Genomic DNA, 42,310 nt, shown 5'->3' with positions numbered 1-42,310 from the left:
GAGGAACAGCAGCGACGGGTCGCCGAGGATCTGCATCGGGCCCGCGATCGCGACACCGCGCGCCCCCGCCTCCCAGCCGATCCCCGTGAGAATCGTCGTGACGCACGTGATCAGGAAGAGGAATATCGAAAGGCGCCAGCCGCTGCGGCGCCGGGGGACGTCCATGGCGGCGGATGACGGGGCCGGGATCTGTGAAGCCGGCGGCTCGGCGCTCGGGTTCATATCGCTCAAGGCCGCTCCCGGCGGATCAGGCGAGGTTGCGCAGGTTCTTGCCGGGCTTGAACCGAATCGTGCGGCCGGGGGGGATCTTGACCTCACGACCCGTGCGCGGGTTGCGGCCGATTCCCTTCTTGCGCGGCTTCACCTGGAAGACGCCGAAGCCGCGCAGCTCGATCCGTTCGCCGCGCCGCATCGATTCCTTCATGGCGTTGAGAACCGCCTCGACGGCATCGTCCGCCTTCACGCGCGTGATGTCGGCTATCTTTGAGACCTGGTTGATGATATCCGCCTTGATCATCCCGCCGACCTCCCTGGAACTCCGTGCAGGCGCTGCCGCTCTGAGGCCCGGAGATTCTAGGGGATGAGATTCGCGGAAGTCAACAAGTCCTTTCTCGACCGTGAATTGCACAGTCGGCCCTCTTTATGGGTGAGACCGCGTGTGGTACGGTCGTCCCCGACATGCCCCTCCCTCGCATCGCCATCGTCGGCCTCGCCAACGTCGGGAAGTCCACGCTCTTCAACAGGCTGTACGGCCGGCGCCACTCCCTGGTCGCCGATCATCCCGGCCTCACGCGCGACCTGATCGAGGTGCGCGCGCTCCTCGGCGGCACCGACGTGATCCTCGTGGACACCGGCGGCATCATGCCCGACGGGTCGACTCCTCTCGCCGGCGCCGTGCGAGCCCAGGTCCTCTCGGCGATCGGCGACTGCGCGCTCCTTCTCTTCGTCGTCGACTCGAAGCGCGGGTGGAACCCGCACGACGAGGAGCTCTCGCGCGTCTTCAGGGAATCGGGAAGGCCCATCCTGCTCGTCGTCAACAAGGTCGACTCGCACGAGGGGGGGACGGCGGTGGCGGAGTTCTCCCGGCTCGGGTACGACTCCCCGGTCGCGATCTCCGCCGAGCACGGCCTCGGCATGGCCGAGCTTCACGCGGCCGCCGCGGAGCGCATGACCCCCTCGGAGAAAGCCCCGGCTGAGCCCCCCGAAATCCGCATCGCCATCGCCGGGCGTCCGAACGTCGGGAAGTCCTCCCTCCTGAACGCCCTCCTCAAGAAGGAGCGCGCGATCGTGAGCGACATCCCGGGGACGACGCACGACCCCGTGGACGCTCTCCTCGAGCATCGCGGCCACGCCTACCGGCTCATCGACACGGCGGGGCTCAGGCAGCGCGGCAAGGTCGAGCACGGATCGGAGGCGCTGTCGGTGGCGGCGGCGCGGCGCGCGGTCGGCCGATCGGACGTCACGCTCGTGCTCGTCGACGCGACCACCGGCATCGTCGCGCAGGATCTCCACGTGCTGGGGATGGTGGCCGGCGGCGAGCGCGGTCGCGTGCGCCCTCTCGTCGTCCTCCTCAACAAGATCGATCTTCTCAAGGGGAAGGCCGAGGTCGATCAGCGCGCCGAGCAGGTGAGGGAGCGGCTCAAGTTCGCGCCCTTCGCCCCGATCATCCCGATCTCGGCGCTCAGGAGGCTGCACCTCGATCGCATCCTCCAGGCGGCCGCCGAGGTCCACGAGGAGGGGAGCCGCTTCGTCGCGACCACGGCCCTCAACAACTGGCTCCACGAGGCGACCGAGGCGCACCGGCCGCCGGTGACGAAGGGGAAGCCGCTCACGTTCGTCTTCGTCACGCAGACGGCCGCCCGCCCGCCGCAGTTCGCCATCCTCACCAACCGCCCGGTCCCGCCTCACTTCTCGTACGCGCGCTACCTGGAGAACTCCCTGCGGAAGAAGTTCGCCTTCCGGGTGACGCCGATCGTCGTGACCTTCCGGGGGCGGGAGAGGACGGGCCGGCCGGTTCGTTGACTCCCCGTGGGCGAGGGATATAGATTACGCGGCCGGAGACGACATGGTCCTATTCAACTACTCGACCAAGGAACTGACCGCCAAGATCGTCTACTACGGCCCCGGGCTCTGCGGCAAGACCACGAACCTGCAATACATTTTCGAGAATCTTCCCAGTGGAATCCACAAGGGGAAGATGCTCTCGCTCGCCACGAAGACGGATCGCACCCTCTTCTTCGATTTCCTCCCGATCGACCTCGGGACGATCCGCGGGATGCGCACCCGGCTCCAGCTCTACACCGTCCCGGGACAGGTCTTCTACAACACCACGCGCAAGCTCGTTCTGAAAGGAGCCGACGGCGTCGTCTTCGTCGCGGACTCCCAGAAGAAGATGGTCGACGCCGACATCGAATCGTTCGCGAACCTGGAGGAGAATCTCGCCGAGCACGGCATGAAGCTCGCCGAGATGCCCCACATCATCCAGTTCAACAAGCGGGATCTCCCCGGCGTCGGCACCGCCGAGGAGCTGAACGCGGCGCTCAACAAGTACAACGCGCCGATCTACGAGGCGGTCGCGACGAGCGGCATCGGCGTGCACGACACTCTCAAGGCCGTCACCCGCCTCGTGCTCAACTCGCTGAAGGAGCGGTACGGGGACTCGAAGCGGGGCGAGCGCGAGCCGCTCACCGCCGCGGCGGTCGGCCCGGCGCCGGTGAAGGCCGAGGTCGCGTCCCCGCCGAAGGCCGAGGTGGCCGTCGCCTCGGCGAAGGCGGGGCCCCGCGCGGCCGCGCCGCGCCCTCCCGTGCCGATCGTCGTCGAGGAGGCCGCGGCCATCGAGATCGAGGAGGTCGACGCGCAGGAGCCCGTCCTCACCGCCGAGGCCTCCGCGGACGATGAGCCTCTGCTCTCGATCGAGCCGGACGAGGAATCACCGCTTCTGGCCGTCGAGGAGGAGCCCGCCGCCGACGATTCACCTCTCGCGCTGGACGAGCCGGACGCCGTCGAGCCCGCTCCCCCGGCGTCGATGGACGCCGATCTCGAGATCGAGTCGCCGCTCGCCGAGCCGGCGCCGATGACCATGCTGGAAGAAGAGGAGGCCTCGCCGATCGAGATCTCCCAGCCCGAGTCGTTCGAGGTCGAGACGGCGTCGGTCGATCCTCCCGCCGGCTCCTCCTCGGCATCCCGCGCGATCGTCGCCGCGTCGATCACGACGAGCGCGGAGACGCGCGCGATCCCGTCGGCGCCCGCCGCCGGTCAGGACGCGATGTCCCGCGAGACCACCGTGCCGATCTCGATCACCGTTCAGGGTCAAACGCTGCAAATCATGCTCACTATCTCGGTCCGCGTCGACAGGGGCTGAGGGGCCGGAGGCCGTCCGACTTGAACCTCGAGTGCCCCGGCTGCAGGGCGCGTCTCAAGCTCGACCCCGCCAGGCTTCCGCCCGGAGCGACGACGGCGGTCTGCCCGAAGTGCAAGACCCGTGTCCTCCTCCCCGGCGCGGCCGCGGCCTCGGCGGACATCTCCGTGAGCTGCGCTTCGTGCTCGGCGCGATTGCGGGTGAACGTCGCCCGGCTCAAGCCGGCGCCGAGCCAGAGCAAATGCCCGAAGTGCGGAGCGCCCGTGACCCTTCCTGCCGCGTCGGCCGCCACCCCCGCTGCGGAGACCGCACCGCCCGTCTCCGCGGCGACTCGAAGGCTCGATCCCCGCGAGCTCGGCGTGATGCTCGGCACCGTCTCGGCGGCGGCTCCCGGCGGGATGACGGGCCAGGCCTCGCCCCCGATCGCCGTCGAGGACGTGCTCGCGCAGAGCGACGTCGATCTCGGCAAGCTGATCGATCAGAAGGTGGACGGGCTCGGCAGGGATGCGTCGGGGAGGCAGCGCGCGGTCTCGTCGCCGGCGCTCGCGACCCCCATCGACAAGGTGGAGTCGATCCCGCTCGCGCCGCGCGCCGTCACGACCGGTGCGCCCGCCCGCGAGACCGCGGGCACCGCATCGCAGGCGGGCTCCCGTGATCTCTTCGAGCCGCCCCGCCGCGCGTCCGAGTCGGGGGGGCGAAGCGTCCCTGACGCCCCGCGGAAAGGGTCCGAATCGGGCGCCCGCCCGGCGCCGCGATCCGACGCCGCGCCGGCCGCGCACCCCCCGTCCGCCGGATCGCGCACGATGCCGCTGCTCGCCGCCGGCGTTGTCGGAGGGGCCGTCGTCTCCGCCCTCCTCTCGGTCGCCGGCGGCCTCGTCCCCGCGATGATCGTCCCGCGCGCCCCCGAGCCCCTCATCGCGATCGTCGGCGAAAAGGTCGCGCTCGTCCTGGTGATGGTCGTGCTCGCCGCCCTGGCGAGCGTTCTGAGCGGCATGGCGCGGCCGCCGGCCGGGACCGACGGGAGCGAGAGCGCCGCCCCGTCGGGGATCTCGGCCTTCCGCAGCGGCGTCGCCGCCGGGCTCATGGGGCTCCTCGCGGGGATCGCGATCTCCCTGACGCGCGGCGGATTCGACCTCCTCGTCACCCTGACCTGGACCCTCGGCATGGCTCTCTGCGGTCTCGCCTCCGCCCCGATCGCCTCGCTCCTCATGCGCCGCCCGACGAGCTGACCGCCCCGCGCCCCCCCGGCGTTCGCACCTTTTCGTCCCCCGTCTTAGAATGTCCACGGCGTGCTTCGGGCGCCCGGCCTTGGTGGCCTGGCGCACCGTGCACGGGGAGTCCCCCTTGAATCGTCGGGCCCGATCGCTTTCCGCACTCGCGCTCTTCCCGATCCTGTCGGCGGCGGCCCCGTCGCCGTCCTTCACCCGGCAGGCGGAGGCGCCCCAGCTCAGCATCTCCCCGTCGTTCCAGCTCAAGTTCAACGGGAGCCACAACTACCTCCTCGCGACGCTGGTGATCATCAACGCGAGCGGTCTCGAGATGCGCAACCTCACCGTGACGCAGGTCTTTCCCGACGGCTTCGCGCCGGCGGCCGCCCCCGACGGGATTCACGAGCTGCTCACGCGGCCGGAGGGGTTCGCCGAGTCGCTCCAGGGGTCGACGTACACGATGACCGTCCCCGTCCTGCATCGCCGGGAGCTGACGACGGGGTTCGTCGTCCTCAACTACAAGGGGCGCCCCTCGGACGCCGACGTCGCCCCCGCCGAGGTGAGCTACTCGGCCGGCGGAGAGGATCACAGGGAGAAGGGGCCGCCGGTCAAGCTCGACCTCTCGAAGTACTCGAAGTACAGCGGCTCGCTCTCCGAGTACCTGAAGCGCTACGCGGGGATCCAGATCAGGATTCCCGATTCGACCACCGGGGACTGGGGGTTCTCGTCCCTCGCGGCCAAGGCCCGCGCGCGGAGCCCGCTCGGCATGATCGAGGTCGACGGCGACGCCTCGGAGGGAAGGTTCAGCCTCCTCGCGGGCGCCCCCGGCGATCTCCGGGAAGTGCTCATGTCGTGGAGGCCGAAGGAGAAGGCGAAGGCCGCCTCGAGCCCCGAGGAGGTCCACAAGATCCTCTCGGATCAGATCGCCGCGGGGGCGGATTTCACGATCGAGCTCGAGGGGGCCGCCCCGGAGAAGGGGGCGTTCGCCCGCGGCGACGCCTGGTCCGTCGCGACGCGGTGGAAGGATCGCGTCCCGGCGCGTCTCGGCGAGGGGCCGTTGAAGTGGTACGTCTACACCGACCCCCAGAAGGGGACGCAGTACGTCGTGATGCTCCGGGCCCAGGGAAGGGGAGCCGGGGCCGGAAAGGCCGACGTCGGCAACCCGGAGAAGGAAGCGGCTCTGATGAAGGAGCTGGATGATATCGCGCGCTCGTTCCGCCCGATGTGAGAGCGCGCGGGGCGCTCGCCGCCTGGCGCTCCTCGTGACCGCGGCCCTCCTCGTCCCGGGCGGCTGGATCGGGGCGGATGTGCGCCCGCTCACCCTGTACCAGAAGGTCGCGCGCGCAACGCTCGTGGCGCGCGTGCGCGCGACGAGCGATTCCACGCGGAGGCCGACCCTCGAGGTGCTGGAGGTCTACAAGGGATTCTACCCCGGCCGATTCCTCTCCGTCGTCCCGTACTTCCAGGACAACTCCAACCCGAAGCCGTGGCTCCACCGCGAGGTCTTCAGGAAAGGGGAGGAGTCGGTGCTCTTCCTGACCCCCTACGACGAGGACAAAGACCTCGCGTTCGACGAGCCCGGGACTGCCCCCGGCGAGGAGGGGGGCGAGGGGCGGCTCTTCTCGATCCTGAACGCCGATCAGGGCAAGGTGGCGATCCCGAGCGAAGGGGCCGAGGCGCTCACGCAGACCGTTCGCCGCATCGTCGAGATCCTCGCGCTGGGGCAGAGCGATCTGCAGGCCGAGGCCCTCCGCGGACTGCTCCGCGAGCGCAACCCGATCCTGGTCGAGGCGGGGCTCGAGCAGGTGAGCCTGTACGATCTCGCGCGGGAGGAGGACGGCGCGGCGCTGCTGGCGCTCCTCGCGTCCCCACGGGACGACTTCCGGGAGAGCGCCGTGCGCATCCTCGGCCAGATCGCGACGGCGGCGCGGGCCGGAAAGCAGGATCTCCGCGACAGGACGGAGATGTTCAGTCGCGTCGTCGAGCGCGTCTCCGGCGATGCCGCGCCGTCCGTGCGCCGCGAGGCGGTCCGGGCGCTCGCGGCGATCGGAGGGGAGGGGGCGGCCGCGGTCCTCGATCGCGTGCGCGCGCAGGACGCCGACCAGCGCGTCCGGTACGAGGCGGGAGTGGCGCTTCTGAGGCTCGCGCCGGACCCGGCCCCCCGCCCCTGAGCCGCGGCGGGCGGCGATCTCGCGGGGCACCCGCGGCGATTGACACCTCCGAGAGAGCCGCCTTATCATCGCCGAAGGTCGGCGTCCACGCGCCTCCGCCTCTCACCCATGGCCAATCCGTTCAAGGACTACATCGTCAAGCTGCGCGCGGGAGATCTCGTGTTCAAAGAGGGGGATCCCGGCACCGAGATGTACATCGTGCAGTCCGGAAAGGTCGAGGTCTTCAGCGACTCCCCGCGCGGCCGCGTGACGCTCTCGGTGATGGAGAAGGGGGACTTCTTCGGCGAGATGGCGCTCCTCGACGGCGCCCCGCACGGGGCATCGGCGCGCGCCATCGACGACGTCGAGCTGATCGAGATCAACAGCACGCTCTTCGACCGGATGATCAAGGGGAACGTCGAGATCGCGGTGCGCATGCTCCGCAAGCTCTCCATCCGGCTCCGGGAGACCGATCGCAAGTACGAGGCCCTGCTCGGCGCGCCGGCCGCGGCGTCCGCCGCGCCCGCGGCGGCGCGCGAGCCGATCACCCGGACGGCGCCCCCCCCGGCGGTGCCGCCCGCGTCCTCTCCTCTCGACTCCGCGCCGACGCGCAACGCCGCGTTCGCCGGAACGCACGCCGAGGAGGCCGCACCGCCCGAGCCGCCCGCCGCGGCAGGACCCGCGCCGCACCGCCCCGCCGCGCCGCCGCCGGGCGTCGACGGCTGCCACGCGTTCCTCCTCAGCGAGGACGGGAAGGAGAACTTCCCGATCGCCGCGACGAAGGCCGTCATGGGGCGATTCGATCCGGTGACAGGACTCAAGCCCGAGGTCGATCTCTCGAACGTCGACATCAACCGCTCGGTCTCCCGCCGCCACGCGCGGCTCAACCTGGAGGGGGGGATCTACTACCTCATCGAGGAGCCCGGCGCGCTGAACGGCACGTTCATCAACGGCCGCAAGCTGATCACAGGCAAGCCGACGCGCGTGAAGGACGGCGACGCCGTCAGCCTGGGGACCGTCAAGCTGGTCTTCCACGAGACGGGGAAGGCCTGAATGGGCGCCCGCAAGCGCGTCCTGTCCGGGCATCGCCCCACCGGCGCGCTCCACCTCGGCCACCTCGTCGGCGCGCTGTCGAACTGGATCCAGATGCAGGACGAGTTCGAGTGCTTCTTCACGATCGTGGACTGGCACGCCCTCACCACGGGCTACCTCAACCCGACGGGGATCCGCGGCTCCACGATCGACACCGTCGTGGACTGGATGGCGGCGGGGCTCGATCCCGCCCGGTGCACGATGTTCGTGCAGTCCGACGTCAAGGAGCACGCGGAGATGCACCTCCTGCTCTCGATGATCACGCCGCTTCCGTGGCTCGAGCGGGTCCCGACCTACAAGGAGCAGCAGCAGCAGCTCGCGGACCGGGACATCAACACGTACGGGTTCCTCGGCTACCCCGTGCTCCAGGCGGCCGACATCGTGCTGTACGCTGCGGACTTCGTGCCCGTGGGAGAGGATCAGCTGCCGCACATCGAGCTCACGCGGGAGATCGTGAGGCGCTTCAACCAGCTCTACGGGCCGGTGCTCGTCGAGCCCGCCGCGCGCACGACCCGCATCGCCCGCCTCCCGGGGACCGACGGGCGCAAGATGAGCAAGTCGTACGGCAACTCGATCGACCTGTCGGACTCCCCGGAGGCGATGACGGCGAAGATCTCGAAGATGATGACCGACCCGGCCCGGGCGCGACGCTACGATCCGGGGAACCCCGACGTCTGCCCGGTCTTCGCGCTGCACCGGGCCTTCACACCCGAGACCAGGCTCGCCGAGATCGACGCCGGCTGCCGATCCGCGGCCCTCGGCTGCGTGGACTGCAAGGCCGATCTCGCGGCGAGGCTGCGCGAGCGCTTCGAGCCCTTCCACGAGAGGCGCCGCGAGATCCTCAAGTCGCCCGACACCGTCCGGGACGTCCTCGCCGACGGGGCGAAGCGCGCCCGGGCCGTCGCGTCTCAGACCCTCCACGCGGCGCGGAAGGCGATGGGGCTGGGCCATGAACGCTGAGGCGAGCGACGTCCAGGTCCGGCTCCCGGCCTTCGAGGGGCCTCTCGATCTCCTGCTGCACCTCATCCGCGTGAACGAGGTCAACATCCACGACATCCCCATCGTCGAGATCACCCGCCAGTACGACAACTACCTCGTGCTGATGAAGGAGCTCGACCTCCACGTGGCGGGGGACTACCTCGTCATGGCGGCGACGCTCGTCCACATCAAGTCGCGCGCGCTGCTCCCCGCGCCGTCGGCGGGCGCGCCGGCCGAGGAGGATCCCCGCGCCGCGCTGGTCCGGCAGCTCGTCGAGTACGAGAAGTTCAAGGCGGTGGCGGAGGGCCTTCGCGGCTTCGAGGAGCGCCGGAACGACGTCTTCCTGAGGCCCGGGGATCCGCTCGCGGAGTTCGCCGGGGAGTCCCTCCTCACGGTGTCGCTCTTCGATCTCCTCGGCGCCTTCCGGACGGTGCTCGAGAACGCGCGGTCCGCGCGGGCCATCGAGATCGCGAGGGAGGAGCTCTCGATCGCCGAGAAGGTCGAGTGGCTCCAGGCCGCCCTCGCGAGCGGCAGGCCGCTGGTGTTCCAGGAGCTGCTCGCCTCGCTCCAGAGCCGGGCCGAGATGGTGGTCACCTTCCTCGCCCTCCTCGAGCTCATCCGGCTCGGGCGGGTCCGTGCGGCGCAGCGGCACGCGGCGGGCGAGATACTGCTCCTCCTGAGATCGCCCGTCGAGGGCGAGCCCGGGGCGGGAGCCGGAGCCAACGGAGACGACGATGATCGCGGAAACTGAGGAGGGCGCCGTGACGGAGGGCGCCCGTGCGGACACGCCGATGACGGCGATCTTGGAGGCGCTTCTCTACGCCTCCGCCGAGCCGGTGACGATCGAGTCCATCGTGGACGCGTTCGGGGCCGATCGGGCCGGCGAGATCGACGCCGCGATCGAAGATCTGAAGGCCCGGTACGCGGCGCCCGGCCGGGGGCTGATGATCGAGAAGGTGGCCGGGGGCTACCGCATCGCGACGCGCCCCGAGATGGCGGACGTTCTTCGGGAGTTCGTGAGATCCAGGAACAGGTCGCGCCTGTCGCGCGCGGCGCTCGAGACGCTCTCGGTCATCGCCTACCGGCAGCCCGTGACCGCCCCCGAGATCGAGGCGATCCGCGGCGTGAACCCCTCGGGGATCCTGAGAACCCTGCTCGAGCGCCGCCTCGTGAAAATCGTCGGGCGGAAGAAGGTGGTCGGCAAGCCCTTCCTCTACGGCACCACCCCCGAGTTCCTCCTGCACTTCGGGCTGAACACGCTCGACGATCTCCCGGCGATGGAGGAGTTCACGGATCTCCTCGAGGTGGCCGGCCCCCCGGCGGAGTCGGCGCTCCCGGCCGCGGGGGAGATCCCCCCAGGGGCCTTCGACTCCGAGGAGGATCGACCGGGGACCGCGCGACCGGGATCCCGCGGGAGCGTCGAGGCGGGCTCGGAGGAGGAATGATGGCGCGCCCTCCCGGCCACGTGGAAGGGATCGAGCCCTACGTGCCGGGAAAACCGATCGAGGAGCTCGAGCGCGAGCTCGGGCTCAAGAACTCGATCAAGCTCGCCTCGAACGAGAACCCCCTCGGGCCATCGCCCGCCGCGATCGAGGCGTTCCGCTCGGCCTCGGAGCGGCTCCACCGGTACCCCGACGGCGGGGGATTCCACCTCCGCGAGAAGCTGGCGCGGCACCACCGGGTGCCGATGGAGCAGATCGTGCTCGGCAACGGATCGACCGAGCTGATCGAGCTGTTCGCGAGAACCTTCCTCGGCACCGACGGCTGGGCGGTGATGTCGGACCAGGCGTTCATGATGTACCGGATCGCCGTCATGGCGGTGAACGGCCTCGCCCGCACCGTGCCGCTGCACCGCATGCGTCACGATCTCGGGGCGATGGCGGCGGTCGCGGGCGGCGTGAAGCTCGCGTACATCGCCAACCCGAACAATCCGACCGGAACCTACGTCGGCGCCGCGGAGCTCGACGCGTTCGTCGCGCAGATGCCCGCGGAGGCGATCATCGTTCTCGACGAGGCGTACCGGGACTTCGTCGAAGAGGGGGACTATCCGGACGGCGTCCGCTACGTGCGCGAGGGACGCCCGGTGGCGGTGCTGCGGACCTTCTCCAAGATTCACGGCCTCGCGGCGCTCCGGATCGGCTACGCGATCACCGGCGAGGAGACCGCCGCCTCGATCGAGAAAGTCCGCTCGCCGTTCAACACGAGCCATCCCGCGCAGGCGGCCGCGTGCGCCGCCCTCGACGACGCGGCGCACGTGCAGCGATCCCGCGACGCCAACCGGGTCGAGCGCGCCTTCGTCGCCGCGGAGTTCACGCGGCGGGGATGGGCGTTCACGCCGTCGGTGGCCAACTTCCACCTCCTGGACATCGGCCGCCCGGCCGCCCCGATCTACGATCGGCTCTTGCGCGACGGCGTCATCGTCCGGCCGATGACCGCGTACAACTTTCCCACATCCCTGCGTGTCACTATCGGCACGAGGGAGGAGAACCTCAGGTTCCTCGAGGCGCTCGATCGCGCCCTCGGGAGAGCGGGCGGGGGAGGGGCCGCCCGGGCCTGAACCGGGATATCCCCTTTGGATTCCGTCGTTGACTCACTTCGAACCGCTGTGGTAGCGTTCGCGTCCTCTTTCTCTTCATCGGTTCGAGGAGTGACTTTCCGGGGGGAATGCGACCCCGCGGAGAGGCCCACGCACCTGGAAGGGTGCCGTCACTTCCGCGGCCGGCCGCAGCGGCGCCGGTCGATGGTCAGTCCCCAAGGAGACACAAGGATGCGCATCGTGCGGACGCGGTCACTTCTCGCTCTCGCCACCTCGCTCGGACTCGCCGCCGCGCTCCTCGTCACGTCGATCACCCCGGCGTCCGCCCAGAACAAGAAGAAGGCGTGGGAGGTCTACATCTACTTCGGGGACTACGGCAGCCAGACCGTCCCGACGGCCATCCAGCGCGGGGTCGTCACCACGTATCGCCTCGATCCGACGGCGGCCGAGTACATCATTCAGGACCCGAACACGACCGTCCGGACGGTGCAGTGCGTCATCTGCAAGAATCTCGGGGCGACAGGCCCGAATGATCAGTTTCTCGGGCCGATCGCGAGCAACACGTTCACCGCGGTCGAAGCCTGTCCGCGCAACAGTGGCGAGGCCAACGCCAATTTGAGAAACGGCGACCCGAACTCCTCGGATCCGTTCGGCCCCCCGGTCAACTTCAACGACGAGTGCGACGACGACATGGAGGCGAAGTACGTCTACAACGCCAAGGGGATCGTCACCAACCACGACGTCCAGGTGAACGCGAGCGAGTTCCTCCTCGGGATGCGCTTCGGCTACAACTTCACGCGCCACTGGGAGGCCGAGATGGACCTGGGGTTCACGAAACAGCGTCTCGACATGACGCAGAACCTGATCCCGATTCTCAGGACCCCGGTCTCGAACCCCGCCGACCCGTACTTCCAGCGGCTGGCCGACTTCTACGAGTTCACGTGGGCCAACCGCGACTACATCACGCTCGGGTTCAACCCCGTCACGGATCAGGCCGACCCGAACATCATCGTGCGGTTCACGGGCCTCGGGGAGATCCCGAACGTTCCGCAGCACCGCTACTCGAAGAACGCGGCGGCCGACATCCCGGCGGTGCTGCCGATGCCGAGCCACGCCGCCGAGACCTTTCCCGACGTGACCGCATTCGTCAACCGGATCCTCCTGAACCCGGGAGCCCTGCGAAACCGCGCCAACCAGATCAACACCAACATCTTCTCGAACGGCGTGAGCGCCGTCTACAACTTCAACACGAAGCCCGACAAGCGCCTCGTCCCGTATCTCCAGGCCGGCATAGGGATCTGGCAGCGGAAGTACGACGCCCCGTACAAGGGCGAGAACAGCAACTACTACACGTACGGCGGCGGGGCCCGCTTCTTCGTGAACGAGATCTTCTCCTTCCGATTCGATCTGCGGCAGATCATCTACCAGCAGTCCACGGCGACGATCACCGGCAAGCTGGGCCGGCAGGATCTGATCGACACACTCGGATTCGCCCAGACGTGCATGCGCGATCAGGATCCGCCGCTCTCGCAGCCGCCTCAGGAGTGCGACATGCACTACCTCCTCGGCTTCAACGGCAGCGGGGACCCGCTCCCGTTCGGATTTTCGGCACAGGCCGCGAAGCTTCCCCCGAACTCCGGCGCCGGCGGCCGCGCCTCGTTCTCCTTCGTCACGGCGACGGACAACTTCTGGGAAGCCCGCGTCGGGTTCGACGTCCTCCTGGGCGGGAAGTAGGCCGCGCCCTTCCTTGACACACACCCGCGTTCCGGCGTAGAGTAAGCGTTCACTTTGACTTAGCTCTCATCCTGCCCATTGCCGGCCCCGCGCGCCGCGGGCCCCCGCTGCCGTGGCGTGTGCGGAGAGAGCGCCGGGTGAAGATCCTGACCGTTGACATCGGAGTGGCACGTCGAGGGGAGAAGTATGGAGTTGCAGAAGGACGCCAAAGCAGAGTCGTCGCCCCGCGCACGCACGGGGTCTCCCGGCTTCGAGCCCATCGCGGGCCGGGGAGCGACGGCGATGGCGGAGGACCCGCTGAGCCGCGAGGACTACGAGAAACTCCTCGACATGTACGACGTCAGTTTCCGCAACCTCGCCGAAGGCCAGGTGGTGAAGGGGAAGGTCCTCAAGATCCTGCCGAACGAAGTCATCGTCGACGTGGGGTACAAGTCCGAGGGGATCATCGACATCGAGGAGTTCACCGGCCTCGACGGGAAGCTCCACGTCGCCGTCGGGGACGAGGTGGACGTCCTCCTCGAGAAGACGGAGAACAAGGAAGGGTACGTCGTCCTCTCGAAGGAGAAGGCCGAGAAGGTGCGCGTGTGGGAGGCGGTCGAGGGGGCGTACAACACCGGGGCCATCGTCGCCGGCCGCGTCATCGAGCGCATCAAGGGCGGCCTCGCGGTGGACATCGGCGTCCGGGCGTTCCTTCCCGGATCGCTGGTCGACATCCGCCCCGTGCGGAATCTCGATTCCCTCAAGGGGAAGGAGCTCCGCATGCGGGTCATCAAGGTGAACCGCCGCCGCGGCAACATCGTCCTCTCCCGCAAGGCCGTGCTGGAGGAGGAGAACCTCGAGAAGAAGAAGAAAACCCTCGAGGTCCTCGAGGAGGGGAAGCGCCTCACCGGCGTCGTGAAGAACATCACCGGCTACGGGGCGTTCCTCGATCTGGGCGGCATCGACGGGCTGCTGCACATCACCGACATGTCCTGGGGGCGCATCAACCATCCCTCCGAGCTCTTCAACGTCGGTGACGAGGCCGAGGTGGTGGTCCTCAAGTACGATCGCGAGACGGAGCGCGTCTCGCTCGGCTACAAGCAGCTCAAGGCCGACCCCTGGGAGCGCGTGGGTGAGCGCTATGCGTCGGGGACGCGCGTCAACGGCAAGGTCGTCAGCCTCACCGACTACGGCGCGTTCGTCGAGCTCGAGGAGGGGGTCGAGGGGCTGGTGCACGTCTCCGAGATGTCATGGACCAAGAAGGTCAAGCACCCCTCGAAGATCCTGACGGCCGGGACGCAGATCGAGGCCGTCGTGCTCGACGTCGACCTCAAGCAGCGCCGCCTGAGCCTCGGGCTCAAGCAGATCGAGCCCAATCCGTGGAGCACCATCGCGGACAAGTACGAGGTCGGCTCCAAGATCACCGGGAAGGTCCGCAACCTGACCGATTTCGGGGCATTCGTCGAGGTCGAGGAGGGGGTCGACGGGCTCATCCACATCTCCGATTTGTCCTGGACCAAGCGCATCAAGCACCCCTCGGAGCTGCTCAAGAAGGGGGACACGGTCGAGGCGATCATCCTGAAGATCGACGCGGAGAACCAGCGTCTCAGCCTGGGCCTCAAGCAGCTCGGCCCCAACGTCTGGGACGATTTCTTCCAGCACCACAACGTCGGCGACACCGTCACCGGAAGGGTCGTGCGGCTCGCGGACTTCGGACTGTTCGTCGAGATCGCCGAGGGGGTCGAGGGGCTCGTCCACGTCTCCGAGCTGGCGGACGAGCGCGTGGAGCACCCTCGCGATCGCTTCGCGGAGGGGCAGGAGATCACCGCGAAGATCCTCAAGCTGGACACGGTCGAGCGCAAGGTTGGGCTCAGCATCAAGGCCGCTGGCGCCGACGCGGACCGGGAAGCGTACAGCAATTATCGCGACAACCGATCGGGCGGAGCCAGCATCGGCGAGATGGTTGGAGAGATCCCCTCGGCAGGGCGCCGGAAGCCGCGCGACGTTCCGCCGGAGCCCGAGACCGAGACCGATGAAGACTGAGGACGCGAGGCGCGCATGACCAAGGCGGAGCTCGTCGAAGAGGTCGCGAAGGTCTCGGACCTGACCAAGAAACACTCCGAGGTCATCGTCAACACGGTCTTCCAGTCCATCGTCGACGCCCTGCACAAGGACGAGAAGATCGAGCTGCGCGGGTTCGGGTCGTTTCGAATCCGACAGCGGCGCTCGCGGCAGGGGCGGAACCCGAAGACCGGTGAGAAGGTCCACGTGCCGGCGAAGAAGATCCCGTACTTCAAGCCCGGCAAGGAGCTCAAGGAGCTGATCAACCGCTCACCGGAATAGATGGACAGTCTCTTCGCTCCCTGGAGATACGCCTACCTCGTCCAGGAGAAGGCTCCGGCCGGGTGCGTCTTCTGCGCCGCGTTCGCGTCACCCGACGACGTCTCCCATCTCGTCGTCCACCGGGGAGCGCACAACTTCGTCATCCTGAATCTGTACCCGTACAACAACGGTCACCTGATGATCGTGCCGAACGCCCACCTCTCGACGCCGACGGCGTCGACTCCCGAGCAGCGCGCCGAGATGTTCGAGCTGGCGGCGGTGGTGGAGGAGGTCCTGCGCGAGGCGTACCGCCCGGACGGACTCAATCTCGGGATGAACCTCGGCCGGGCCGCCGGCGCCGGCATCGAGCAGCACTTCCACCTCCACATCGTGCCGCGCTGGTCGGGTGACACCAACTTCATGGCCGTCACCGCCGGCACCCGGGTGATCCCCGAGGACCTTCGCGCCTCCCGCGATCGCCTCAGCGAGGGATTCCGCCTGAGGCGCGGCCGCACGTGACGGAGCGCCGGATGCGTTTCCGGATCGAGACGTGGGGCTGCCAGATGAACGAGCACGACTCCGAGCGGATGGCGGGCCTCCTGGCGGCGCAGGGCATGACCCCGGCGGATCACGAGGCCGAGGCGGACGTCATTCTCCTCAACACCTGCGCCATCCGCGAGAAGGCGTCTCAGAAGGTCTTCGGGCGCCTCGGCGTCCTTCGGGCCGCCAAGATCCGCCGGCCGGATCTCGTCATCGGCGTCTGCGGGTGCGTGGCCCAGTTGGAGCAGCGCGAGATCTTCCGGAGGGCGCCTCACGTCGACTTCGTCATGGGACCGCGCGCCATCCCGTCGCTGAGGCGCCTGGTGGAGGATTCCCGCACGCGGCGGCGGCATCAGCTCGCGGTCTCCGATCCGAGGGACCGGCTCGACCCCGAGGCCCACGAGATCGCGCTGCGATCGTCGAGGACGCGCGCGTTCATCACGGTGATGGAGGGGTGCAACAAGACGTGCACCTTCTGCGTCGTCCCGATGACCAGGGGGCGGGAGGCGTGCCGCACTCCCGATTCGATCCTCGAGGAATCGGCCCGGGCCGTCGCCGAGGGGTTTCCCGAGATCGAGCTTCTCGGCCAGAACGTCAACGCGTACCGGAGCGGCACCACCGATTTCGCCGCGCTGCTCGGCCTCGTGGGCGACGTGCCGGGGCTCGCGCGGCTGCGCTTCACGACCTCGCACCCGCTCCACTTCCGCCAGAGCATCGCCGATCGCATGGCGGACAACCCCGTCATCTGCCCCTTCCTCCATCTCCCCGTGCAGTCGGGTGCGGACGCCGTGCTCGAGCGCATGCGCCGCGGCTACACCGTCGCGGGGTTCCGGCGAAAGGTGGAAGGGGCGCGCACGCGCGTGCCCGGGCTCGCGCTCTCCACCGACATCATCGTCGGCTTTCCGGGGGAGACCGACCCGGAGTTCCAGTCGACTCTCGATCTCGTGCGCGCGACGCGGTTCGATCAGATCTACGCGTTCGTCTACTCGCCGCGCCCCGGCACACCCGCGGCCGAGTACGCGGACGACATCCCGCTCGCGGAAAAGGAATCGCGGCTCCGCGTGCTCCAGTCGATGCAGGCCGAGATCCAGCGCGAGATCCACGCGGAGCTCGTCGATCGCGAGGTCGAGGTGCTCGTCGAAGGGCCGAGCCTCCTCGACCCCCACGTCCTCGCCGGGAGGACGGCGACGAGCAAGATCGTCAACTTCACCGGGCCGGTCGAGTGGACCGGACGCCTCGTGCGCGTGCGCATCCTTCGCGCGTCGGCGAACAGCTTCAGGGGAGAGGCGATCGAGCGCGCGCCATCCTTGACTTCATCGGGGGGTCGGGATATATATGAGACGATTCTCCCGCCCTCCGGAGGTCTGGCGACGTGACGATCGAGATGAAGATCAAAGGTCTGATGATCGACCCCGTCACGCAGATGCCGATCGTCCTCCTCCGCGATCCGAAGAGCGAAGCGGTCCTGCCGATCTGGGTCGGCCTCGCGGAGGCCAACGCGATCGCCCTTCAGATCGAAAAAATCTCGACGCCGAGACCGATGACTCACGACCTGCTCCGGAGCGTCCTCGCGAGCCTGGACGCGACCGTCGAGAAGATCGTGATCACGGAGCTCAAGGACAACACCTTCTACGCTCTCATCCATCTCGTCCACGACGGGAAAGCTCTCACCGTCGACTCCCGGCCCAGCGACGCGATCGCGGTCGCGCTCCGGGCGAGCGCGCCGATCTTCGTCGAGGAGGACGTCATCAGCAAGGCGAAGAGCGTCGACATGACGAAGGAGGCAGGGGACTCCGATCGTCTGAGGCAGTGGCTCGAGAAGCTGGATCCCGATGAGCTCGGCAAGTACGAGATGTGAGAGAGTTCGCCGAGCCCCGCCTCTCGTTTTCGTCGTAAGTAACTGTAAATAAATGATTTATCAAGATCGGCCGGAGGGGGTTCGGCCGAATTCGTCGAGGCGCTTCGGCCTTCGCCACCAGATGCCGCCCACGAGCACGCCGCCCATCCCGATGCCCACGAGATGATCGTCACGATCTGCAATCAAAAAGGTGGCGTGGGAAAAACCACGACCGCCATCAATCTCAGTGCGGCCATCGCGGAGAAAGGCCTCAAGACCCTCCTCGTCGATCTCGACCCTCAGGGAAACGCGAGCCTCTCCTACCTCGAACGGAACCAGGTCGGCCTCTCCGTCTACGAGGCGCTCACCGAGCCCAACATCACGTTTCGTGACGTCGTCCACCGCTCGCCGATCCTTCACCTCGACATCGCCCCCGCGAAGATCAACCTGGCGAAGCTCGAGAGCCGCCTGGTGGGGGAAATGGACTCGCACTTCCGCCTCAAGGACAGGATTCAATCGGTCATCGCCGACTACGATTACATCATCGTGGACACGCCGCCGACGCTTGGGCTCCTCACGGTAAACGCTCTCGTCGCCGCCACTCATCTTCTCATCCCGATCCAGAGCTCGTACTTCTCCCTCGAGGGAACGGACGATCTCCTGGAGACGGTCGAAAAGGTGAAGGCGCGCCCGAACCCCGATCTCCAGATCCTCGGCGTGGTGATCACGCTCCACGACAAGCGCACGGTCCTGGGCCGGGATATCCGCAAGCAGATCGCGCAGGTCTTCGGCGAGAAGGTCTTCAACACCGTCATCTCGAAGAGCATCCGGCTCGAGGAGAGCCCGGCGTACAAGGAATCGATTTTCACGTTCGCCCCCGACTCCAGCGGGGCGCTCGACTACTACCGCCTGAGCGAGGAGGTCATCGGCCGTGTCTAAGACTCGAGGTCTTCCCACGGATCTGCGGATGCGTCACGACGTCCACTTCGTGGACCAGCTCGCCGCCCCTCAGACGCAGTCGATTGGAAAGATGATCGATCTGCTCGAGCTCGACCCAAACCCGCAGCAGCCGAGGCGGGAAATCGGCGACCTGACGGATCTCGTCGCCTCGATCAAGGAGAAGGGGATTCTTGAGCCCATCCTCGTTCGGCACCTCGGCCTCCGGTATCAGATCATCGCAGGCGAGCGGCGCTACCACGCGGCGAAGGCCGCGGGCCTCGCGCAGGTGCCGTGCATCGAGCTCGAGGTCGACGACAGGGGAGTGCTCGAGATCTCCCTCATCGAGAATCTCCAGCGGCGTGATCTCGATCCGTTCGAGGAAGGCGATGCGATCCGCGAGCTCTGCGATCGCTTCGAGTACACGCACGAGAAGATCGCGCAGAAGCTCGGCAAGTCGCGGACCTCGATCACGGAGATCATGAGCATCGCGAGCATCCCGATGGATCTCCGGGACATTTGTCGGCGCGCCGACATCTCAAGTAAGTCTTTACTCGTCGAGATCGCTCGGCAGCCGACAGCAGAGTTGATGGCCGAGTTCGTCGAGCGCATCGCGCGCGATCGTCTCACTCGAGACGACGCGCGCAAGCTTCGCGCGGTTCCACCTCCGAGCGGTGACGCGGCTTCCGCTGGCGACGAGTCCGCATCGAAGTCCGGCTTCACGATGAAGATCAAGTTCGAGGAGCTCGGCGGAACGCTACACCTGAAATTCGCTCAGCCCGAGGTTCGCCGCGGCGAAGTGATCGCGGCGCTGCAGGATCTCATCACCAGGGTTCGCAACTCCGGAGACTTCCGGGACTAGCCGTAACCGCCGCCCGACACTTTCCGCTAGGAAGCACACTACACTCGCGCCTGGCGAACTCGGGGATAGCTCCGTTGGCGTGCGATGAGAATTGGCTTGGGAAGGTCGTCTTCGATGATGACGTGCCAAATCCTACCCGGTCTCCCCGGTACTGGTCCCGTACCGGAGCAGTTCTCCCCAGGCAGTCGAGGAACATTTCGCGAAGGTCTTGTCGTTCGCTTCCAACCAACAGACGGTGAACCTTGGGTGGGCAACTTCCAGCGAGGAGGCTCTGGGACAGACGTAGTCGCTGTCCACCCGGACTGCAGTCAAGTGGTTGTGGTCTCGCGCGGCCAAGCGTACGTGGTCAATCCGGCCGCTCGTTCCGCGGTCACCCTCAGGTCGAACGCGATCACTCAACTTTACAGGGTCGACGAGCTGCGGCTGCTGATATTCGATCAGCAGGGAATCCGCTACGAGGCGTTGGGTCCTGACGGCATCCGCTGGCAGACGCGAAGACTCTCCTGGGACGGATTCCGGGGGATTGTTGTGGCTGGCGCAACCCTTTCGGGCGAGGCGTGGAACGCGATAGATCACGCGTGGAACTCGTTCAGCGTGAATCTCCATACCGGGGCGGCGGAAGGCGGAGCGTACAACAGGGCTGACGCGACCTCCGGGCAGAAACTCTACAAACCGACAAGCGTCAGCTGACTGGGGCGTGAAGCTGACCCGAGCCACGGGCCGCGGCGCGCGACGCCTTCGCTGCACGTCGGAGGGCATGAATGATGCCGATGTGCTTTGGTGCGACCGAAATGCGATTTAAGTTTCACGGCATTGTGGTGCCGTGGCTCTTGCTCCTCGCGTCTACGGTCTCGACTCCTCAGTGCGCCGACGCCGGTTCGGCCAACGAGGGTCAGGCGGGGTGGACCTATCACTCACCCGTCCATCCGACGTGGACCGGTCCCCACGACGACGTCAGAGTGTTCTCCATGGCAAGGGTGTTGGGTGACGACGACGGCGGAGAGCATTTGATCGGCCTGAGGTTGGGATATGGGTCGTGGTGTGACCACACCAGGGACTTCTTGGACAGCCGAGAGTTCTGGCTCAGCGTCCAACGACGTGCTCGGCAAGTCGTGACGAGTCTCGGTCTGGACTCAGACCCAGCGCACTTTGCCTTCGGTCCCGGACGCGCCGGCATCATCTTCCGGCCGCAGATCGAGCACCGCAGCCAAGCCCCACACGAAGGGCTGGGTGTGGGGGTTGGGGTGGGAGCTGAGGTGGCGTGCTGGATCGGAAAGTGGGCGCAGTTGTCGGCTACAGCGGTTCGATCGTTCACTGTTCCCGCCGGTGCGACGACCCAATATGTGTTTGCGGTCCGCGTCACCACGACGGTGGGAGAGTTGAAGTTTCCGAGCGATTAGAAACTGGGCCCCTAGCCAGTAATTTAACATAAGATTCATTATCGGACGTTGCAGGAACAGGCCCGCCCGGCTGGGACCGACGAGCGATGATGCTCTTCGGGCGCCTCCCGCACCACCCCCGGTCTTTCGCGCCACTCTCGCCAGGCCGGCCCCGGCCCCCGTGTGATTTCGCCCGTCGTTTGAACTAGCATCGGCACCGCTTCGCGCTGCTGCCAGCACCCACGACCCCTCGACATGAACCGACTCCAACGGTACGTCCTCAAGGAGATGCTCGGGCCGACATTCGTCGGGCTCCTGGCGTACGGGCTCGTCCTTCTGATGAACCTGTCGCTCGAGGCGGCCGAGATGGCGATCCGCCGCGATCTGCCGACGGGGCTCGTCCTCCGCTTCATCATCCTGTCGCTGCCTCGCATCGTGGTGCTGACGCTGCCGATGGCGGTGCTGGTCGGAGTGCTGGTCGGCATCGGGCGCCTCGCCGCGGACGGAGAGATCGCCGCCCTGAAAGCTCTCGGCTACGACGTGAGGCGGCTCGTGGTCGCGGCCGCGGCCCTGGGCATCGGGACCGCGACGATCACGTGGCTGGTCTTCGATCTCGCGGTCCCCACGACCAACTACGCCCAGCACCAGCTCCAGGCCGAGATCTTCATCTCGTCCGACCTGAACCGCGAGATCCAGCCGCGGGCCTTCTACGAGAAGATCCCCGATCTGCTCATCTACGCCGATTCAGCGAATCCCGCGGACGGAACGCTCGAGCAGGTCCTCCTGTACCAGAAAGCGACCGACGGCACCGAGGAGATCTCGACCGCCGCCCGGGCCCGGATCGAGTACCTCGAGGGGCGCGGCGACCTCAGTTTTCACCTCGAGGATGTCATTTCCCACGAGTGGGATCGCGCGCACCCCGAGGGCTACCAGCTGGCGCACCGCGCCGAGGAGTCGATCGTGCGCCCGCCGGACGTCTTCACCACGGAGATGCTGAGGTCACTCAAGGACCCGCCGCCGCCGAACCTGCGGGAGCAGGACGTGGCGCAGATCCGGAAGACCATCGAGGAGTTCCGGCACATGCCGAAGGGGCCCGGCCGGAAGCGCGTCCTCAACGAGGCGCTCGTCGAGCTCCACAAGAAGTTCTCGATCCCGGCGACATGCTTCGTCTTCGCGCTGCTCGGGCTGCCGATCTCGCTCGCCCAGCGACGCGGCGGAAAAGCCTGGGGGTTCCTGGTCTCGCTGGTGGTCATCGCAATCCAGTACTTCCTCCTCACGGCCGGCGAGCAGATGGCGGATCGCGGCCGCGTCTCGCCGGCCGTCGCGATGTGGGCCGGGAACGCTATCTTCGGCGCCGCGGCGCTCCTGATGCTCGCCACGGGCGGCCGCTGGAGCTGGGATCCGACAGCGCTGGCCGAGCGCTGGCGCGGGCGCCGCTACCGCGGGGATCGGGCCCCGAAGCCCGCCGCGGCGCCGGCGGCGAGCCAGGGCCCGGAGAGCATCCGCCCCGGCCGGACGGAGCCTCGCCGGACGGGCCTGCTCAGGTGGCTTCCGGCGATCGACGTCTACCTGCTCAGGACGCTTCTCGCCGTCACCGGGCTGGTGGGGCTGTCACTCACCCTCCTGTTCGCCCTCTTCCTCGTGATCGACGTCCTCGACGACCTCACGAAGAACAATCAGCCGGCGTCCATGCTCGTGTCGTACGTCGCCAACGCGCTGCCGAACTCGATCGCGCTCTACGTCCTTCCGGTGGGGCTCTGCGCGGCGACGCTGATCACGTTTGCGCTCCTGTCGCGGACGCACGAGCTCACCGCGATCCGCGGATCGGGGATCGGCCCGTACCGCGTCTCGAGCGTCTTCATCCTCTTCGCCGGGACGATCGCGGCCCTTTCGTTCGGCGCGCTCGACTCGGTGCTCCCGGCGACGAACCAGAGAGCGATCCAGATCAAGGATCAGATCCGCAACCGGAGCCCGCGAAGCTACCGCCAGCCCGAGAAGCGATGGATCTTCGGAAGCCGCGGCGACCTGGTGACCTTCAGCAACTTCAACCGCGACCGCAACGAGATCCTCGACCTCGGCATCCTGCGATTCCAGCCGAAGACTTTCTTCGTGAGGGAGCGCTTCTTCGCCGAGCGCGCCGGCTGGAGCGCCGGCGGGTGGGTCCTTCAGAACGGGTGGCGCCGGGACTTCTCGGGGGCCGAGGAGACCTTCGAGCCGTTCGCCCGCCTGCGCCTGGAGGACGTGGACCCGCCGGCCTATTTCGCCCAGGAGTGGAAGGCCCCCGATCAGATGAGCTACGGCGAGCTGAGCGCGTACGTCGCCGACATGGAGAGGCGGGGCTACGAGACGCTCGATCTGCGGGTCGGGCTCTACCGCAAGACCGCGATCCCGGCGGTCTGCGTGGTGATGGTCCTCATCGCCCTCGCGTTCGCGATCCGGACCGATCCCAGGCGCGGCCCCCTCTTCGGTCTGGGGATCTCCCTGCTGCTGGCGACGGTCTATTTCTTCGCGATGCAGACGTGCGGCAAGCTCGGCGAGATCGGGGTCCTCCCGCCGTTCCTCGCGGCGTGGGCTCCCAATCTGGGCTTCTCCGGGGTCGGCCTCTACCTCATGGCTTCGAGCCGATGGTAGCGGTCAGCTCGCGCAAAAGGCTCTCGACGTCCGGCTGGTTCGGGTCGAGGGACAGCGACATCCTCGCCTCGCGCAGAGCCTCCTCGCGCCTGCCGGCCGCCGCGAGGAGGCGGGCGTACAGGTTCCGCGCGAAGGTCCAGCGCGGGGTCGCGGCGCTGGCTTTCTCGGCGCTCACGAGGGCCTCGGCCGTCTTCCCCGCCTGCGCGAGGAGGAGCGCGCGCTGCGCCAGCGCACGGGCGTGCGCCGGGGATATCTTCAGCAGCGCGTCGAGCGTCCGCAGCGCCTCGTCGGGGCGCCGTCGCCGGGAGAGGTTCAGCGCGAGGTTGAACCGGGCGTCGACGTAGTTCGGATCGAGGTCGATCGCCTTCAGGTAGGCGTCGAACTCCCCCTGCTCGTCCCCCAGCGCGGCGAGGGCCGCTCCGAGGTTGTTGTGGGCGGACGGGTAATTCGGATCGGCCACGATGGCCCGCGAGAACATCGCCTTCGCCTCCTCGGTGCGGCCGAGCGCCATCAGGACCGAGCCCCTGTTGTTCAGGATGATCGGGTTCTCCGGATCGACGCGCAGCCCCTCGTCGTAGGCGGCGATCGCGGCGTTCGGATCGCCGGCGTCCTGGTACATCAGCCCCAGGTTGTTGTACGAGCCCGGAAAGTCGGCGTCCGCCTTCTTCGCCGCCTCGAACTGGGCGATCGCCTCCGCCACCCTTCCCTGTGAGCGGAGGACGAGGCCGATGTTGTTGATCGCCTCGGCGTAGTCCCCGTCGATCGCGACGACGCGGCGGTACGCGGCGATCGCCTCTCCCCCTCTCCCCTCGCGATCGAGGACGATGCCGAGGCTGTTCCAGAGGTTCGGGTTCCTCTCGTCCCGGTCGAGCGCGCGCCGGAACGTCGTCTCCGCGCGGGAGAGCTCGCCGCGATCGAGGTGGATGTTCCCCAGAAGGTTGTCGACGTCCGGCGCGTTCGGGTCGCGCGCCTGGACCGCGAGCAGATTCTCGAGGGCCCCGGCGGAGTCCCCCGTGGACATCAGCGCCCGGGCCAGGTTGATCCGGGCCTGTACGAAATCCGGATCGTTGCGGAGAGCCTCGCGGAAGGCGTGAACCGCCTCCTCGTGCCTCCCCTGCCGCAGCAGCGTCAGCCCGGTGTTGTTCTCCGCGTTCGGTCCCGTCTGCCCGATGTACCCGAGCGCGGTGAGCTTCGCGATCATCTCGCGGTCGACCGCCGCCTGCGCCTCGCCGCGCCCGCTCGCCTCGTCGGCCGGGCGCCGCCACTCTCCGAGAGCCTCGTACGAGGGGATGGGCTCCGGCACGGGACGCCCCGCGGCGCGATCCAGCGCGGCCGTCGCGACGACACCGTCCATGTCCCGCGCCGCCGGCTGGTCGAGCAGGGCGAGGAGCGTCGGCGTGACGTCGAGCACCGAGAGATCCTCGAGGACGGCCCCGCTCCGGAACCCCGGACCCGACGCCGCGAAGATTCCGAACTTGCGATGCCAGTCCGCGGCGGCCCCGATCCCGATGCGCGGATCCGTCTGCGGCCGGCCCGAGCCGCTCCGGAACCCGTGGTCGGACACCACCATCACGGAGGCGTCCGGCCCGGCGGCGTCGAGGATCTCGCCCAGGAGGCGATCCTGCAGGAGGTAGTACCGCTCCGTCACCATCCCCCACCGCGCCACGTCCTCGGCGCGGACGCCGGGGAGGCGCGGCGGCGCGTACCGCATGAACAGGTGCGCGACGGTGTCGGTCCCCTCGTAGTAGACGGCCATGACCCTCGGCCGGTACTCGCGCATCAGCGCGAGCGCCGCACGGTGGTAGATCCGCGTGGACGTGAGGATCGACAGCAGCTCCTGCTCGTCGGTCTCCGCCCCGGCGGGCCGCCCGAGGAGCTCGGCCGCGTCCCGCCCCGCCGCCTCGCGCGCCGCGCCCGTCTGGGCGGAAAGCGAAAGGACGAGGGGCTCGGGGTACGTCCGGCCCCTGAGCCCCTCGCCCGAAGGCGCTCCGCTGAAGACCTGGTACGCCACGCGATCGGTCACCTGGAACCCGAGCACCGGCTCCGCCGGCCAGGACGCCCACCAGGCGATCGTCCCCACGCTGATCCCGCGGCTCGAGAGCATCCCCCAGAAGGCGCGGGCCTTGCGCATCGAGCTGGTCACGGGAATGCTCGCCCCCGTGCGGGAGTCGGTCGCGAGGAAATCCAGGATGCCGTGCTTCTCGGGGCGTTTGCCGGTGGCGATGGAGGTCCAGATGATCGGAGAGAGGACCGGCTCGACCGTCTTGAGCCGCGCGCGCACCCCCGACGCGACGAGGGCCGCCAGGCGCGGCATCTTCCCGGCGGCGATCAGGGGATCCACGAACTGCCAGTCGGCGCCGTCCAGGCCGATGAGGAGGACGCGCCGGGCCTCGGGCGATGCGCTTTCCGCGGGCGCGAACTCGGCGCGGGGCCAGATCTCGAGAGCGTCGACGTCGGTGAGGCGCATCCCCGCGTCCGACACGGCCCGCCGGGCGGCGGCTACCATCGTCGCGCGCGTCCCGGGCTCGAGCGAGAGGAGGGCGTCGTACGCGGAGGCGGCCGCGACCGCGCGCAGCGGCCCGGCCACGATCTCCGCGAGGCGGCCAGGGTCCCGGTAGGCCGAACCCAGAACGGAGTCGAGGGCGCGGAACGATTCCGGATCGGGTGCGAGGCGCAGGCGCATGGCGATCTGGATCCCCGCCCCCTCGCGGCTCGCCGCGCCGGCGCCGCCTGTGCGACCGACGGAGATCTCGACGGGGAAGGGGCTCGCGCGATAGGAGTGATGACGCGAGAGAAGGGGGACGCTCCACTTCAGGCCCGGCGCCTCGAGCCGGGGGGATCCGCCGAGGAAAGACCGCGTGACGACGAAGGCCTCGTCGGGGGAAGGGACGTAGACGATCCCCGCGGCGACGAACCCCAGGGCCACGAGGGAGAGAACGGTGAGCCGGCCGGCGCGCTTCAAGACGAAGTTCCTCTCGACGCGCAGACCGGAACGCTCATGCCCGCGGCGGCGCGCGGCCGCCATTGTAGTGTCTGGGATGGAGGACGCGCCGCGCGCCCTAGGGACCGAGCTCCGAGGTGGTCTCGACGTTGCATACGTCGAGCGCCGACACCTTGTAGAAGAAGACCTGGTTGAGCGCCGGGACGGTGGCGTCCGTGTACTGGGAGTCGGTGACGAGATCGCCGTTGAAGTCGTTGTTCAGCTTCGTGAGCGTCGCGAGCTTCACGAGCGTTCCCGGGCTCGCGTACAGGGCCGCCGCGGTCGTCCGGTACATCCCGTACTGGGTGGCGCCGATGGCCGCCGTCCAATCCAGCACCGTCGGCGACACGAAGGTCAGCGTGTTTCCGACCGGCGAGGGGGGGAACGTGTCGGTGGCCACGCTGCTCGCGAGCGACACGCGCTTCGCGAAGTTCCACTCCTTGTTCGTCCCGGTCGACGCGCTGTCGCGCGCGCGCACCGCGTAGACGTACTTGGGATCCTGCCCCGTCGAGGGGATGTTGGTGTCGACCCAGGTCGTCTCGAGGGTCGTCCCCTTGAAATCGGTCGCGCTCGGGACGTAGCCGAAGTTCGCGCATGGGTTCGACGTGCTTCCCGACGGAATGCAATCCTCGCGGTAGATCTCGTACACGACCGGGTTCGAGGCGGTGTCGACGGCGTCATTCCAGTCGAGGACGACGGAGCGCTGGCAGTCCACGCCGGTGACCGCGGACTGCACGCCGACGGTCAGCGACCATACGGGAGGCTCGTTGTCCAGGAACCGGTACGCGCTCGCCAGCTCGCTGAACGTCGTGTCGGGGTCGGTCACCCTCGCGTTGACCAGCGCCTGCACGTGCGCCGCGGGCTGGGCGATGAGCCGATTGGCGGTCAGGTAGATCGTGCGCGTCGCGTTCACCCCGTCGAAGCTCGCCACCGCCCCCGGGTCGAATCCCGCGCCGCGAAGGAGGACCCACTCGCTTCCACCGAAGTCTCCCGACGACGGATCGAGGCGCGAGAGGGTGACCACGGCCGGCGAGTTCGTGCCGGCGGGGGCGTAGTGAAAGCCCATGTCGGCGAGCCCGCCATCGAGGACGAGGTCGTTCCGCGTCGTGACCGGATCGACGGCGAGGGTGACGGCGCTCGCGCTCCCCGCGTTGACCGCCGGGCTGTCGGGGCCGGAGTTGGGGTCGCCCTGCCGGAGGTAGAAGTTCCCCAGGGGTCCCGACGCGAAGGCCGGGTTGACGGAGATGTTCCCGGCGCCGGGCATGAGCGTCCCCGAGTCGGAGTAGACCGCCCGCGCGTCCACCTGGCCGAAGGTGTCCCCTCCGTTGTTCGCCCACAGAACGAGGTCGCTGATGACGAAGTTCGCGGGCATGACCACGGAGCTCTGGGCGGCGAAGCCGGCTCCCTGCGCCGGCCCGGCGACGTTGTTCGCGATCGTGGACTGCCTCACGTATCCGTCGAAGGTCCCGGCTCCCTGGAAGGAGAGTCCCCCCCCGAGCCCGGGGGCGCTGTTGTTGAAGATGAGGTTGTTGTTGAGCGAGATCTGGTAGTAGTCGCTGTACCCCTGGAGCGTCACGTCGAACCCGGCGCCGCTCCTCCCCCGGTTGAACCCGATCATGTTGTTCGCGGCGACGAGCTTTCCGGCGTTGTAGTTGACGTAGCTTCCGGTCGTGAGGGCGAAGCCGCCCCCCCGGCTGTTGAAGGACCGGTTGCCGACGATGACGTTGCCGTCGAGGCTCACCCTCACCGGCGGCTGGGGATTGTAATTCGAGTAGAAGACGATGCCGCCCCCCTGCTTGTTGTAGGCGCGGTTGCCGATGATGACGTTGTTGCTGAAGGTGGGGACGGCGCCGTACGAGGTCGACGCGGTCGAGTAGATCGCGCCCCCCATCGTCGTCGAGGCGTTCCCGACGAAGACGCTGTTGTTCACGACCGGGCTGTCGGCGGTGACGACGAAGCCGCCGCCCCCGAACCCGTCGCGAAGCCCGCGGATGATCGTGCACCCGTCGATGACCGAGACGGTGGCCAGGCCGCCGGTGCGGATGACGAAGGCCGCCCGGTTTCCGTCGATGACGGAGATGTTCGCCTCGGGATCTCGCGTCGCGAACCCGGGCGCCCATCCGCACGAGAGAATCGAGTCGTTCTGAATGGTGAGATTGTTCTCGACGTACGTGCCGGCGGCGACCCGGACCTCGGTCGGCGTCGTCGAGGTGGCCGCGGTCAGGCCCTTGCCGATCGTCCTGAACGGCGTCGTGGGCGTCGTTCCGGCATTCGTGTCAAGGCCCGTGGTCGCCACGAAGAAGACGGGGCCGGAGTACTGGAACGGGTAGAAGGTGTCGCTCCCGTTCACCGAGTCGGTGACGGTCACGGTGCTGACCTTCGCTGCGGCCACGGTGGGCACGACGGCCGTGAGAGTCCTCGAGTCGATGAACGTGACCGTCGGGGACACGACGGCGTCGAATTTGACGGTGGTCGAGGCCCTGAAACCGACGCCGCGAATCGTCACGGTCCTGCCGGCGATGCTGAACGGCGTGAAGGCCGGAGAGAGAGAAAACACCTCGAGGGTCGCGGCCCCCGCCCCGGCGATCCCGGCGCCCAGCGCCAGCGCCAGCGCGAGCAGACCTCTCGCGACCCGACCGCGAATCCCCGTCGACATGATGACTCCCCCGTCAGAGATCAGAGACACGAAACCCCCAGGTGCGGCCGGCATGGCCACCGCATGCGCATCCAAAAGGTATATCCATCGACCCGTAAGTCAATCGCTTTGAACGGATTACAACTTCTGCCCGGAACTCCCTTGTTTATACGTGGATCTCCCGGGAGCGTCAAGGGGAAAATGCCCCTTTCGGAACCTCCTGGCGGGACGTCCGCGGGGGGCTCGGTGAGCCCCGGAGCTCGGAACGCCGGGGCTCACTCCACTTCAGGCGATGGCGGAGATCAGGTCCCTTCCGACCATGACCTCAGGTACTTCTCCTGCTCGGCGGAGAGGATGTCGACCTTGAAGCCCAGCGTCTCGAGCTTCAAGCGGGCGATCTCCCGGTCGATCTCCTCCGGGACGTCGTAGACCCTGTTCTCCATGCGGGCGGCGTGCCGGACCATGTGCTCGGTGCCGAGAGCCTGGTTCGCGAACGACATGTCCATCACGGCCGCCGGGTGCCCCTCCGCCGCGGCGAGGTTGATGAGGCGCCCCTCGCCCAGCAGGAAGATCCGCCGTCCGTCCTTCATCGTGTATTCGTCGACGAACTCGCGGACGCGGCGCTTCCCCTTCGCCATCTTCTCGAGCTCGGGGATGTCGATCTCGACGTTGAAGTGCCCGGAGTTCGAGAGGATCGCCCCGTCCTTCATCGCCGCGTAATGCTCGGCGCGCAGGACGTGCTTGTTGCCGGTGACCGTGATGAAGACGTCGCCGACGCGGCAGGCCTCGGACATCGGCAGGACGCCCAGGCCGTCCATCACCGCCTCGATCGCGCGGATCGGATCGATCTCGGTCACCACGACGTGCGCCCCCAGGCCCCGCGCCCTCGACGCCACCCCCTTGCCGCACCAGCCGTAGCCGGAGACGACGACGGTCCGCCCGGCGAGGAGCACGTTCGTCGCGCGGATGACGCCGTCGATCGTGCTCTGCCCCGTCCCGTACCGGTTGTCGAAGAGGTGCTTGGTCATCGCGTTGTTGACCGCGATGATCGGGTACTTGAGGACCCCCTCCGCGGCCATGCTCTTGAGCCTTATCACGCCGGTCGTCGTCTCCTCGGTTCCGCCGACGACCCCCGCGAGGAGGTCCTTCCGGTCGGTGTGCAGGCGGGAGACGAGGTCGGCCCCGTCGTCCATCGTGAACTGCGGCTTGATCGAGAGGATCTCGTCCATGTGGCGGTAGTACGTGGCGTTGTCCTCGCCCTTGATCGCGTACGTCGCGATGCCATCGTCGAGGGACAGCGAGGCGGTGACGTCGTCCTGCGTGCTCAGCGGGTTGCTGGCGCACAGGGCCACCTCGGCCCCGCCGGCCGCGAGGGTTCTCGCGAGAACGCCGGTCTCGGTGGTCACGTGCAGGCACGCGGCGAGGCGGATTCCCCTGAGGGGTTTTTCCTTCTCGAAGCGGGCCCGCACCGCGGCGAGGACCGGCATCTGCCGGTCGGCCCATTCGATCCGTAGCTTTCCCTTGGGGGCGAGCGAGCGATCGGCGAAGTCTCCCTTGCTCACGCCGAGGCCTCCTTCTTCAGGGCCGACGCGAGGTCCGTCTTCTCCCAGGTGAACTCCGGCTCGGTCCGCCCGAAATGCCCGAAGGCCGCGGTCTTGCGATAGATCGGCCGGAGCAACTGGAGGTGCTTGATGATGTCCCGCGGGCGCAGGGGGAAGACCTTCCGTACCGCGACCTCGATCTTCTCCTCGGCGACCTTCGCGGTGCCGTACGTGTCGATCATCAGCGAGACCGGATCGGCCACGCCGATGGCGTAAGCGATCTGCACCTCGCAGCGATCCGCGACCCCCGAGGCGACGACGTTCTTCGCGATGTACCGGGCCATGTAGGAGGCCGAGCGATCGACCTTGCTCGGGTCCTTCCCCGAGAAGGCGCCGCCGCCGTGGCTGCCGACGCCCCCGTAGGTGTCGACGATGAGCTTCCGGCCGGTGAGGCCGGTGTCGGCGTGCGGCCCCCCCTTCACGAAGCGGCCCGTCGGGTTGATGTGGAACTTCGTCCCCTTGTCGAACAGGCTCGCCGGGATCACGGGCTTGATGATCTTCGCCAGGATCTCCTCGCGCAGGTGCTCGGTCGTCACGTCGTCCGCGTGCTGGGTCGACACGACCACCGCCTCGACGCGGATGGGCTTGTCCCCCTCGTACTGCACGGTGACCTGGCTCTTCCCGTCCGGGCGCAGCCACTTGAGCTCTCCCGTCCGGCGCGTCGTCGAGAGCTTCTTCGTGAGGGCGTGAGCGAGCATGATGGGAAGGGGCATCAGCGCGTCCGTCTCGTTGCAGGCGAAGCCGAACATCAGCCCCTGATCCCCCGCGCCGCCCGTGTCGACGCCCATCGCGATGTCCGGCGACTGCGGCCGGATCGACGAGAGCACCGAGCACGTCTCGTAGTCGAAGCCGAAGCTCGCGTCGGTGTACCCGACCTCGCGGATCGTCTCGCGCACGATGTCCATGAACTCGACGTAGGTGTTGGTCGTGATCTCGCCGGCGATCAGCGCCAGTCCGGTGGTCAGCAGGCACTCGCACGCCACGCGGCCGTTCGGGTCGTCCTTGAGGACGGCGTCCACGATGGAATCGGAGATCTGATCCGCGATCTTGTCGGGGTGCCCCTCCGTGACGGACTCCGACGTGAACAGACGCTTACCGCTCTTACCCATGAAACCTCCTGGTTGGATCTGGCTGGTGGGGATGGTACAGGGGGGTCAGTATAGAAGCCCCTCCCGAGGGCGGTCAATGCGATTCGGGGCGCGGGAGAGCCAGTCCAGCCGTGCGATCCGGAGGATCGGTTCGAGAGGCCGGGTCCAGTCGTCGAAGAGCAGGGACCGCAGAAGCACGATTGCTGATTCCGGGCGCGGGAGGGTATTCTGTCAACGTATCACCGGTGAGTCCCCGCGTTTCCCGCACGACGGGGTACTTGCCCGACGAGCATGCCGAATGGCGCCTGGACACGTCTCCCCATCGCAACACGCGCGGAACCAGAGAGCCCGCCTGACCCTCCTCGTCGTTCTTCTCGAGCTCGGCGTGCTTTTCGTGCCGGCGCGCGCCGAGGTGACGCTCCAGGGAACCGTCGGATTCGTGGACCTCGACAACTCGACCTTCGAGACGTCCGATGACAGCCTCCTGCTGGGGATCGGGGTCGACGCCGGGGCTCCCTCCTCGCCCGTGCGCATCGAAGGGTCATTCCGTAACCTGGGAAATTCCACCGGCGATCTCCTGAGGCGGGTCGTCGTCGGAACGTCGTCGCGCCCGGATTCCACGATTGACGAGCTCGCCGTCGGTGCCGTCTACACGTTCTGGAAGCACGCCGGGACAAAGGCATTCGCCGGGGCCGGCGCGGCACTCCTGCGCGCGAGAGAGACGCACCTTTGGTTCTCCAGGAGCGTCACCGATCGCTCGCCGGGCCGCTACGTCCATGCCGGCTTACTTCGCGACTTTCGGAGCGGGTGGAGTTTCGGAGCCGACATCCGCAAGGTCTTCGGAACGGACATCCAGTTCCGCCGCGGGGTCGCGAGAGGCGGCGCCGGCGACATCGACCAGACTCAGGTGACATTCCTCACGGCCTGGAGGATCCCATGAGAAAGAACCGGGCGCGCCTCGTGGCCGGGAGGGCGGCGATTCTCCTCTTGGCCGCCGGGCTCATCACGTCACCGGCTGCCGCAGCGGATCCCGGCGACTCCCCTGTCGAGAGATTCCATCTCACCTTCTCCGGATGGAGGGCGTCTCCCGAAGGGCGGCGCGCCCTCGACTCGCCCTCCGGAAGAGGAACTCTCGCCGAGGACATCGGGGACGAGATCGACATTCAAGGTCCGGATACCGGCAGGGACTCCGTCTTCATCGCCCGTGGCGCGCGGCACGGCGTCGTCGTCGAGTACGCCAACTTCGATGTCGAGAGCTCAGGGCGGCTGCTTGGCCAGGTGGTGACCAACCAGGTGGCGCAATCCTTCACGCGCGTTCAGTACTCCGGCGCGGTCGTGCACCGCCGGCATCTGGATGTCATCGCCCTCGTGGGCGTGCTCGACTATTCCGTCGGCGTGGGCGCTGGCTCGCAGGGGCAACTCATTCCGGCGGGAGGCCTGGCGGCGGAGGTCCGGCTTTCCGAAGATCGGCTCCAGATCCGAGCCGAGGCTCTCAGGGGTGGGTACCACACCCCCAACAGGAACCTGGTCAGCCATTTCAACATCTGGAGCGCGTTCGCAGACTACTACCCGTTCCGGCGAGCCCGGTTCCTGGGATTCCGCGGCGGCTTTCTCGCGACAAACGTGAGCTCGACGCAAGTCGAGTCCAATAACGAGTACGATTTGCGGCTCCGGGGAGCCGTCTTCGGCATGAGCTTCAGGTTCCGATGACCCGGGAGATCCGCCTCGTCGTCTTCAACCGGATCGGCCTGGCACGCCCGACGGCGAACTTCGTCAACACGCTCAACACGTGCGCCGAGCTCGCGCGCGCCGGCGTGGACGTGACGATCTACGGCGACCTGTGCGGCACGCAGCCGGAGCAAGTTCTCTCCGCGTTCGGTGTCGAGCCGATGCCGAATCTCCAGCTGCTTCACACCACCTGGGGGTTCCACGCCGCCTCGGCCCCTCTGGCTGCCCCCGGACTCCTGCGCGCGGAGCCGTCCGCGGCGAACGTGGCCCTCTTCAGCGAGGTCAGGGGGTACGCTCCCGCGCTGATGCGGGCCTCGAGGCGGCGAGGCTTCGCGACGATCTTCGAGGCGCACAACCCGGCGGGAAGGATCGCCTGGGAGGACGCGGCACGATGCCGCCCCGCCCGCCGGTCGGCGGTCAGGCACGCGATGACGCGAGAGGCGCTCGAAAGGGAAATCCTGTCTCTCTGCGACGCCGTCGTCGTTCCAAACCCCCGAACACTGGAGATGATTCGCCCACTGGTCGGGCCTCGGGTGCCTCTGGTGCTCCTGCCGAATGGAACGCGCGTGGTGCGATCCGCCCCCGGGAGCGTGAAGGACATCGACGTTCTCTACGCGGGCTCGCTGAAGCCATGGAAGGGCGTGGAAACGGTCATTCAGGCCGTCGCCCGGCTCGCGCCCTACCAGCTCACCGTGCTCGGAGGCCGCGACGGCTCCGAGCGCGAGGAATTGAGGAATCTGGCCAGGAGCCTCGGCTGCGCGGAGCGGATCACTTTCCACCCCGGGGTCCCCCCGGCGCAGGTGCGGTCCTTTTACGAGCGGGCGAGGGTCGGCCTCGTCCCTCTCGCCTCGCGCTTCATCGAGGCGCGCGAGTACACCTGCCCCGTGAAGCTCATGGAGATGATGGGGGCGGGTCTGGCCATCGTCGCCGCGCGACTGCCGTCCATCGAGGAGTTCGTCCACGACGGCGTCGAGGTCCTCCTGGCCGCAAGCGACGATCCGCGCGATTGGGCCTCGGCGATTCTCCGTCTGCTGGAGCAGCCCGGGATTGCCGATCGGCTCAGCGGCGCCGCTCGCGAAAAGGCCGTCAGGTTCACCTACGAGCGGCGCGCGTCGACGCTCGCCAAGACGATCGCGAGTGTCCCGCGATCCAGCCCGCCGAACCCTGGGCCGTGTCCCCCGCCCCGGGTCAGGAAGCCCGTGACCCCGTGGAGCGCCGGGCGCCCGCAGGCCTCACCGTCCGGCTCTTGAGCTTCACACTGCCAGGGCCGAGGATCTCCTCGATCGAGGTCACCACCTGCCGGCTCGGGTTCGTCGACCACGCGGCGTCCGTCTTGAGCGTCAGCGCGAAGGCTCCCGGCTGCGTCAGCTCGAGGTAGACCGGGCACTCGCCGCGGTTTCCCTCGAGGAGGCCCTTGAGCCGGGCGACCGTCTCCTCGGTGACGCCGCCGACGGGAACCCGGAGGTGCACGCTCCCCGTCCGGCTCGCCCTCGCCTGGGAGAGCGCGATCATCTCGCTCGCGATGACCCGCACGCGGGTCTCGTCCGCCTCCGCCTTTCCGCTCACGAGGATCGGGATCTCCTCCATGAAGATCGCCTGGGAGCGCGCGTAGAGATCCGGGAAGACGATGACCTCGACCGCCCCCTCGATGTCCTCGAGGCTGAAGATCGCCATGGTGTCCCCCTTCCGGGTCTTCTTCCGGCTCAGCCCCGAGACCATTCCGCCGAGCGAGACCTCCGCCCCGGCCGGCGCGGCGTGGAGCGAGCCCGTCGTGTGCGTCGTCACCCCCTCGAGCTCCTCGAGGTAACGGGTGAGCGGGTGCCCCGTGAGGTAGAAGCCGAGCGCCTCGCGCTCCTTCGAGAGGCGGTCGCGCTCGGGCCACTCCTCCACTTCGGACGGGAAGACGTCGCGGAGGACGGGCGACGCCCCCTCCTCGCCGCCGAAGAGGCTGTTCTGCCCGCTCGCCCTCGCCCTCGCCTGGCGCTGCGCGCCGTCCATGGCCGCGTCGATCGCGGAAACGAGCCGGGCGCGGGTAGCGCCGAAGCCGTCGAACGACCCCGCCTTCACGAGCGCCTCGACGACCCCCTTGTTCACGAGGCGCGTGTCCACCTCGCCGGCGAGCTGGGTCAGGGAGACGTAGCGGCCCACGCGGGCGCGCCCGGCCAGGATCGACTCGACCGCCGACTCCCCCACCTTCTTGATCGCGGCGAGGCCGTAGCGGATCCCCTCCCCTTCCACCGCGAAATCGGCCTGGCTCTCGTTGATGTCGGGCGTGAGGACGTGGATCCCCATCTCCCGGCACTCCTGGACGTACTTCGCGACGTTGTCGGTCGTCTCCTTCTCTATCGAGAGGAGCGCCGCCATGAACTGCCGCGGGTGATGGGCCTTGAGGTAGGCGGTGCGGTACGCGATGAGGGCGTAGGCGGCGCTGTGGCTCGCGTTGAAGCCGTACGCGGCGAAGTGCTCCATGAGATCGAAGACCTCCCCGGCCACCCTGTCGGGGACCTTCCTCTTCTTGGCCCCCTCGACGAACTTGGTGCGCTCGGCGGCCATCGCCTCCTTCTTCTTCTTGCCCATCGCGCGCCTCAGGATGTCGGCCTCGCCGAGGGTGTAGCCGGCCATCGCGGAGGCGATCTGCATGACCTGCTCCTGGTAGACGATGACGCCGTACGTGTCCTTCAGGATCGGCTCGAGGATGGCGTGCGGGTAGCTCACGGTGATCTTGCCGTGGCGCCGCTTGATGAAGTCGTCGATCAGGCCGCCCTTGATCGGCCCCGGCCGGTAGAGCGCGTTGAGGGCGATCAGATCCTCGAAGCGCGTCGGCTTCAACCGCGCGAGGATGTCCTTCATCCCCGCCGACTCGAACTGGAAGACGCCGCTCGTCCTTGCTTCCGAAAACAACTTGTACGTCTCTCCGTCGTCGAGCGGGAGGCGCTCGAGATCGGTGCGCGCGCCGCTCTCGAGCTGCAGGCGATCGAGCAGGTCCTCGATGAGCGTGAGCGTCTTGAGCCCGAGGAAGTCCATCTTGAGGAGGCCGATGCGCTCGATCTCGTCCTTGGCGAACTGGGTCGTGATCTCCCCTTCGTTCGCCTGGTAGAGGGGGGCGAACTCCGTGATCGGGGCGGGGGAGATGACGACGCCGGCGGCGTGCGTCGAGGCGTGGCGCGTCAGCCCCTCGAGGCGGCGGCCGACGTCGATCAGGCGCTTGATCTTCGGGTCCTTCTCGTACGCCTCCCGGAGCTGCGGCACCGTGGCGAGCGCCTTGTCGAGCGTCGCGTCGAGCTCGGCCGGCACGAGCTTGGCGATCCGATCCACCTCGCCGTAGGCGATGTCGAGGCCGCGCCCGGCGTCGCGGATGACCGCGCGCGCGGCCATCGTCCCGAACGTGATGATCTGCGCCACGCGATCGCGCCCGTACTTGCGGGTCACGTAGTCGATCACCTGGCCCCGCTTCCTCATGCAGAAGTCGATGTCGATGTCGGGCATCGACACGCGCTCGGGGTTCAAGAACCGCTCGAAGATCAGGTTGTACGGGAGGGGGTCGATGTCGGTGATCCCGAGGCAGTACGCGACGAGGCTCCCGGCCGCGGAGCCTCGCCCGGGGCCGACGGGGACGTTGTTCTCGCGCGCGTAGCGGATGAAGTCCCACACGATCAGGAAGTACGCGGGAAAGTTCATCCGGCAGATCATCCCGATCTCGCTCTCGAGGCGCTTCTCGTACACGTCCATGGGGACGCGGAGCGCTCCGGCCGCCTCCAGCTCGTTCCACCGGACGCGCCGCCGCGCGTACCCCGCGTGGACCACCTCGCGGAAGTACCCCTCGAGGTCGTAGCCGGCCGGGACCTCGAAGCTGGGGAGGTGGTACTGCCCTTTCGCGATCTTCACGTCGCAGCGCTCGGCGATCCGGAGGGTATTGGCGATCGCCTCGGGAAGCTCGCGGAACGCCTCGGCCATCTCGGCGGGCGACTTGAGATAGTGCTCGTACGTGTAGAGCATCCTCGACGCGTCGTTGACGGTCCTGCCGGTCTGGATGCAGATGAGGACGTCGTGGGCGTCGTGATCGTCGCGCGTCAGGAAGTGGCAGTCGTTCGTGGCGACGAGCGGGATCGAGAGCTTCTTCGACATCGCGACGAGGGCCGGCGCGATCTTCCGCTGCTCGGGGAGCCCGTGCTCCTGGATCTCGAGGTAGAAGTTCCCCTTCCCGAAGATCTCCTGGTACGTCCCGGCCGCGCTCTCCGCGTCCTTCAGGCGGTCCGCGAGGAGGAGCTGCGCCACCTCGCCGCCGAGGCAGGCGCTCGTGCCGATGAGCCCCTCCGCGTGCGCCGCCAGGATCTCGCGATCGATGCGCGGCTTGTAGTAGAACCCCTCGGTGTAGGCGATCGACGCGAGCTGGATCAGGTTGGCCCACCCCTTCGCGTTCTCCGCGAGGAGGATGAGGTGGTAGTAGGGCTTCTTCTGCTCCCTCTGCGTCCCCTCGGCCTGGGTCGATTTATCCCTCCGGCCGGCGGGGGCGAGGTACGCCTCGCACCCGAGGATCGGCTTCACGCCGCGCGCGGCCGCCAGGTCGTGGAACTTCACCGCACCGAAGAGGTTTCCGTGGTCGGTCACCGCGACCGCGGGCATGCCGAACTCGACGGCCCTGTCCAGGATGTCCTCGAGCTGGCTGGCGCCGTCGAGGAGCGAGTACTGCGAGTGGTTGTGGAGATGCACGAAAGAGGGCTTGGCCACGCTCACTCCCACTCGATGGTCGACGGCGGCTTGCTGCTGACGTCGTAGACGACGCGGTTGATCCCGCGGATCTCGTTCACGATGCGGCTGCTCGCGCGGGCGAGGAGATCGTACGGGAGGCGCGACCACTCGGCCGTCATGAAATCCGTCGTCTCGACGGCCCTGAGGGCGAGCACGTTCTCGTACGTCCTGAGATCTCCCATCACCCCCACGCTCTTCACGGGAAGGAGGACCGCGAAGGCCTGCGCGATCCCATCGTACAGCCCCGCCCTCCGGATCTCGTCGATGAATATCGCGTCGGCCTCCTTCAGGAGCGCGACGCGCGGCGCGGTGATCTCGCCGAGGATGCGCACGGCGAGGCCGGGCCCGGGGAAGGGATGCCGCCTCACCAGATCCTCGTCGAGGCCCAGCTCGCGGCCGAGCGCGCGGACCTCGTCCTTGAAGAGGTCCCGCAGCGGCTCGACGAGTTTCAGGGACATCTTCTCGGGAAGGCCGCCGACGTTGTGGTGCGTCTTGATCGTGACCGACGGGCCCTTCACCGACCGCGACTCGATGAGGTCGGGGTAGAGCGTCCCCTGCCCCAGGAACTCGAAGGGGGCGCCCCCTCCCGCCGCCGACTTCGCCTCGTCCTCGAAGACCCGCACGAACGTCTCGCCGATGATCCGGCGCTTCGCCTCCGGGTCCGTCACCCCCTCGAGCCCCTCGAGGAAGCGCGCCCCCGCGTCGCGGTGCCGCACGGGGAGCTTGAACCGGTCGCGGAACCGGGCGAGGACACCCTCGGCCTCGTTCTTCCGGAGGAGCCCCGTGTCGATGAAGAGGCTCACCAGCCGATCGCCGATCGCGCGGTGGATGAGAAGGGCGGCCACGGAGGAATCGACGCCGCCGCTCAGCCCGCAGAGGACGCGCCCCCTCTCGCCGATCTGCTCCCTCAGGCGCGAGACCGCCTCCTCGGCGAAGCCGCGCATCGTCCAGTCCCCCTGGCAGCCGCAGATGGAGAACAGGAAATTCCTCAGAATGTCGACGCCGCGCGGCGTGTGCACGACCTCGGGGTGGAAACCGATCGCGAAGATGGACCGTGAGAGATCCTCGAACCCGGCGATCCCGCCGGTGTTTGTGGTCGCGGTGACGGTGAACCCCGCCGGGGCGCGCCGCGTCTCGTCGCCGTGGCTCATCCAGACCTGCTCGCGCGGGGCGAGCCCGGCGAGGAGCTTGCCGGGATTGCCGTTGACGATTTCGGCGTGGCCGTACTCGCGGCGGCCGGCGCCGACCACCTCGCCGCCGAGGGCGTGCGCGAGGAGCTGCATCCCGTAGCAGATCCCGAGGACCGGCGCCTTCAGGTCGAGGACCCCGGGGTCGAGGGCCGGGGCGTCCACGGCGTAGACGCTGTCCGGCCCCCCCGAGAGGATGATCCCCGCCGGGCGCCGGCCGGCGATCTCCTCGAGCTTCGCGCTGAACGGGAGGATCTCGCAGAAGACCTTCTGCTCGCGGACGCGCCGCGCGATGAGCTGCGTGTACTGCGATCCGTAGTCCAGGATGACGACGATTTCGTGCGCCCTTCCGCTCATCCTCTCGCGCTCGTCCTTTCCCGCTGCGAAGGGGCGGTCGTCCCGCCCGCGGGCCTCAGCGTCTCCCACAGGTACGACTCGATCACCCCGGCGCCGTCGTCGGCTCCCCGCTTGATGGACCGGTCGGCCGCGAGGAGGCGCCTGAACGCGGCCGCGATTCTCTCCTCGCTCCACCGCGGCAGTGCCGCGGCGAAGGCGTCCGCATCTTTCCAGAAGACCCTCACCGCCTTCGCGGCCTCGCGCGCCGGCGTCCCCGACTCGACGAGCGCCCTCGCCTGGAGCAGCCGCCTCAGGTGGCCCGCGCACTCGTAGAGAACGCGCAGCTCCCCCCTCTCCTCGGTCTCGAGGTACCGCCGCGCCGCGGAGGCCGCCCCGGCGGCGTCCCCCCGCGTCAGGGCGGAGGTGACCTTGAAGACGTCCCCCGCCTCGCCGCCCCCTGCTAGGAGGCCGACGAGCGCCGCGTCGACGCGCCCCTTCGCCCCCGCCGACCCCGCGGCCTTCCGCAGCTCGGCCACCGCACGGCTCAGATCCCGACCGCACATGGACGCGAGGAGGAGCCCGGCGTCGCGCGTCAGCGTCACCCCGAGGCGCTTCGCCTCCGCCTCGAGGTATGCGGGGACCTTGTCCTCCCACGGGGAGGAGACGTCGATTTTCGTCGCCCCGTCGAAGGCCTTGCGGACCGTCTCCTTCGGATCGAACGCCGCGATCACGAGGCAGGTCGAAGGGGACGGATCGCCCGCGTACTCCGCGAGGCCCTTCAGCTGCTCTTTCGTCAGCGAGTCGGCGGGCGATATCACGACGAGCCGGCGGCCGCCGCCCATGGGGAGGTTCCGCATCTCGTCGGCCAGCGCGGCGGCGTCGAGGCCGCCCGGCGAAAGGTTCCGGTAATTGAAGGCCTCGAAGCCCGGGGCGATGAGGCGCGCCCTGAGGGCCGCGGTCACCCGATCGCGCAGGACCCCTTCCTCTCCCGCAACGAAGTAGATCGCGGCGGGGGGACCTGCGCCAAGCGCCCTCTCCAGCTCCTCGGGGGTGAGCGCGTCGCTCCGCGAGGAGGCGGCCATCGTCAGAATCCCTCGAGGATCGACGTCACGACCGATTCCGCGAAATCGTGCGCGACCTCGTTGATGGCCACGATCTCCGCGTCGATGAACTGCGTCGCGCTCCGCGAGACGCCGTACTGCCGCTTGAACACGAAGTGATCGCTGCGAAAGTAGACCTTCTCGGAGGAGGCGTCCTTCAGCTCGACGTTCGCCGAGACGATGACCTCGTAGACGGTCGCGCGCCCGTCGCGGCCGACGTTGACGGGGTTGACGTCATAGCCGGTGACCTGCCCCTTCAGCACGGCGTCGGCCCCTTCAGCCGTCGACACGGTGCGGTAGCCTCCGCGCGAGATGAAGGTCTGCGTGACCTGCTCGGTGATCCTCTGATCGACCTCCGCCCGCCGCGTCTCGTTCCCGAAGGGGAGGATGCCGATCGTCTTCACCGACGGCGGGAGCAGCTGGTTGTGGCCGGCGAGCCGGTAGCCGCACGCGGGGGCCGCGGCCAGCGCGAGCGCGACGGCGATCCCGCGGGCCGCGGCGCGAAGGCCTCTCACCATCAGGCCCCCTGGTCCGCGCGGACGACCACGTTGAGGAGCTTCCCCGGGACGTAGACCGTCCTGACCACCGAACCCGCCAGATGCGAGGCGAGCTTCGGGTCGGCCTTCGCGGCGCGGACCACCTCGGTCTCCCCCGCCGACGCCGCGACCGAGACGCGCCCGCGGAGCTTCCCGTTCACCTGGACGGCGACCTCGACCTCGGAAGCCCGGCGCAGCTCCGCGTCCGCGGCCGGCCATGCCTCGAGGGCGACGAGGGAGGTCTCCCCGAGGAGCGACCAGCACTCCTCGGCCAGGTGAGGCGCGAAGGGGGCGAGGAGGAGGACGAGCGCCTCGATCGCCTCGCGGAGCGCGGGGAGATCGGCAGGCTGGATCTCCTTCGCGGCGACCGCCCCCTCGGGGGGAGGCGCCGCGAGGTAGATGGCGTTCGTCAGCTCCATCAGCGACGAGATGGCGGTGTTGAGATGCAGCCGGCGATCGATCCCCTCGGTCACGCGGGCGATCGTGTCGTGCGTGCGGCGCCGGAGCTCCACGAAGGGGTCGCTCAAGCCCGTCATCGCCTGCGCCGAGCCGGACGCGAAGGCACGGGACGCGGCGCTCAGGGCGGGGCCGTGGTGCTCGACAAGTCGATGAGCCCTCCGCGCAAACCGGTCGAGGCCGTCCACGCCGGTGTCGCTCCACTCGAGGTCCTTCTCCGGCGGGGCGGCAAAGAGGATGAAGAGGCGCGTCACGTCGGCGCCGTATTTCCCCACCATGTCGTCGGGGTCGACGACGTTCCCCTTCGATTTCGACATCGCCGACCCGCCCTTGAGGACCATCCCCTGCGTCACGAGGCGCGTGACGGGCTCG

At 68.3% G+C, this 42,310-nt stretch carries 33 protein-coding genes and 1 pseudogene; 23 read left to right on the top strand and 11 right to left on the bottom strand.

What is annotated here, in order from left to right:
- The coding region (locus tag HY049_16410) for a hypothetical protein (protein MBI3450485.1) at positions 1–231 on the bottom strand (231 nt) is incomplete at its 3' end.
- A gap of 16 nt (positions 232–247) precedes the next feature.
- Entirely contained in the window at positions 248–517 is a 270-nt protein-coding gene (locus HY049_16405) for an integration host factor subunit beta (protein ID MBI3450484.1), read from the bottom strand.
- 161 nt (positions 518–678) lie between these two features.
- On the opposite strand from HY049_16405, the gene der reads away from it, so the two are divergent.
- The 20 genes and pseudogenes from der to HY049_16305 all read left to right on the top strand — a co-directional run bounded on the left by der (position 679) and on the right by HY049_16305 (position 23,542).
- Positions 679–2,022 (top strand): ribosome biogenesis GTPase Der, encoded by a 1,344-nt coding sequence (gene der / locus HY049_16400; GenBank protein ID MBI3450483.1) that lies wholly within the window; start codon positions 679–681, stop codon positions 2,020–2,022.
- 43 nt (positions 2,023–2,065) lie between these two features.
- Positions 2,066–2,647 (top strand): annotated as a pseudogene (locus tag HY049_16395) (GTPase domain-containing protein).
- Between the two features lie 734 nt (positions 2,648–3,381).
- Complete coding sequence (locus HY049_16390) at positions 3,382–4,587, top strand: hypothetical protein (protein ID MBI3450482.1); 1,206 nt, start codon at positions 3,382–3,384, stop codon at positions 4,585–4,587.
- Positions 4,588–4,702: 115 nt separating this feature from the next.
- Positions 4,703–5,794 (top strand): hypothetical protein, encoded by a 1,092-nt coding sequence (locus HY049_16385; protein ID MBI3450481.1) that lies wholly within the window; start codon positions 4,703–4,705, stop codon positions 5,792–5,794.
- Positions 5,795–5,828: 34 nt separating this feature from the next.
- Entirely contained in the window at positions 5,829–6,737 is a 909-nt protein-coding gene (locus HY049_16380; protein MBI3450480.1) for a HEAT repeat domain-containing protein, read from the top strand.
- Between the two features lie 108 nt (positions 6,738–6,845).
- A complete protein-coding gene (locus tag HY049_16375; protein ID MBI3450479.1) occupies positions 6,846–7,769 on the top strand; it encodes a cyclic nucleotide-binding domain-containing protein in 924 nt (307 codons plus the stop codon).
- Complete coding sequence (gene trpS / locus HY049_16370) at positions 7,770–8,768, top strand: tryptophan--tRNA ligase (GenBank protein MBI3450478.1); 999 nt, start codon at positions 7,770–7,772, stop codon at positions 8,766–8,768. It begins immediately after the preceding gene.
- A complete protein-coding gene (locus tag HY049_16365) occupies positions 8,758–9,537 on the top strand; it encodes a segregation/condensation protein A (GenBank protein MBI3450477.1) in 780 nt (259 codons plus the stop codon). Before trpS ends, HY049_16365 begins: the two co-directional genes overlap by 11 nt.
- A gap of 10 nt (positions 9,538–9,547) precedes the next feature.
- Positions 9,548–10,231: an SMC-Scp complex subunit ScpB gene (scpB, locus tag HY049_16360; protein ID MBI3450476.1), complete on the top strand. Its 684-nt coding sequence runs from the start codon at positions 9,548–9,550 to the stop codon at positions 10,229–10,231.
- On the top strand, positions 10,228–11,343 hold the full coding sequence (locus HY049_16355) for a histidinol-phosphate transaminase (GenBank protein MBI3450475.1): 1,116 nt from the start codon (positions 10,228–10,230) through the stop codon (positions 11,341–11,343). Before scpB ends, HY049_16355 begins: the two co-directional genes overlap by 4 nt.
- 210 nt (positions 11,344–11,553) lie before the next feature.
- Positions 11,554–13,056 (top strand): outer membrane beta-barrel protein, encoded by a 1,503-nt coding sequence (locus HY049_16350; protein ID MBI3450474.1) that lies wholly within the window; start codon positions 11,554–11,556, stop codon positions 13,054–13,056.
- Between the two features lie 282 nt (positions 13,057–13,338).
- A complete protein-coding gene (locus HY049_16345; GenBank protein MBI3450473.1) occupies positions 13,339–15,078 on the top strand; it encodes a 30S ribosomal protein S1 in 1,740 nt (579 codons plus the stop codon).
- 15 nt (positions 15,079–15,093) lie between these two features.
- The gene (locus HY049_16340) at positions 15,094–15,378 is read left to right on the top strand and encodes an integration host factor subunit beta (protein ID MBI3450472.1); all 285 of its coding nucleotides are present in this window, start codon (positions 15,094–15,096) and stop codon (positions 15,376–15,378) included.
- Entirely contained in the window at positions 15,379–15,876 is a 498-nt protein-coding gene (locus tag HY049_16335) for an HIT domain-containing protein (protein ID MBI3450471.1), read from the top strand. It abuts the gene before it with no gap.
- A gap of 11 nt (positions 15,877–15,887) precedes the next feature.
- The gene (miaB, locus tag HY049_16330; GenBank protein ID MBI3450470.1) at positions 15,888–17,273 is read left to right on the top strand and encodes a tRNA (N6-isopentenyl adenosine(37)-C2)-methylthiotransferase MiaB; all 1,386 of its coding nucleotides are present in this window, start codon (positions 15,888–15,890) and stop codon (positions 17,271–17,273) included.
- On the top strand, positions 17,270–17,755 hold the full coding sequence (locus HY049_16325; protein ID MBI3450469.1) for a bifunctional nuclease family protein: 486 nt from the start codon (positions 17,270–17,272) through the stop codon (positions 17,753–17,755). Before miaB ends, HY049_16325 begins: the two co-directional genes overlap by 4 nt.
- Before the next feature lie 162 nt (positions 17,756–17,917).
- Entirely contained in the window at positions 17,918–18,673 is a 756-nt protein-coding gene (locus tag HY049_16320; GenBank protein ID MBI3450468.1) for a ParA family protein, read from the top strand.
- Positions 18,666–19,532 carry a ParB/RepB/Spo0J family partition protein gene (locus HY049_16315; GenBank protein MBI3450467.1) on the top strand — a complete coding sequence of 289 codons (867 nt, stop codon included), beginning with the start codon at positions 18,666–18,668 and terminating at the stop codon, positions 19,530–19,532. The genes HY049_16320 and HY049_16315 overlap by 8 nt, the downstream gene beginning before the upstream one ends.
- Positions 19,533–19,778: 246 nt before the next feature.
- Complete coding sequence (locus HY049_16310) at positions 19,779–20,222, top strand: hypothetical protein (GenBank protein MBI3450466.1); 444 nt, start codon at positions 19,779–19,781, stop codon at positions 20,220–20,222.
- 944 nt (positions 20,223–21,166) lie between these two features.
- A complete protein-coding gene (locus HY049_16305) occupies positions 21,167–23,542 on the top strand; it encodes an LptF/LptG family permease (protein MBI3450465.1) in 2,376 nt (791 codons plus the stop codon).
- Here HY049_16305 and HY049_16300 read toward each other — a convergent pair.
- From HY049_16300 to HY049_16285, 4 genes are all read right to left on the bottom strand, one after another.
- Positions 23,520–26,504, bottom strand: a complete 2,985-nt coding sequence (locus HY049_16300) for a tetratricopeptide repeat protein (GenBank protein ID MBI3450464.1) — start codon at positions 26,502–26,504, stop codon at positions 23,520–23,522. The two genes, HY049_16305 and HY049_16300, sit on opposite strands and share 23 nt — an antisense overlap.
- A gap of 97 nt (positions 26,505–26,601) precedes the next feature.
- Entirely contained in the window at positions 26,602–29,178 is a 2,577-nt protein-coding gene (locus HY049_16295) for an IPT/TIG domain-containing protein (GenBank protein ID MBI3450463.1), read from the bottom strand.
- 281 nt (positions 29,179–29,459) lie between these two features.
- The gene (locus tag HY049_16290) at positions 29,460–30,719 is read right to left on the bottom strand and encodes an adenosylhomocysteinase (GenBank protein ID MBI3450462.1); all 1,260 of its coding nucleotides are present in this window, start codon (positions 30,717–30,719) and stop codon (positions 29,460–29,462) included.
- Positions 30,716–31,867, bottom strand: coding sequence for a methionine adenosyltransferase (locus HY049_16285; GenBank protein MBI3450461.1), 1,152 nt, complete (start codon positions 31,865–31,867; stop codon positions 30,716–30,718). The genes HY049_16290 and HY049_16285 overlap by 4 nt, the downstream gene beginning before the upstream one ends.
- A gap of 277 nt (positions 31,868–32,144) precedes the next feature.
- On the opposite strand from HY049_16285, the gene HY049_16280 reads away from it, so the two are divergent.
- From HY049_16280 to HY049_16270, 3 genes are read left to right on the top strand one after another with little or no spacing between them, the layout of a single operon-like run.
- Positions 32,145–32,786, top strand: coding sequence for a hypothetical protein (locus HY049_16280; GenBank protein ID MBI3450460.1), 642 nt, complete (start codon positions 32,145–32,147; stop codon positions 32,784–32,786).
- Entirely contained in the window at positions 32,783–33,556 is a 774-nt protein-coding gene (locus HY049_16275; GenBank protein MBI3450459.1) for a hypothetical protein, read from the top strand. Before HY049_16280 ends, HY049_16275 begins: the two co-directional genes overlap by 4 nt.
- Entirely contained in the window at positions 33,553–34,824 is a 1,272-nt protein-coding gene (locus HY049_16270) for a glycosyltransferase family 4 protein (protein MBI3450458.1), read from the top strand. Before HY049_16275 ends, HY049_16270 begins: the two co-directional genes overlap by 4 nt.
- Here the strand turns inward: HY049_16270 and dnaE are convergent.
- The 5 genes from dnaE to HY049_16245 form a co-directional block, all read right to left on the bottom strand.
- Positions 34,763–38,302 carry a DNA polymerase III subunit alpha gene (gene dnaE, locus HY049_16265; GenBank protein ID MBI3450457.1) on the bottom strand — a complete coding sequence of 1,180 codons (3,540 nt, stop codon included), beginning with the start codon at positions 38,300–38,302 and terminating at the stop codon, positions 34,763–34,765. The two genes, HY049_16270 and dnaE, sit on opposite strands and share 62 nt — an antisense overlap.
- Positions 38,303–38,304: 2 nt before the next feature.
- Entirely contained in the window at positions 38,305–39,867 is a 1,563-nt protein-coding gene (guaA, locus tag HY049_16260; protein ID MBI3450456.1) for a glutamine-hydrolyzing GMP synthase, read from the bottom strand.
- Positions 39,864–40,928, bottom strand: coding sequence for a DNA polymerase III subunit delta (gene holA, locus HY049_16255; protein MBI3450455.1), 1,065 nt, complete (start codon positions 40,926–40,928; stop codon positions 39,864–39,866). The genes guaA and holA overlap by 4 nt, the downstream gene beginning before the upstream one ends.
- A 2-nt stretch (positions 40,929–40,930) precedes the next feature.
- Positions 40,931–41,464 (bottom strand): LptE family protein, encoded by a 534-nt coding sequence (locus HY049_16250; GenBank protein ID MBI3450454.1) that lies wholly within the window; start codon positions 41,462–41,464, stop codon positions 40,931–40,933.
- Positions 41,464–42,310, bottom strand: an 847-nt coding sequence (locus HY049_16245) for a class I tRNA ligase family protein (GenBank protein MBI3450453.1), incomplete at its 5' end; no start/stop codon positions are given. The genes HY049_16245 and HY049_16250, both read right to left, overlap by 1 nt.

The sequence above is a fragment of the Acidobacteriota bacterium genome, assembly GCA_016195325.1.
In the GTDB taxonomy this organism is placed as follows: Bacteria; Acidobacteriota; Polarisedimenticolia; order JACPZX01; family JACPZX01; genus JACPZX01.
This window is presented reverse-complemented; position numbering and strand designations above follow the sequence as displayed.

Bases quoted from the DNA above. Each gene is read 5' to 3' on its own strand.
- HY049_16405 (MBI3450484.1), bottom strand. From the start codon at position 517: ATGATCAAGGCGGATATCATCAACCAGGTCTCAAAGATAGCCGACATC.
- der (MBI3450483.1), top strand. From the start codon at position 679: ATGCCCCTCCCTCGCATCGCCATCGTCGGCCTCGCCAACGTCGGGAAG.
- HY049_16375 (MBI3450479.1), top strand. From the start codon at position 6,846: ATGGCCAATCCGTTCAAGGACTACATCGTCAAGCTGCGCGCGGGAGAT.
- trpS (MBI3450478.1), top strand. From the start codon at position 7,770: ATGGGCGCCCGCAAGCGCGTCCTGTCCGGGCATCGCCCCACCGGCGCG.
- HY049_16365 (MBI3450477.1), top strand. From the start codon at position 8,758: ATGAACGCTGAGGCGAGCGACGTCCAGGTCCGGCTCCCGGCCTTCGAG.
- HY049_16355 (MBI3450475.1), top strand. From the start codon at position 10,228: ATGATGGCGCGCCCTCCCGGCCACGTGGAAGGGATCGAGCCCTACGTG.
- HY049_16350 (MBI3450474.1), top strand. From the start codon at position 11,554: ATGCGCATCGTGCGGACGCGGTCACTTCTCGCTCTCGCCACCTCGCTC.
- HY049_16345 (MBI3450473.1), top strand. From the start codon at position 13,339: ATGGCGGAGGACCCGCTGAGCCGCGAGGACTACGAGAAACTCCTCGAC.
- HY049_16340 (MBI3450472.1), top strand. From the start codon at position 15,094: ATGACCAAGGCGGAGCTCGTCGAAGAGGTCGCGAAGGTCTCGGACCTG.
- HY049_16335 (MBI3450471.1), top strand. From the start codon at position 15,379: ATGGACAGTCTCTTCGCTCCCTGGAGATACGCCTACCTCGTCCAGGAG.
- miaB (MBI3450470.1), top strand. From the start codon at position 15,888: ATGCGTTTCCGGATCGAGACGTGGGGCTGCCAGATGAACGAGCACGAC.
- HY049_16320 (MBI3450468.1), top strand. From the start codon at position 17,918: ATGATCGTCACGATCTGCAATCAAAAAGGTGGCGTGGGAAAAACCACG.
- HY049_16305 (MBI3450465.1), top strand. From the start codon at position 21,167: ATGAACCGACTCCAACGGTACGTCCTCAAGGAGATGCTCGGGCCGACA.
- HY049_16295 (MBI3450463.1), bottom strand. From the start codon at position 29,178: ATGTCGACGGGGATTCGCGGTCGGGTCGCGAGAGGTCTGCTCGCGCTG.
- HY049_16285 (MBI3450461.1), bottom strand. From the start codon at position 31,867: ATGGGTAAGAGCGGTAAGCGTCTGTTCACGTCGGAGTCCGTCACGGAG.
- HY049_16280 (MBI3450460.1), top strand. From the start codon at position 32,145: ATGGCGCCTGGACACGTCTCCCCATCGCAACACGCGCGGAACCAGAGA.
- HY049_16275 (MBI3450459.1), top strand. From the start codon at position 32,783: ATGAGAAAGAACCGGGCGCGCCTCGTGGCCGGGAGGGCGGCGATTCTC.
- HY049_16270 (MBI3450458.1), top strand. From the start codon at position 33,553: ATGACCCGGGAGATCCGCCTCGTCGTCTTCAACCGGATCGGCCTGGCA.
- guaA (MBI3450456.1), bottom strand. From the start codon at position 39,867: ATGAGCGGAAGGGCGCACGAAATCGTCGTCATCCTGGACTACGGATCG.
- holA (MBI3450455.1), bottom strand. From the start codon at position 40,928: ATGGCCGCCTCCTCGCGGAGCGACGCGCTCACCCCCGAGGAGCTGGAG.
- HY049_16250 (MBI3450454.1), bottom strand. From the start codon at position 41,464: ATGGTGAGAGGCCTTCGCGCCGCGGCCCGCGGGATCGCCGTCGCGCTC.